General features: G+C 70.6%; 53 protein-coding genes (1 of these 53 running past the window's edge). 33 read left to right on the top strand and 20 right to left on the bottom strand.

Annotation, left to right across the window (positions count from 1 at the left end):
• Positions 1-1098, top strand: the 3' portion of a protein-coding gene (locus ACFWYS_RS18625) for an MFS transporter (protein ID WP_384769661.1). It extends 78 nt beyond the left edge of the window; only the last 1098 of its 1176 coding nucleotides appear in the window; its start codon lies beyond the left edge, outside the window; its stop codon occupies positions 1096-1098.
• Between the two features lie 4 nt (positions 1099-1102).
• On the opposite strand, the gene ACFWYS_RS18620 is transcribed toward ACFWYS_RS18625, so the two are convergent.
• On the bottom strand, positions 1103-1579 hold the full coding sequence (locus ACFWYS_RS18620) for a GNAT family N-acetyltransferase (RefSeq protein WP_384769591.1): 477 nt from the start codon (positions 1577-1579) through the stop codon (positions 1103-1105).
• A 77-nt stretch (positions 1580-1656) separates the two neighbouring features.
• On the opposite strand from ACFWYS_RS18620, the gene ACFWYS_RS18615 reads away from it, so the two are divergent.
• Complete coding sequence (locus ACFWYS_RS18615) at positions 1657-2460, top strand: exodeoxyribonuclease III (protein ID WP_384769588.1); 804 nt, start codon at positions 1657-1659, stop codon at positions 2458-2460.
• Here the strand turns inward: ACFWYS_RS18615 and ACFWYS_RS18610 are convergent.
• Complete coding sequence (locus ACFWYS_RS18610) at positions 2457-3110, bottom strand: MerR family transcriptional regulator (protein WP_384769585.1); 654 nt, start codon at positions 3108-3110, stop codon at positions 2457-2459. The two genes, ACFWYS_RS18615 and ACFWYS_RS18610, sit on opposite strands and share 4 nt — an antisense overlap.
• Positions 3111-3250: 140 nt before the next feature.
• Between ACFWYS_RS18610 and ACFWYS_RS18605 the strand changes: the two genes are divergently transcribed.
• The 5 genes from ACFWYS_RS18605 (at position 3251) to ACFWYS_RS18585 (ending at position 7371) form a co-directional block, all read left to right on the top strand.
• Positions 3251-4840, top strand: a complete 1590-nt coding sequence (locus tag ACFWYS_RS18605; RefSeq protein WP_384769582.1) for a flavin-containing monooxygenase — start codon at positions 3251-3253, stop codon at positions 4838-4840.
• A complete protein-coding gene (locus ACFWYS_RS18600; protein ID WP_384769579.1) occupies positions 4837-5772 on the top strand; it encodes an alpha/beta fold hydrolase in 936 nt (311 codons plus the stop codon). The genes ACFWYS_RS18605 and ACFWYS_RS18600 overlap by 4 nt, the downstream gene beginning before the upstream one ends.
• The gene (locus ACFWYS_RS18595; protein WP_384769576.1) at positions 5769-6662 is read left to right on the top strand and encodes an SDR family oxidoreductase; all 894 of its coding nucleotides are present in this window, start codon (positions 5769-5771) and stop codon (positions 6660-6662) included. The genes ACFWYS_RS18600 and ACFWYS_RS18595 overlap by 4 nt, the downstream gene beginning before the upstream one ends.
• Before the next feature lie 98 nt (positions 6663-6760).
• A complete protein-coding gene (locus tag ACFWYS_RS18590; RefSeq protein WP_384769573.1) occupies positions 6761-6970 on the top strand; it encodes a hypothetical protein in 210 nt (69 codons plus the stop codon).
• A 68-nt stretch (positions 6971-7038) separates the two neighbouring features.
• The gene (locus ACFWYS_RS18585; RefSeq protein ID WP_384769571.1) at positions 7039-7371 is read left to right on the top strand and encodes a DUF6980 family protein; all 333 of its coding nucleotides are present in this window, start codon (positions 7039-7041) and stop codon (positions 7369-7371) included.
• 11 nt (positions 7372-7382) lie between these two features.
• Here the strand turns inward: ACFWYS_RS18585 and ACFWYS_RS18580 are convergent, their stop codons facing one another.
• The gene (locus tag ACFWYS_RS18580; RefSeq protein WP_384769569.1) at positions 7383-10643 is read right to left on the bottom strand and encodes a S41 family peptidase; all 3261 of its coding nucleotides are present in this window, start codon (positions 10641-10643) and stop codon (positions 7383-7385) included.
• A gap of 169 nt (positions 10644-10812) precedes the next feature.
• Between ACFWYS_RS18580 and ACFWYS_RS18575 the strand changes: the two genes are divergently transcribed.
• Complete coding sequence (locus ACFWYS_RS18575; RefSeq protein ID WP_384769566.1) at positions 10813-11412, top strand: TetR/AcrR family transcriptional regulator; 600 nt, start codon at positions 10813-10815, stop codon at positions 11410-11412.
• 134 nt (positions 11413-11546) lie between these two features.
• Positions 11547-13781 carry an MMPL family transporter gene (locus ACFWYS_RS18570; protein ID WP_384769563.1) on the top strand — a complete coding sequence of 745 codons (2235 nt, stop codon included), beginning with the start codon at positions 11547-11549 and terminating at the stop codon, positions 13779-13781.
• A 73-nt stretch (positions 13782-13854) separates the two neighbouring features.
• Here the strand turns inward: ACFWYS_RS18570 and ACFWYS_RS18565 are convergent, their stop codons facing one another.
• Positions 13855-14313, bottom strand: coding sequence for a MarR family winged helix-turn-helix transcriptional regulator (locus ACFWYS_RS18565; RefSeq protein WP_384769560.1), 459 nt, complete (start codon positions 14311-14313; stop codon positions 13855-13857).
• 64 nt (positions 14314-14377) lie between these two features.
• Between ACFWYS_RS18565 and ACFWYS_RS18560 the strand changes: the two genes are divergently transcribed.
• The 6 genes from ACFWYS_RS18560 to ACFWYS_RS18535 all read left to right on the top strand — a co-directional run bounded on the left by ACFWYS_RS18560 (position 14378) and on the right by ACFWYS_RS18535 (position 18339).
• Positions 14378-14746 (top strand): VOC family protein, encoded by a 369-nt coding sequence (locus ACFWYS_RS18560; protein WP_384769557.1) that lies wholly within the window; start codon positions 14378-14380, stop codon positions 14744-14746.
• A gap of 193 nt (positions 14747-14939) precedes the next feature.
• Positions 14940-15464, top strand: coding sequence for a YbaK/EbsC family protein (locus ACFWYS_RS18555; protein WP_384769555.1), 525 nt, complete (start codon positions 14940-14942; stop codon positions 15462-15464).
• Positions 15461-16306 (top strand): EamA family transporter, encoded by an 846-nt coding sequence (locus ACFWYS_RS18550; RefSeq protein WP_384769552.1) that lies wholly within the window; start codon positions 15461-15463, stop codon positions 16304-16306. Before ACFWYS_RS18555 ends, ACFWYS_RS18550 begins: the two co-directional genes overlap by 4 nt.
• A gap of 175 nt (positions 16307-16481) precedes the next feature.
• The gene (locus ACFWYS_RS18545) at positions 16482-16892 is read left to right on the top strand and encodes a hypothetical protein (RefSeq protein ID WP_384769549.1); all 411 of its coding nucleotides are present in this window, start codon (positions 16482-16484) and stop codon (positions 16890-16892) included.
• 18 nt (positions 16893-16910) lie between these two features.
• The gene (locus ACFWYS_RS18540) at positions 16911-18059 is read left to right on the top strand and encodes a hypothetical protein (RefSeq protein WP_384769546.1); all 1149 of its coding nucleotides are present in this window, start codon (positions 16911-16913) and stop codon (positions 18057-18059) included.
• 1 nt (position 18060) lies between these two features.
• Positions 18061-18339, top strand: coding sequence for a hypothetical protein (locus ACFWYS_RS18535; RefSeq protein WP_384769543.1), 279 nt, complete (start codon positions 18061-18063; stop codon positions 18337-18339).
• A gap of 70 nt (positions 18340-18409) precedes the next feature.
• On the opposite strand, the gene ACFWYS_RS18530 is transcribed toward ACFWYS_RS18535, so the two are convergent.
• From ACFWYS_RS18530 to ACFWYS_RS18520, 3 genes are all read right to left on the bottom strand, one after another.
• Positions 18410-18937 carry a DUF1062 domain-containing protein gene (locus tag ACFWYS_RS18530; RefSeq protein ID WP_384769658.1) on the bottom strand — a complete coding sequence of 176 codons (528 nt, stop codon included), beginning with the start codon at positions 18935-18937 and terminating at the stop codon, positions 18410-18412.
• Positions 18938-19205: 268 nt separating this feature from the next.
• Positions 19206-19922: a class I SAM-dependent methyltransferase gene (locus ACFWYS_RS18525; protein WP_384769540.1), complete on the bottom strand. Its 717-nt coding sequence runs from the start codon at positions 19920-19922 to the stop codon at positions 19206-19208.
• Positions 19923-19941: 19 nt separating this feature from the next.
• The gene (locus ACFWYS_RS18520; protein ID WP_384769537.1) at positions 19942-21480 is read right to left on the bottom strand and encodes a metallophosphoesterase; all 1539 of its coding nucleotides are present in this window, start codon (positions 21478-21480) and stop codon (positions 19942-19944) included.
• Between the two features lie 234 nt (positions 21481-21714).
• On the opposite strand from ACFWYS_RS18520, the gene ACFWYS_RS18515 reads away from it, so the two are divergent.
• Positions 21715-21990, top strand: coding sequence for a DUF1876 domain-containing protein (locus ACFWYS_RS18515; RefSeq protein WP_384769534.1), 276 nt, complete (start codon positions 21715-21717; stop codon positions 21988-21990).
• 23 nt (positions 21991-22013) lie between these two features.
• On the opposite strand, the gene ACFWYS_RS18510 is transcribed toward ACFWYS_RS18515, so the two are convergent.
• From ACFWYS_RS18510 to ACFWYS_RS18485, 6 genes are all read right to left on the bottom strand, one after another.
• Positions 22014-23171 carry a serine hydrolase domain-containing protein gene (locus ACFWYS_RS18510; protein WP_384769532.1) on the bottom strand — a complete coding sequence of 386 codons (1158 nt, stop codon included), beginning with the start codon at positions 23169-23171 and terminating at the stop codon, positions 22014-22016.
• Positions 23172-23207: 36 nt separating this feature from the next.
• The gene (locus tag ACFWYS_RS18505; RefSeq protein ID WP_384769529.1) at positions 23208-23675 is read right to left on the bottom strand and encodes an organic hydroperoxide resistance protein; all 468 of its coding nucleotides are present in this window, start codon (positions 23673-23675) and stop codon (positions 23208-23210) included.
• A 132-nt stretch (positions 23676-23807) separates the two neighbouring features.
• The gene (locus ACFWYS_RS18500) at positions 23808-24278 is read right to left on the bottom strand and encodes a MarR family winged helix-turn-helix transcriptional regulator (RefSeq protein WP_384769526.1); all 471 of its coding nucleotides are present in this window, start codon (positions 24276-24278) and stop codon (positions 23808-23810) included.
• The gene (locus ACFWYS_RS18495) at positions 24275-25033 is read right to left on the bottom strand and encodes an energy-coupling factor ABC transporter ATP-binding protein (protein WP_384769523.1); all 759 of its coding nucleotides are present in this window, start codon (positions 25031-25033) and stop codon (positions 24275-24277) included. Before ACFWYS_RS18495 ends, ACFWYS_RS18500 begins: the two co-directional genes overlap by 4 nt.
• A complete protein-coding gene (cbiQ, locus tag ACFWYS_RS18490; protein ID WP_384769520.1) occupies positions 25021-25782 on the bottom strand; it encodes a cobalt ECF transporter T component CbiQ in 762 nt (253 codons plus the stop codon). The genes ACFWYS_RS18495 and cbiQ overlap by 13 nt, the downstream gene beginning before the upstream one ends.
• Before the next feature lies 1 nt (position 25783).
• Positions 25784-26848, bottom strand: coding sequence for an energy-coupling factor ABC transporter permease (locus ACFWYS_RS18485; protein ID WP_384769518.1), 1065 nt, complete (start codon positions 26846-26848; stop codon positions 25784-25786).
• Between the two features lie 169 nt (positions 26849-27017).
• Between ACFWYS_RS18485 and ACFWYS_RS18480 the strand changes: the two genes are divergently transcribed.
• Positions 27018-27380 (top strand): SsgA family sporulation/cell division regulator, encoded by a 363-nt coding sequence (locus tag ACFWYS_RS18480; RefSeq protein WP_384769515.1) that lies wholly within the window; start codon positions 27018-27020, stop codon positions 27378-27380.
• Here ACFWYS_RS18480 and ACFWYS_RS18475 read toward each other — a convergent pair.
• The 5 genes from ACFWYS_RS18475 to ACFWYS_RS18455 form a co-directional block, all read right to left on the bottom strand.
• Positions 27377-27694, bottom strand: coding sequence for a hypothetical protein (locus ACFWYS_RS18475; RefSeq protein WP_384769512.1), 318 nt, complete (start codon positions 27692-27694; stop codon positions 27377-27379). The genes ACFWYS_RS18480 and ACFWYS_RS18475 overlap by 4 nt on opposite strands.
• Before the next feature lie 202 nt (positions 27695-27896).
• Positions 27897-29579: a penicillin-binding transpeptidase domain-containing protein gene (locus ACFWYS_RS18470; protein WP_384769509.1), complete on the bottom strand. Its 1683-nt coding sequence runs from the start codon at positions 29577-29579 to the stop codon at positions 27897-27899.
• A gap of 103 nt (positions 29580-29682) precedes the next feature.
• Complete coding sequence (locus ACFWYS_RS18465) at positions 29683-31323, bottom strand: penicillin-binding transpeptidase domain-containing protein (RefSeq protein WP_384769507.1); 1641 nt, start codon at positions 31321-31323, stop codon at positions 29683-29685.
• Positions 31324-31487: 164 nt separating this feature from the next.
• Positions 31488-31709 (bottom strand): hypothetical protein, encoded by a 222-nt coding sequence (locus tag ACFWYS_RS18460; RefSeq protein WP_384769504.1) that lies wholly within the window; start codon positions 31707-31709, stop codon positions 31488-31490.
• A 39-nt stretch (positions 31710-31748) separates the two neighbouring features.
• Positions 31749-33491: a dolichyl-phosphate-mannose--protein mannosyltransferase gene (locus ACFWYS_RS18455; protein WP_384769501.1), complete on the bottom strand. Its 1743-nt coding sequence runs from the start codon at positions 33489-33491 to the stop codon at positions 31749-31751.
• Between the two features lie 62 nt (positions 33492-33553).
• Here ACFWYS_RS18455 and rsmI point away from each other — a divergent pair, with 62 nt between their 5' ends.
• The 13 genes from rsmI to ACFWYS_RS18390 all read left to right on the top strand — a co-directional run bounded on the left by rsmI (position 33554) and on the right by ACFWYS_RS18390 (position 50687).
• Positions 33554-34402: a 16S rRNA (cytidine(1402)-2'-O)-methyltransferase gene (gene rsmI / locus ACFWYS_RS18450; RefSeq protein ID WP_384769498.1), complete on the top strand. Its 849-nt coding sequence runs from the start codon at positions 33554-33556 to the stop codon at positions 34400-34402.
• Between the two features lie 190 nt (positions 34403-34592).
• Positions 34593-35000 carry a hypothetical protein gene (locus ACFWYS_RS18445; RefSeq protein ID WP_384769496.1) on the top strand — a complete coding sequence of 136 codons (408 nt, stop codon included), beginning with the start codon at positions 34593-34595 and terminating at the stop codon, positions 34998-35000.
• A gap of 69 nt (positions 35001-35069) precedes the next feature.
• Positions 35070-35951: a TatD family hydrolase gene (locus tag ACFWYS_RS18440; protein ID WP_384769493.1), complete on the top strand. Its 882-nt coding sequence runs from the start codon at positions 35070-35072 to the stop codon at positions 35949-35951.
• A gap of 141 nt (positions 35952-36092) precedes the next feature.
• Positions 36093-37553, top strand: a complete 1461-nt coding sequence (locus tag ACFWYS_RS18435) for a ubiquitin-like domain-containing protein (RefSeq protein ID WP_384769490.1) — start codon at positions 36093-36095, stop codon at positions 37551-37553.
• A 46-nt stretch (positions 37554-37599) separates the two neighbouring features.
• Complete coding sequence (gene rsmA, locus ACFWYS_RS18430) at positions 37600-38490, top strand: 16S rRNA (adenine(1518)-N(6)/adenine(1519)-N(6))-dimethyltransferase RsmA (RefSeq protein ID WP_384769487.1); 891 nt, start codon at positions 37600-37602, stop codon at positions 38488-38490.
• Positions 38491-39405, top strand: a complete 915-nt coding sequence (locus tag ACFWYS_RS18425) for a 4-(cytidine 5'-diphospho)-2-C-methyl-D-erythritol kinase (protein WP_384769484.1) — start codon at positions 38491-38493, stop codon at positions 39403-39405. It begins immediately after the preceding gene.
• A 204-nt stretch (positions 39406-39609) separates the two neighbouring features.
• On the top strand, positions 39610-40389 hold the full coding sequence (locus ACFWYS_RS18420) for an MHYT domain-containing protein (protein WP_384769481.1): 780 nt from the start codon (positions 39610-39612) through the stop codon (positions 40387-40389).
• 79 nt (positions 40390-40468) lie between these two features.
• Positions 40469-42454 (top strand): nitrate- and nitrite sensing domain-containing protein, encoded by a 1986-nt coding sequence (locus tag ACFWYS_RS18415; RefSeq protein WP_384769479.1) that lies wholly within the window; start codon positions 40469-40471, stop codon positions 42452-42454.
• A gap of 170 nt (positions 42455-42624) precedes the next feature.
• Positions 42625-43746, top strand: a complete 1122-nt coding sequence (locus ACFWYS_RS18410; protein WP_384769476.1) for a peptidoglycan recognition family protein — start codon at positions 42625-42627, stop codon at positions 43744-43746.
• Positions 43747-43909: 163 nt separating this feature from the next.
• The gene (locus tag ACFWYS_RS18405; RefSeq protein WP_384769473.1) at positions 43910-45718 is read left to right on the top strand and encodes an ABC-F family ATP-binding cassette domain-containing protein; all 1809 of its coding nucleotides are present in this window, start codon (positions 43910-43912) and stop codon (positions 45716-45718) included.
• A gap of 259 nt (positions 45719-45977) precedes the next feature.
• Complete coding sequence (locus ACFWYS_RS18400; protein WP_384769470.1) at positions 45978-47786, top strand: PQQ-binding-like beta-propeller repeat protein; 1809 nt, start codon at positions 45978-45980, stop codon at positions 47784-47786.
• Positions 47787-47842: 56 nt separating this feature from the next.
• Positions 47843-49648, top strand: a complete 1806-nt coding sequence (locus ACFWYS_RS18395) for a PQQ-binding-like beta-propeller repeat protein (protein ID WP_384769467.1) — start codon at positions 47843-47845, stop codon at positions 49646-49648.
• Positions 49649-49964: 316 nt separating this feature from the next.
• The gene (locus ACFWYS_RS18390) at positions 49965-50687 is read left to right on the top strand and encodes a LuxR C-terminal-related transcriptional regulator (RefSeq protein ID WP_384769464.1); all 723 of its coding nucleotides are present in this window, start codon (positions 49965-49967) and stop codon (positions 50685-50687) included.
• Between the two features lie 239 nt (positions 50688-50926).
• Here ACFWYS_RS18390 and ACFWYS_RS18385 read toward each other — a convergent pair whose 3' ends face one another.
• Both ACFWYS_RS18385 and ACFWYS_RS18380 read right to left on the bottom strand, forming a co-directional pair.
• Positions 50927-51265 (bottom strand): hypothetical protein, encoded by a 339-nt coding sequence (locus ACFWYS_RS18385; protein ID WP_384769461.1) that lies wholly within the window; start codon positions 51263-51265, stop codon positions 50927-50929.
• A 16-nt stretch (positions 51266-51281) separates the two neighbouring features.
• Positions 51282-52985 carry a sodium:solute symporter family protein gene (locus ACFWYS_RS18380; RefSeq protein ID WP_384769458.1) on the bottom strand — a complete coding sequence of 568 codons (1704 nt, stop codon included), beginning with the start codon at positions 52983-52985 and terminating at the stop codon, positions 51282-51284.
• Between the two features lie 159 nt (positions 52986-53144).
• Here ACFWYS_RS18380 and galT point away from each other — a divergent pair, with 159 nt between their 5' ends.
• From galT to galK, 3 genes are all read left to right on the top strand, one after another.
• Complete coding sequence (gene galT / locus ACFWYS_RS18375; protein WP_384769455.1) at positions 53145-54206, top strand: galactose-1-phosphate uridylyltransferase; 1062 nt, start codon at positions 53145-53147, stop codon at positions 54204-54206.
• Positions 54203-55165 carry a UDP-glucose 4-epimerase GalE gene (gene galE / locus ACFWYS_RS18370; protein WP_384769452.1) on the top strand — a complete coding sequence of 321 codons (963 nt, stop codon included), beginning with the start codon at positions 54203-54205 and terminating at the stop codon, positions 55163-55165. The genes galT and galE overlap by 4 nt, the downstream gene beginning before the upstream one ends.
• A 101-nt stretch (positions 55166-55266) precedes the next feature.
• Complete coding sequence (gene galK, locus ACFWYS_RS18365; RefSeq protein WP_384769450.1) at positions 55267-56430, top strand: galactokinase; 1164 nt, start codon at positions 55267-55269, stop codon at positions 56428-56430.
• The last annotated feature ends 117 nt before the right edge of the window (positions 56431-56547 follow it).

Below are 56547 nucleotides of genomic sequence, written 5' to 3'. Positions count from 1 at the left end.
TCCGTGATCGAGCAGGGCGGCGGGGCCGGGGCCCTCGGTGTGGTGCTCGCCACGAACACCGTTCCGACCGTCGTCTTCCTCCTCATGGGCGGAGTGCTCGCGGACCGTATGTCCCGCAGCCGGCTGCTCTTCCTCGGCAACCTGCTGGCGGCCGCCGCACAGGGGGCGCTGGCGGTCGTCGTCGGCACCGGCCAGGCGACGACCACCTCCATCGCGGTCTGCGGGTTCGTCTCCGGTACGGCGATGGCCTTCACCGTGCCCGCCACCCAGGGGGCCGTCGCCCAGATCGTGCCCGCGGAGCAGTTGCAGCAGGCCAACACGCTGCTCAGGCTGCCGGTCAACGCCGTCAAGGTGCTCGGACCGGCCGTCGGCGGAGTCGTCGTCGCGGTCAGCGGCCCGGCCTGGGCGCTGGCCTGGGACGCGCTCTCCTTCGCCGTGGCCGCCCTGCTGCTGCTCGGGCTGCGCCTGGACGCGCCCGTCGCCGTCGCCGGCGTGCTGACCGATCTGCGGGAGGGCTGGGCGGGCTTCTGGTCACGGACCTGGCTGTGGACCTATACGGCGGCCGGGACCGTGCTGGTCGCCGCGTGGCTGGCCGGGTTCCAGCTACTGGGGCCCGTCGTCGCGGCGGAGCGGTATGCGGGGGCGCGGGACTGGGGGCTGGTGCAGGGGGCGTTCGCGGCCGGGCTGCTGGCCGGGACGGTGGTGTGTCTGCGCTGGCGGCCGCACCGGTTGCTGGTCGTGGCCGTCGTGGCCGGTGCGCCCCTCGCCGCCCCGCTGCTCGCCATGGGAGCGGGACTGCCGCTGCCCTGGGTGCTGTTGGCCACGCTGCTCGCGGGGGCCGGGCTGGACGTGGCGGTCGTCACGTGGACGACCGCCTTTCAGCAGCATGTGCCGCAGGGGGAGTTGGGGCGGATGAGCGCGTTCAACAATGTGGGCGAGCGGCTGGCGATTCCGCTCGGCTATCTGCTGACCGCCCTCGCGGCCGGGCTGTGGGACGACCGGACGGTGCTGGTGGCGTGTGCCGGGCTCGTCGTCGTCGCGGTCGTCCTCAACCTCTGTGTGCGGGACCTGTATCGCATCAACGCGACTCGGAAGTGACCGCTCAGAGCGCCTTCGCGTAGCACAGGCTCAGTTCGTGGTGGCGGTAGTAGCCGAACTTCTCGCACGGCTCGTACCCGCTGGACAGGTACAGCGCCACCGCCTCCGGCTGCTTGGCGCCGGTCTCCAGCACCATGCGGACCCGGCCCGCCGCTCGGGCGTCCTCCTCCAGCGCGGCCAGGATGCGGCGCGCCAGGCCCCGGCCGCGCATCTGCTCGATCACATACATCCGCTTGATCTCGGCGTCGCCGTCCGCGTTGCCCTCGCCGTTCTCGTCCTGGACGCGCCAGGCGCCGGAGGCCACGGGGGCGCCGAGCTCGTCGTACGCGATCAGGTACAGGCCGTTCGGCGGGACGAAGTCCGCCGGGTCCATGGGTGTGGCGTCGCCGCCGTCGCCGTAGCGGACGCCGTACTCGGCCTGGACCTGGTCGTTCAGCTTGACGGCGTCGGGGTGGTCGAAGGAGACCGGGCGTATATGCATGCTAGATACCGTATATCAATTCAAGATCAAGGGGTTCCAAAGCCGGACTCCGTCCAGTGTGCCGGTAAGGTGCCGGAGTGCTCACTGTGACCTCTGTGAATGTGAACGGGCTGCGGGCCGCCGCGAAGAAGGGCTTCGTGGAGTGGCTCGCCGGTACCGAGGCCGATGTGCTGTGTCTGCAGGAGGTGCGCGCGGAGCCGCAGCAGCTGCCTGAGCAGGTGCGGACGCCCGACGGGTGGCATGTCGTGCACGCGCCCGCCGCCGCCAAGGGGCGCGCCGGCGTCTCGCTCTACACCCGCCGTGAGCCCGACCGGATCCAGGTCGGTTTCGGGTCGAGTGAGTTCGACGGCAGCGGGCGCTATGTCGAGGCCGACCTGCCGGGTGTGACGGTCGCCTCGCTCTATCTCCCCTCCGGCGAGGTCGGCACCGAGCGGCAGGACGAGAAGGTCCGCTTCATGGGTGAGTTCCTGGCCCATCTGAAGGGCCTGCGCGAGCGGGCCGCCGCCGACGGCCGGGAGGTCGTGGTCTGCGGCGACTGGAACATCGCCCACCAGCAGGCCGACCTGAAGAACTGGCGCGGCAACACCAAGAACTCCGGGTTCCTGCCGGAGGAGCGCGCCTGGCTCGGCCAGGTGCTCGACCCGGCCGACGGCGGCTACGTCGACGTCGTACGGTCGCTGCACCCGGACGTCGAGGGGCCGTACTCGTGGTGGTCGTACCGCGGGCGGGCCTTCGACAACGACACCGGCTGGCGTATCGACTACCAGATCGCGACGCCGGGGCTCGCCGGGAAGGCCCTCAAGGGGTACGTCGAGCGGGCGGCGACGCATGCGGAGCGGTGGTCGGACCACGCGCCCGTGACGGTGGTCTACGGCAGCTAGTCGCGCTCCCGCTGCTTGCGCAGCCGCCGGTCCAGGGCCAGGGACAGTTCCGCCTCCACCACGCTCCGGGCGAGGGGGCGCAGGCGCTGGAGGTCGTCCTCGTGGGTGTGGCGGAGTACCAGGTCGGCGAACATCTCCGCCAGGTCGTCCACATGCTCGCGGACCCGCTTGCCCGCCGCCAGGACCTCCGAGAGCGGGATGCCCTCGCGGACCAGGGCCGAGGAGACGTCCAGCAGGCGGCGGCTGATGTGGACGATCTCGTCGCCGTCCGTGCCGAGGTAGCCGAGTTCCAGGGCGGCGGCGAGGTTCTCCGGGGTGACCTGGCCCTCGAAGCGGGCGGCGAGTTCCTCGGGGGTGAGCCGGACCGGCTCCTCCTCGGTCGGGGCGGCGACGCCGAGCACGTCGGCGACGTCCCGGCCGTGGTCGAGGGCCTCCGCCAGTTCCGCGATGCCGGTCAGGGTGTGGCCGCGCTCCAGCAGCGCCGCGATCGTGCGCAGGCGGGCCAGGTGGTGGTCGTCGTACCAGGCGATACGGCCCTCGCGGCGGGGTGGCGGTATCAGCTTGCGTTCCCGGTAGAAGCGCAGGGTGCGCACCGTGATGCCGGCTTGGCGGGCCAGTTCCTCCATGCGGTACTCACGCTTATCGGTCACTGGGGAACCTTAATTCGTACTGGGGGTAACTTTCCTCGCTCGACCCCTACCGGTCGGTACGGAGCTCCTCTACTCTCCATTGCGCCAGTGTTCACTGGCAAGGTTTCGGTTCAAGTGTGTTCAAGTGTGGAGGCACAGGCATGGCCGAACGCGAACATGTGCGGGTCGCGGTGGTCGGGTCGGGGTTCGGCGGGCTGGGGGCCGCCGTACGGCTGCGACGCGAGGGCGTCACCGACTTCGTCGTCCTGGAGCGGGCCGACAGCGTCGGCGGCACGTGGCGGGACAACAGCTATCCGGGGTGTGCGTGCGATGTGCCGTCGCATCTGTACTCGTTCTCCTTCGCGCCCAACCCCGACTGGCCGCGCACCTTCTCCGGGCAGGAGCACATCCGCGCCTATCTGGAGCACGTGACCGACGTGTTCCGGCTGCGGCCGCACATCCGCTTCGACTCCGAGGTGAAGCGGATGACCTGGAACGGCGAGAGGCTGTGCTGGGACATCGAGACCAGCGCCGGCGAACTGTCCGCGGACTTCGTCGTCTCCGCCACCGGGCCGCTGTCCGACCCCAGGATCCCGGACATCCCGGGGCTCGACTCCTTTCCCGGCAAGGTCTTCCACTCCGCCCGCTGGGACCACGACTACGACCTGCGCGGCAAGCGCGTCGCCATGGTCGGCACCGGCGCCTCCGCCATCCAGATCGTGCCGGCCGTCCAGCCCGAGGTCGAGCGGCTGACCCTCTTCCAGCGCACCCCGCCCTGGGTGATGCCCCGTATCGACCGCGCCATCAGCGACGCCGAGCGCTCCGTGCACCGGGCCCTGCCCTTCACCACCCGGCTGCGCCGAGGGCTGCTGTGGGGGATGCGGGAGTTGCAGGTCCAGGCGTTCACCAAGCACCCGGGCGAGCTGGGGTTCATCGAGCAGCTGGCCAAGCGGAACATGGGCCGCTCGATCAAGGACCCGGCGCTGCGCGCCAAGCTCACCCCCGACTACCGCATCGGCTGCAAGCGGATCCTGCTGAGCAGCGAGTACTACCCGGCGATCGCCCGGCCCAATGTGGACGTGGTGGCGAGCGGGTTGAGTGAGATCCGCGGCTCGACCCTCGTCGCCGCCGACGGCACCGAGGCCGAGGTCGACGCGATCGTCTTCGGTACCGGGTTCCATGTCACCGACATGCCGATCGCCGACCGGGTCGTGGGCGCGGAGGGCAGGACGCTCGCCGAGGCGTGGCAGGGCGGGATGGAGGCGCTGCGGGGTGCCTCCGCCGCCGGGTTCCCGAACTGGATGACCATCATCGGGCCGAACACCGGCCTGGGGAATTCGTCCATGATCCTGATGATCGAGTCCCAGCTGAACTACCTGGCCGACTTCGTACGGCAGTTGAACGTCCTCGGCGGCCGGGTCGCCCTCGACGCGCGGCCCAGCGCGGTGCACGCCTGGAACCGGCGGGTGCAGGAGCGCATGAAGCGGACGGTGTGGAACACGGGCGGGTGCACCAGCTGGTACCTCGACGCCGCCGGCCGCAACACCACCATCTGGCCCGGTACGACGACCGAGTTCAGGCGGGCGACACGGCGCGTGGACCTCGCGGAGTACGCGGTCGTGCGAGCCGCCTCCGTCGAAACCGGCAACGACAAGACCGGCAACGACAAGACCGACAGCGACAAGACCCACAACGGCAAGACCGACAACGACAAGACCGACAACGACAAGACCGCGGAGGTCACCGCGTGAGCCGCCTCATGAGCGTCGCCTCCGGGCCGTACGCCCCTCCCGCCCCCGCCCGTGAGCTGACGGCCGTGTCCGCCGACGGCGCCCGGCTGCACATAGAGGTGCACGGGCCCGAGAACGCGCCCCCCGTCGTCCTCGCCCACGGCTGGGCCTGCTCGACCGCCTTCTGGGCGGCGCAGATCCGCGAACTGGCCGCCGACCACCGGGTCATCGCCTACGACCAGCGCGGCCACGGACGCAGCCCGGCGAGCCCGGCATGCAGCCCCGACGCGCTCGCCGACGACCTCGAAGCCGTACTGAAGGCCACCCTGGCACCCGGCGAGCAGGCCGTGATCGCCGGGCACTCCATGGGCGGCATGACGGTGATGGCCGCCGCCGGACGCCCGGCGCTGCGCGAGCACGCCGCCGCCGTCCTGCTGTGCAGCACCGGAGCCTCGCGGCTGGTCGCCGAGTCGACGGTCATACCCTTGCGGGCGGGCCGGCCGCGCACCTGGCTGACCCGGCGCGTCCTCGGCTCCCGGGCACCGCTCGGGCCGGTCACGCCGGTCGCCCGGGCGATCCTCAGGTACGCCACGATGGGCCCCGGTTCGGCCCCGCACATGGTGGAGGCGTGCGCGCGGATCGTGCACGCCTGCCCGCGCAAGGTGCGCTACGCCTGGTCGCAGGTGCTCGACCTGCTCGATCTCGACCACGGCGTACGGCGGTTGTCGGTGCCGACCGAGGTGGTCGTCGGCACGGCCGACCGGATGACCCCGCCGGTGCACGCCCGCGCGCTGGCCGCCGCGCTGCCGGACTGCCTCGGTGTCACCGAGCTGCCCGGCCTCGGGCACATGACGCCGGTCGAGGCACCCGAGCTGGTGACCGGGCGAATACGGGAGCTCGTCACGACGTACACGCGGGCCAGGACGCACACACAGGTGAAGGAGGGCGCATGAGCAGGGTGAGCCTCGAAGGACAGGTCGCCGTCGTCACGGGCGCGGCGCGGGGCGTCGGTGAGCTGCTCGCGCGCAAGCTCTCCGCGCGCGGGGCGAGCGTGGCGCTGGTCGGGCTGGAGCCGGACGCGCTCAAGCAGGTCTCCGAGCGGCTGCACGGCGACAGCGACCACTGGTACGCCGACGTGACGGATCACGAGGCGATGGCGCAGGTCGCGCGGGAGGTCAAGGAGCGGTTCGGGAAGGTCGACATCGTCGTCGCCAACGCCGGTGTCGCGACCGGCGGGCCGTTCGTCGACTCCGACCCGGAGGCCTGGCGGCGGGTCATCGAGGTCAACCTCATCGGATCGGCGGTGACGGCACGCGCGTTCCTGCCGGTGCTGATGGAGAGCCGGGGGTATCTGCTGCAGATCGCCTCGCTGGCCGCCATCACTCCGGCGCCGATGATGACCGCGTACTGCGCGTCCAAGTCGGGTGTGGAGGCGTACGCGCACAGTCTGCGGGCCGAGGTCGGGCACAAGGGCGTGCGGGTCGGCGTCGGTTATCTGTCCTGGACCGACACCGACATGGTGCGCGGCGCCGATCAGGACGACGTCATGCGGGAGTTGAGGCAGCGGCTGCCGTGGCCGTCCAACAAGACCTATCCGCTGGGGCCTGCGGTCGACCGGATCGTGGCCGGGATCGAGCGGCGGTCCAGCCATGTGTACGGGCAGTGGTGGCTGCGCGGTATGCAGGGGGTGCGCGGGTATCTGCCGGGGCTCATCGGGACGGTGGGGCAGCGGGAGATGCGGCGGTTCGGGGACCGGCTGGAAGGGATGCGGACGGGGCTGGTCGGGGCGGGTGGCGCCGCCGACGAGGAGGAGCGAACTGGGCGTACTACGCGGCGTAACTGATCGACATGCGGAGGGTGATCGCCCGTGTGAATCTGGTCGAGGCCCCAGCGATTCAGCGAGGGCCGGCCCCCCCCAACGCACTACGGGAGTGAACCCACATGGGTATGAAGGACCAGTTCCAGGAGAAGTCCGAGCAGCTGAAGCAGCGTGCGCAGCAGCAGGGTCAGCGCAGGCCGGGCCAGCCGGGCCAGCCGAGCCAGCCGAGCCAGCCGGAGCGGGGCCGTCCGCAGCGGCCGCAGCGGGACGAGGAGTCCGAGCGGCGGACGCGTGAGGACGAGGAGCGCTTCGACCAGGACTACGACCGGTAAGTCCTTCGCGCCGAGCGCGGGGCACCCCCTGATGCGGGGGTGCCCCGCGTTTGTGGTTCTCTCGTGTCATGACCAGTCACTGCTGCGGGGCGATGGCCGACCGCGTGAACGCGCGCTGCGACCAGCACGACGATCCCTTCGCCTGCCCGGACGCGCTGGTCGGCTTCAGCGCCAGGTTCCAGGAGTACGGGCTGATCATCCATGACGGCGGCACGTCGAAGATCACGATCGACTTCTGCCCCTGGTGCGGACGGCGCCTTCCCGAATCGCAGCGGGACCGGTGGTTCGACGAATTGGAGCGCCGCGGGATCGATCCGTGGGAGGACGAGGTCCCCGCCGAGTTCCAGGACGACCGCTGGCTGGCCTCTCAAGAACGCGCCTCTCACGAACGCACCTCTTAAGAACGCGCCTCTCAAGAACGCGGCGGAAGCTTCGGCCGCGAGCGGTCCGGGACGTGGGTGTAGTCCGGGGGCGTCGCCGGAGGGTTGGATTCCAGTAGCTTCAGGGCCAGTTCCACCGCGTCCGTCAGCTGGGCGTGGCGGCCCTCCGCCCAGTCCAGGGGGGTGCGGAGGATCTCCAGGTCCGGGGTCACGCCCTTGTTCTCGATGCTCCAGCCGTACGCGTCGAACCACGCCGCGTTCATCGGGACCGTGATCACCGTGCCGTCCCCGAGCCGGTGGCGGCCGGTCATGCCGACCACTCCGCCCCAGGTGCGCTGACCGACGACCGGGCCGAGCTTCAGCAGCTTGAAGGCCGCTGTGATCATGTCGCCGTCGGACGAGGTCGCCTCGTCGGCCAGGGCGACCACCGGGCCCCTCGGGGCGTTCGAGGCGTACGACACCGGCTGGGCGTTGCGCGTGAGGTCCCAGCCCAGGATCGTGCGGCTCAGCTTCTCCACCACCAGCTCGCTGATGTGGCCGCCCGCGTTGCCGCGTACGTCGACGATCAGCGCGGGGCGTGACATCTCCATCCGCAGGTCGCGGTTGAACTGGGCCCACCCCGAGCCGCCCATGTCGGGGATGTGGAGGTAGCCGCAGCGGCCCCCGCTCAACTCCCGTACGACCTCGCGGCGTTTGGCGACCCAGTCCTGGTAGCGCAGGGGGCGTTCGTCGATCAGGGGGACCACCGCCACCCTGCGGGCCCGGCCTGCTTCGCCCTCCGCCGGGGTGAAGGTCAGCTCCACCGTCGTACCGCCGGCGCCGGCCAGCAGGGGATAGGGGCCCGCCACCGGGCCCACGGGGCGGCCGTCGACGTGGGTGAGGACCGCGCCCTCGCGGATTCCCGTGCCGGCCAGCGGGGAGCGGGCCTTGGAGTCGGAGGACTCGCCGGGGAGGATGCGCTTGACCACCCAACCCTCCTCGCGGCGTACGAAGTTGGTGCCCAGCAGGCCCTGCCAGCGCTGGTAGTGCGGTGGGCCCTCGTTGCGGCGGGCGGCCGTGACATAGGCGTGGGAGGTGCCGAGTTCGCCGAGGACCTCGCGGAGCAGATCCGCGAACTCGTCGGGGGAGGCGACGCGTTCGACGAGGGGGCGGTACTGGTCGAGCACCGCGTCCCAGTCGATGCCGCACATGTTCGGCTCCCAGAAGTACGCCCTGATCAGCCGCCCCGCCTCCGCGTACGACTGCCTCCACTCCGCGGCCGGGTCCACCTTGTGCAGGATGCGGCGGGCGTCGATCCACACCGTGGTGTCGCTGTCGCCGGACTCGCTCGCGGGGACCGCCCGCAGGTCGCCCTCGTCGAGCAGGACCAGCCGGCTGCCGTCGCCGCTCACCGCGAACCAGTCCAGATGGTCGACGAGTTCGGTCTTCTTCGCCTTGCTGATGTTGAAGTGTTCGAGGGTCGGCCGCCCGGTCATGTCGTCCGGGTTGGCGAACGTCTCGCCCAGCGCGCCCGAGATCGGCCAGCGCAGCCAGACCAGCCCGCCGCCCGCTACCGGGTACAGCGCCGAGTACTTGGAGGCGGTGACAGGGAAGGGGGTGACCCTGCTCTCCAGGCCCTCGACCTCGACGGTCGTCGCGCCCGCGTCCCCGCCCTCCTCGTCCTCCACCGGGTCCAGGCCCCCGGCGGCCGGGCGGCCCTCCGGGGTCAGGGCGAAGGGGGAGGGGGTGGCCGAGGACAGGGGGACCAGATAGGGACGGCAGCCCAGCGGGAAGGACAGGTCCCCGGTGTGGACGTCGTACACCGGGTCGAAGCCGCGCCAGGAGAGGAAGGCCAGATAGCGGCCGTCCCGGGTGAACACCGGGTTCTCGTCCTCGAAGCGGCCGCCCGTGACGTCGACGATCAGGGTGTCCTCCTGCCCCATCCGGGAAATACGGGCCAGCTTGATCTGGCGCAGGGAGCGGCCGATCCCGGGGTGCGACCACGTCAGCCAGGTCCCGTCCGGGGAGAAGGCCAGGTCCCGTACGGGGCCGTTGACCGAGTGGATCAGCTCCGTGACCTCGCCGTTGGAGTCCTCCGTGACGTCGAGGAGGAGCAGCCGTCCGTCGTGGGAGGCGATGGCGACCCGCTCGCCCTTCGGGTCGGCGACCAGCTCCAGGACCCGGCCCACCTCGCCGGAGGCCAGCCGCCGGGGTTCGCGGTCGCCGGTGGCCCGGGGCAGATAGGCGATCTCGATCGCGTCCTCGCCCTCCGCGTCCGTCACATACGCGACCTGGCCGACCGAGCCGAGCATCTCCGGGAGCCGGACCCGTACGCCCGGGGTGTCGGTGATGGTGCGGGCGGGGCCGTCCCGGTGGGTGAGCCAGTACAGGCTGCCGCGTACGACGACGGCGCTCGCGCGGCCCGTCTCGTCCACGGAGACACCGTCCACGTGCTGAGCGGCGGGCACCTGGTAGGTGCGCCGGCCCGCGCGCGGCCCGCTCAGCCGTACGTCGAGCTTGCGCGGCTCGGAGTCCGCGGTGAGGTCGTCCACGATCCACAGGTCGCCCGCGCACTGGTACACCACCCGGGTCCCGTCACTGGCGGCATGCCGGGCGTAGAAGGCGTCGTGGTCGGTGTGCCGGCGCAGGTCGGAGCCGTCGTAGGCGCAGGAGTAGAGGTTGCCGACGCCCTCGTGGTCGGAGAGGAAGGCGATCCGGCCGCCGACGAACAAGGGGGAGTGGAGGTGGCCGTCGATGTCCGGGAGCAGGCGTTCGCCGTGCAGCCAGAGGCGGCCGGTGGCGCCGCCCCGGTAACGCTTCCAGGAGGCCGGTTCGTGCGGCGGGGTGCCGGTCAGGAGCAGGGTCTTGCGCTCGCCGTCGATGTCGGCGACCTGGATGTCGGAGCAGGGCCCCCAGGGGAGCTTGCGGCCGGGGTCGCCGTTGACGAGGACCTTGTAGGCCCAGGTGAAGTGGGAGAAGGGCTCGCCGTGGGAGGCGACGGCGAGGATCACGCCGTCCGGTGTGAAGCCGCACACCTGGGTGTCCGCCGAGCCCCAGTGGGTGAGCTGTGTGCCCGGGCCGCCGTCCACCGGGACCAGGTGGATCTCGGGGACCAGGGTGCGCCAGCTCGTGTACGCGATGTGCCGGCCGTCGGGGGAGAAGCGGGGGTGGCCGATCTTGGTGCGGTCCACGGTGAGCCGCCAGGCACGGCCCGGGGTGTCGCCCGGGGCGCCGAGGGGGGCCAGCCACAGGTCGTCCTCGGTCACGAAGCACAGCAGGTCGTCATGAAGGTGCGGCAGGCGCAGATAGGTCACCTCCCCATGCTTTTCCCGTGGACGTACCTGAGCAACTCGTGACATTTCATGGCGGCGGGGAGCGTTGTGACGCCCAACACGAACGAAACCGTTTCGTTTCGATGGCTGGGTGCGCTACATTCGTCGTGTACGAAACCGTGTCGTTCGGAGCGGGAAGGTGGAGAGGGACATGACTGAGGTCGCAACGGGGCGTCGCAGTCGTATCACTCCCGAGCGCGAGGCCGAGTTGTACGAGGCCGTGCTCGACCTGCTCCGGGAAGTCGGCTACGACGCCCTCACCATGGACGCCGTAGCGGCCCGCACCCGGTCCAGCAAGGCGACGCTCTACCGCCAGTGGGGCGGAAAGCCTGAGCTGGTGGCCAAGGCGGTCCGGCACAACAAGCCGGGGAACACCGCCGACGTCGACACCGGATCCCTGCGGGGCGACCTCCACGCTTTGACGGCACGTGAGGACGACTGCTCCATGCAGAAGAACGCCGCACTGATGCGGGGTCTGTTCATGGCGGTGCACGGCAATCCGGACCTCCTCGCCGCGTTCAAGGAACTGCTGGTCGAACCGGAGATGGAGGAGTTCAACCGGGTGGTCCGGCGGGCCGTCGACCGTGGCGAGGTCCGTGCCGACTGTCCGGCGCTCGACTATGTGGTGCACATGCTCGTCGGCGCGTTCGCCACGCGCACGCTGATCGATGACCAGCCGCCGACCCAAGCGTTCCTCACCTCGTACATCGACGCCGTGGTCCTCCCCGCCCTCGGCGTACCCGTCAACTGACGAATCCCGGCAGCTGACGAGTCCCCGCAGCTGACGATTTCCCCAGCAAGCCCTCCTCCTGACGTATCCGCTCATGTCGTCGGGCTGATCACCCCTGCCCTGAACCACCCACGACCTGACCGGGAGTCACTCTCGTGGCCACCTTTCTCTACAAGCTCGGCCGGCTCGCCTTCAGGCGACGGCATTTCGTCGCCCTCATATGGGTCGCGCTGCTCACCCTCGCCGGTGTGGGCGCGGCCAGCGCGCCCACCGCGGGCAGCACCTCCTTCTCGATCCCCGGCACCGAGGCGCAGAAGGCCTTCGACCTGCTGGAACAGCGCTTCCCCGGCATGAGCGCCGACGGTGCGACGGCCCGGGTCGTCTTCAAGGCACCGGACGGGGAGAAGATGACGGACGCGGCCAACAAGGCGACCGTCGAGGAGACCGTCAAGGAACTGTCCGACGGCTCCGAGGTGGCCTCCGTCGCCGACCCGTACACCGCGCACGCCGTCAGCAAGGACGGCACGATCGCGTACGCGTCGGTGAAGTACGAGGTCTCCGGCATGGAGCTGAAGGACGCCTCTCGCGAGGCCCTGGAGGACGCGGCGCGGGACGCGCGGCACTCCGGGCTGACCGTGGAGGTCGGCGGTGACGCGCTCCAGACGACGCCCGAGACCGGCGCCACGGAGATCATCGGCATCGCCGTCGCCGCGGTCGTCCTCGTCATCACCTTCGGCTCCCTGATCGCGGCGGGGCTTCCGCTGCTCACCGCCCTGATCGGCGTGGGCATCGGCATCTCGACGATCACCGCGCTGGCCAGCGCCCTGGAGCTGGGCTCCACCACCTCCACGCTGGCGATGATGATCGGCCTCGCGGTCGGCATCGACTACGCCCTGTTCATCGTCTCCCGCTACCGCGCCGAGCTGGCCGAGGGCCGTGAGCGCGAGGAGGCGGCCGGCCGGGCCGTCGGCACCGCGGGCTCGGCGGTGGTCTTCGCGGGCCTGACCGTCGTGATCGCCCTGGTCGGCCTGTCGGTCGTCAACATCCCGATGCTGACCAAGATGGGCATCGCCGCGGCGGGCACCGTCGTGATCGCGGTGCTGATCGCGCTGACGATGATCCCGGCGCTGCTCGGTTACGCGGGCAAGAAGGTCCGGCCCGCCGGCAAGAAGAGCCGCTGGATGGGCGGCAATCGGGCCGAGAAGAAGGCCGCCGCCTCCGGTACGGCCGCGCCGGCCAAGCCCAACCTGGGCACCCGCTGGGCCAGCTTCGTCGTACGCCGTCCGATCGCCGTCCTCCTCCTGGGCGTCCTCGGCCTCGGCGCCGCCGCGATCCCCGCGGCCTCCCTGGAGCTGGGCCTGCCCGACGACGGTTCGCAGCCGACGTCCACGACCCAGCGCCGTGCCTACGACCTGCTGTCCGACGGCTTCGGGCCCGGCTTCAACGGTCCGCTGATGGTCGTCGTCGACGCCAAGGGCAGCGGCGACGCGGACGCGGTGTTCAAGCAGGTCGGCGATGACATCAAGGGCCTGAAGAACGTCGTGACGGTCACCCCGGCGGCGCCCAACAAGGCGGGCGACACGGCGACGATCACGGTGATCCCGGACTCCAAGCCGTCCTCGGTGACGACGGAGGACCTGGTGCACTCCATCCGCGACAAGGGCGCGGAGGTGAAGGCCGACACCGACGCGGACGTGCTGGTCACCGGCTCGACGGCGATGAACATCGACGTCTCGCAGAAGCTGAACGACGCGCTGCTGCCGTATCTGGCCCTGGTCGTGGGCCTGGCCTTCCTCCTGCTGATCGTGGTCTTCCGCTCGATCCTGGTCCCGCTCAAGGCGGCGCTCGGCTTCCTGCTGAGCGTGATGGCGGCCCTCGGCGCGGTGGTCGCGGTCTTCCAGTGGGGCTGGCTGGCGAGCCTCATGGGCGTGGAGGAGACCGGCCCGGTGATGTCCATGATGCCGATCTTCATGGTCGGCGTGGTCTTCGGGCTGGCGATGGACTACGAGGTGTTCCTCGTGACCCGGATGCGCGAGGCGTACGTCCACGGCGAGAAGCCGAGCCAGGCGGTGGTGACCGGGTTCAAGTACGGCGCGAGGGTCGTCACGGCCGCCGCCGTGATCATGATGGCGGTCTTCGCGGGCTTCATCGGCTCGTCCGAGTCCATGGTCAAGATGATCGGCTTCGGCCTCGCCGTCGCGGTCTTCTTCGACGCCTTCATCGTGCGGATGGCGATCGTCCCGGCGGTCCTGGCGCTGCTCGGCAAGAAGGCCTGGTGGCTCCCGAAGTGGCTGGACCGCGCCCTGCCGAACGTGGACGTGGAGGGCGAGGGGCTGCGGGCGCAGACCGACCGGAACGAGGACGAGGACCGGGAGCTGGCGCGCGTCTGACCCGCCACTCCTGAAGCAGCCGGTGAGGGCCCCGTGGGGACGGGGTGCCCTCACCGGCTTTCCGCGGAACGGGCTATGCGCCCTCGTGGTCACCGCGCAGGGAACGGACCATGCTCTGCAGGATCCGGAACGCGTCCGACTGCTCGGGCTCGGTCAGGCCGGCCAGCATTCTGGCCTCGACGGACCGGACGGCCGCGCTCGCCTTCTCAAGGCTTCGCCGGCCGCGAGGCGTGAGCCGGGTGGGAAGCGCCTTCCCGACGGGTGCCTGCTCGGGCCTGGTCACGTAGCCGTCTCGCTCCAGGGCCTGGAGCAGCACATTCATCGTCTGCCGTGTCACGAACGCGCCTCGTGCGAGCTCGGAGTTCGACAAGCCCGGTCGTTGCGCCAGCAGTTCGAGGCAGGAGTAGTGCGTCACGCTCATCCCGAGCGGCCGCAGCACCTCCTCCATGGCCGCGCGCAGGGCGCTCGACGCTTCTTTGAGCAGGTAGCCCAGTGACGTCTCCAGGTCGACGCCGACACCTTCTTGACTCATGTCAGTATTCTGACATAGCTTGCGGCGTGTCAGAAAACTGACACGAAATCCAGGGAGTGTCATCATGCCCGCCACCGGCCCCGACTTCATCTCGCTCCAAGTGCGCGACCTCGCCGATTCGCAGGCGTTCTACGAGCAGTACCTGGGCCTCGTCCGCTCGCCGGCCGGACCTCCGCACGCCGTCGTCTTCGAGACGAAGCCGATCGCGTTCGCGGTCCGCGACGTCGTTCCCGGCACCGACCTCGCATCCGTCGCCCAGCCCGGCATCGGTGCCGCGATCTGGCTCCACGCCACCGACGTCCAGGCCATCCATGACGCGCTCGTCGCCGACGGGCACACCATCGTCTCCGCACCGATCGACGGCCCCTTCGGCCGGACCTTCACCTTCGCCGACCCCGACGGCTACCAGGTCACACTCCACGACCGCGCCTGACGAGTCGCATCGTCACCCACCTCACGAAGTGAGGGCATCCGCCATGCAGGCCAGGTAGAGGGCCATGGTCGCGGCTCACCGAGTACGTCCTCACCGGCCGCCGTCCCGACGTACTGGCGCCGTTCCGCTTCGACCGGCTGCGGCGCTGAAACCTGGTCGCCTGCTCCGTGCACGCACCGCTAGCGTGCCGTGCATGACGACCAGCGACAGCAGCGCCGACAGCACGGGCTCCGGGGCCCACCCCCGATTCGCCGCCGCCCTCGAAGAGCTGGGGCTCGGCGAGGTCCATGACCGGATCCGGCGGTTCCCGGACGCGACCCGTACCGCCGGTGAGGCGGCCGCGGCGATCGGGTGTGAGCTGAGCCAGATCTGCAAGTCGCTGATCTTCGCGGCCGACGGGGTGCCGGTGCTGGTGCTGATGGACGGGGCCTCGCGGGTCGACCTGGAGCTGGTCCGCAAGGAACTCGGCGTCCAGAAGGTCACGCGGGCCAAGGCCGACGTCGTACGGGAGACGACGGGGTACGCCATCGGCGGCGTGCCGCCCTTCGGGCACCGTACGAAGACGCGGGTGCTCGCCGACCGGTCGCTGCTGGAGCACGAGGTCGTATGGGCCGCCGCGGGCAACCCGCACGCCGTCTTCCCGATGGCGCCCAAGGACCTCGTCGCCCATGCCGGCGCCACCCTGGTGGACGTGCGCGAGCAGTCGCAGACCTCGTGACCCCGCTGGTCACCGCCGCCGTCCTGCTGGCGGCCGTCACACATGCCAGCTGGAACGCCATCGCCCACCGGATCCCCGACAAACTGGTGGCGTTCACGCTCATATCCGGCGGCGGGATGCTGATCGGCGCGGGCCTCGCCCCCTTCGCCGCGTTCCCGGCGGCGGAGGCGTGGCCCTATCTCATGGCGTCGGCCCTCGTCCACGTCGTCTACTACGCGCTGCTCATGAAGTCCTTCCGGCTGGGCGACTTCGGGCTGGCCTACCCCATCGCGCGCGGCACCGCGCCACTCGTCGTCGCCGTGTTCGCCGCCGTGTTCGCGCACGAGGTCCCCGACGCGTGGGCGGCCACCGGAATCGCCCTGTCCTGCGCGGGACTCACCGGGGTCGCCCTGTGGGGTCTGCGCGGGCACCGGCCCAACTGGGCGGCGATCGGCGCGGCGTTGGCGACCGGGCTGAGCATCGCCGCGTACACCGTGATCGACGGGCTGGGGGTACGGGCCTCGGGGTCGTCCCTCGGCTACATCGCCTGGCTGATGGTGGTCGAGGGCCTGGCCGTTCCGGCGTACGCCGTCTGGTGCCGGCGCGGCCGTACGGTGGCCACCCTGCGCCCGTTCGCCGCCGTCGGTCTGCTCGGCGCCGCGCTGTCCGTCGCCGCGTACGCGCTGGTCCTGTGGGCACAGACGAAGGCGGAGCTGGCGCCGATCGCCGCGCTGCGGGAGTCCTCGATCATCGTGGGGGCCGCCATCGGGGCCGTCTTCTTCAAGGAGCGCTTCGGGGCGCCCCGGATCGCGGCGGCGGCGCTGCTGGTGCTGGGCATCGGCATGATGCTGCACGCGGGCTAGGCAGCTCCAAACCCGGGCATTATCGGCCAATTTGGGTCTGCCGTATGGTTCGGAGCGCGATTCCGTCACGCGCGGGGCCTGTGACGGATCTGTGATTCCAGTGCATCGAAGGTGTTGCGCCAGGCACCGTAGATTCAAAATGGTCGGCATCTGTGATCTGTCTGAGGGAGGACATGTGGCCGAGGAGCCGGATTCGGGAAAGCGGTTCGACGACTCCGAACTCCTGGAGATGTCCCAGGGCGACCCGGCGCAGGCGAGGCTGCTGCGCAAGTCCCTGGAGACCCTCGCCGCGGGACACGGCGGTGACGCTCTGAAGGAGATGGCCCAGGAGGTCCTCTCCGGGCGGTCCGGTCTGCGGGACGCGATGAACGTGTCCGCGTACGCCGACCAGCTGATCGAGCAGGCGGCCCCCATGACGGAGAAGTGGGTCTCACTCTCCGAGGCCGAGCGCGAGGAACTGGCCGCTGAGGGCCGGCGGGCGATCGCGGCCGAGCAGGAGCAGATCGACGAGGAACGACGCGCGACGCCCGAAAAGGGCGCCGGCCACAAGTCCCGGCATGAGGGCCGGGGCTGGTCACTGTACTGACGGGGGCAGGAGCCGACTGTGGGTTTTGAAGTAGAGCCGGACGCGATCCAGGGGTTCGCCTCGCTTGTGTCACGTGGCGCCGACGGCGCCACGAAGGCCGTCGACTACGCGAGCAACAACACGCAGATCGACAAGGCGGTCGGGGGAGCACTCTGGGACATGGTCGCGGGGAGCCACGACGAGTACGTGGAATCCGCCAAGAAGGCTCTGGGGAAGGCGCAGAGCGTCCTCAACTCCTCGCAGTCGGAACTGTCCAAGTCCGCCAAGTACTACCGCGAGACGGACACCGAGACCGCCTCGAAGATGGACGCCACCTATCCGGGCTCCAAGGGCGGCGGGGGCGCACCCTCCGGGGGCGGCAGCGGCAGCGGCAGCGACTTCGCCGATGCGCAGGACGCGTCGGCCACCCTGAAGAAGCCGGACGGGGGCAGCGACAACCCTCTGATCGCGTACGGCCAGGGGCACGCCGACGAATACGTGATGAACCCGGTCCAGAAGACCCTGGGCACCGTCCTGGACCTGGGCAGTCCGTCGACCGTGGCCGTGGAGGCGGTGAAACTGCTCTGCGGCTACGACATCTTCGGCGAGATCAACAACTGGATTCTGGGTGACTGGACCAAGTACAAGGACTGCGCCGAGGTCTGGTCGAATCTCGGCTCCTTCTGCGACGCGGTGGCCGCGAACCTGAAAAAGGGCACCACGAATGTCGGTGTGACCTGGCAGGGCAATGCGTACGACGCCGCGAAGGTCTATTTCGACGAGTTCAGCAAGAAGCTCGCCGATTTCAAGGAGACCTTCGAATCCCTGCGGCAGTGCTACCACGCGGCGGCGCAGGAGGTATTCCAGCTGGCCGAACTCCTGAAGTCCGGGGTCGTCTTCATCGCCGACATGGCGATCATCTGGATGGCCAACATGGCCGCGGCCACCGCGGTCAACGCCATCCCGGTCGGCGGACAGGTGGCGTCCGCCGCGATGTTCGCCCTGGCCGCGGCCCAGGCCGTCATGATCATCGACAGGTTCGCCGCTCTGGTGAAGGCGTTCGACGCGACCATGATGGCCATCACCACGCTCGGGGCGGTGCTGTCCGCGGCGGTCAACGGCTTCTCGGCGGCCGACGGCTTCCCCGAGGCCAGCTCCGCCGGCTACGACAACCGAGTGGTCGCCTGAGATGTCCTTCCCCTCCTCGGGCGAGAACCTGGAGATGTTCCTCTCCCGCGCCCGGATGATGTCCGCGGCGGCCCTCCCCGCATATCTGGCCCTCATGTTCTTCTTCACGAAGGAGGAGGGCTGGCACTGGAGCTTCCTGGTGTTCTGCGTCCTGCCGCCCGTCGCCGCGGTGTTGGGTTTCCTCGGGAAGCGGGACATCCGGCCGGGGCTGGCGGTGGCGGCGCTGGTCCTGGCGCTCGCCCCCCTGCCGCTGATCGGCGGGCTTGAGGCGTTGTTCTAGGGCCTGTCCGGCGGGTCTCGCCGGACAGGCCACAGGTCACAGGCCCCAGACCCCTGGTCCCGCGGAGGGCTCAGCGCTTGAGCGTGAAGGTGAAGTCGCCGGAGAGCCTGCCGTTCAGCCGGACCGCCGAGACGAGTCTGCCCTCCGCGATCAGTCTGTCGGTCTCGGCCCGTGAAAGACCGCAACCGTCGGCTATCAGCCGCACCGGCCGGACGGGGATCCGCGCCGCGAAGCGGACCGATATGTCGATCACCTCGCGGTCCAGGTGATCCGAGCCGCCGGTGTCGAGGCGCCAGGCGCCCGCCCAGTCGAGGGCGATGCGATTACGGCGCCGCAGGACCGGATCCTGGAGCAACTCGGCTGCCAGGCCGAGGTCGTTGTCATGCATCCGGTCCAGCAGCTCGGGTCGTACGGAGCGCACGTTCCTCCGCTCGAAGACCGTGAGCTTCGCCGTGTCCCCGCAAGCCGTGCAGAGCACGAGGAGCCAGGCATCGAGGAGCTTGTGGTTCGCGTTGACACGGAATTTTCCGTTGGCCCGGAAGCGCTCCGCCGCGCACGCGTGGCAACGGCGGAGGACGGTCGGCAGGCAGGTGGGCATGACCACCCAGGGATCCACGCAGGAATCCACCCAGGAATCCACGCAGGATTCCACCCAGGAATTGAGCACAGAAGTACACCGGTTTCAGTGAGAAGTCCGCAGCAAGAAGCAGCGCGGCGCAGATGCGCGACGCGCGACAGGTCAGCTCTCGGGAGGTCTCACACGGTGTACAACGGCACGTCCTTGCCCAGACGACTCGGTCCGGCAGCACGGTAATGGCGCACGCGGCGCTGCTCCACTGGTTTTCCGGTGGTTTGGAACGCCAGGGTCAGGACAGCGCCGGCTTGGCCACCCGGAACGCGAACTGGCCGCAGTAGGTCAGCTTGCGCAGGTTCACCAGGGCTGTGCGGCGGCGGCCGTTCCGGGTCGCCCACTGGTCGATCTCGGTGTTCAGCGGGGACTGCTCGTCCCAGTAGCGGCTGTACTCGGGCGGACGGCCGAGATAGCTGCGCATGATCAGGGCGACGCCGTCGAGGGAGGGCCGGATCTCCTCCAGGGCGAGCCCCGCCTCCTCGACCAGGACCCGGAAGCCGTACGGCGTGTAGTTCCACAGGCTGAAGGAGTGGTACGGCTCGAACTGGGACGTCGACCCGATGAAACGGCCGCCGGGCTGCAGCACCCGGGCGATCTCCGCCAGCAGTTCGCGTGGCCGGGCGACGTGTTCGAAGACCTGGTGGGAGTAGACCAGGGGGAGCGAGTCCGAGCCGAGCGGGAGGCGGACGCCGTCGTAGTGCACCACCGGGTCACCGCCCGGGGTGCGCTGGCCGGCCTCCGGCGAGTCCCGGATGTCGACCCCGACCCAGCGCACCTTCGGGTCGTGCCTGCGGAACAGCCGGGCCGAGGTGCCGCGGCCGCAGCCCAGGTCGACGACCAGCCCGGGGGCGCCGCGGGCGCCCATCACCTCGTCGACGTAGTACCGCGAGGTGACCTGACGGGCGTGGTCGTCGGGGATGCAGTCCTGCATGAGGTCCCAGAGGGTCGCCATGCTCCGATGCTACGGATACTCACTGTCGCGCGCTCTGTGCGCTGAGTGACAGCCGGGTGACGCCGGACAGGTCGTGCGCCGTGACGCTGTTGCGGTCGGTGACGGAACGGCCCAGGGCGTGGTGCGGCCACAGACCGGCGGCGACCCGTCGGCTGCGCTCGCTCCACTGCCGGGCCGCTGGATCACCGGCCTTGTAGTGGTTGAGGGCGTAGCCGCCGGAGTGGATGCGCAGCAGGGTGAAACCGCCCGGGTACTCCTTGGCGGCGGCCACCTCCTGCTGGGCGACGTGCGGGGCGCGCACCAGCACGGTGCGCTTGTTGCGGTGGGTGTGGCCCGCGTGGTGGAGGAAGACACCGGGCGCGGAGGCGTAGGCGTCGACGACGGCGCGGGCCTGACGGCGCTCCAGGCAGTGGCCGCGCGTCACCGGGAACACGGAGTCCCGCACGGTCAGCGGATGGTGGCCGAAGACGAGGGTCGGCTGGTCCGGTGCCTCGCTCAACTGCCCCCGGAACCACGACAGTTGCTCGGGTCCGAGCCCGCCCGCGTCGGCGCCGTTGCCCGACTTGTCGTAGGTGTCGAGGCCCATGATCCGCAGCCCGCCGAGGTCATGGGCGAAGTATCCCGGCCCGCCGCCCCAGACCGGGAAGGCGGTGCGGAAGGCGTTGTCCCCGGAGCCGTCGTTCCCCGAGCCGCCGTTCCGGGAGCCGTCGCCGCGGGAGCGGTCGTGATTGCCGCGTACGACGAAGTAGTCCTGCCCGTGGGTGCCGAACCCGTCCAGGATCCGCCGGGCCTCGCCCAGGTCGTGCGCCGACCCGCCCGCCGAGATGTCGCCCCCGGCCAGCAGGACGTCCGCCCCGCGTCGCCGGGCCTCCGCGACCAGGGCCCGGCTCATCAGCTCCGGGTAGGGTGCGCGGCCCGGCTGCTGGACCACGCCGCGCGGCAGGGGCAGTCCGCCGATCAGGCCCGCGGTGGTCTCGCCGAGGTGCAGGTCGTTGCAGAGCGCGACCGACAGCAGATGCCGGCCGGGCGGGGGCTGCGGGGTGGTGAAGGAGTACGGCCCGCCCTTCGAACCGAACCCGAACGTCGAGGTGCCCACCGCGTTGCCGCGCACCAGGTGCAGCGGGGTGGGTGTGGCGGCCATGCCCCGGGAGCGGGCCTGGTAGTAGTACGTCTGCCCCGGTTCCAGGCCGGTGAGTTCGACCTGGTGGTGGGCGGTGGGCCGGCCCTCGGAGGCGACGCGGTTGAGCCGGGAGGGGTGGGTGCCGTAGACGATCTCACCCTCGGTGACCGCGGGGAGGGGGTGGCCCAGGCCGTCGTCGGTGCCGGGGATGCCGGTGTACCAGGTGATGACGGCGCTGTCCTCGGTGAGGGTGACCAGCTCCAGATTGACGGCGGCCAGGTCGTCGGGGTGATGCGTGCGGGCCCGCTGGACGGCGACGGAGGCGGAGCGCAGCAGGGCGGGGGCGAGGCGGGCACCGGAGCGCAGCACCTCGCAGGGGCCGGGGAAGGCCGACAGTGCCGCGAGTGCGGGGAGGTGAGCGGAGAAGCAGCAGCGCATGTCCTCGATATGGCCCAGTGCGGTGAACGGGGGAGGTGACGGTGGCGGCGGGGCCAGGTCCGGTGCGCGACATCTCCGTGGAACGCGACATCTCCATGGAAGCAGGGAGAAGGCGGTCACCGAAGGGAGTGTGCCCAGTCTCACTGATCCCTAGTTGGGGTCTTTGCTCCTCTGACTGGTCCGCGGCGCCCTTCGGGGCGCACCCTGGAAGCAAAGGTTCCGGAGGTGATCGTCATGATGCAGACCACAGTGGGATGGCATGTCGAGCTGGAGTTCCAGGAGGACGAGACGCACACCAGGGCGGTCGCGCTGGTGCGTCTCCCCGACGGCAGCGAGGTACGGGCCCACGGGCACGCCACACGGCACCACACGGACTCGAATCAGCCACGTGTCGGTGAGGAGATCGCTGCCGCCCGCGCGCTGAACGAACTGGCGATGCAGATGCTCACCAAGGCGCACGGCGAGATCGACTCGGCGTCCGGGCGCACGTCACATCCGATCCACGTCTGAACCGCGCGTCACCCCACCGGGCGTTACGCCACCGCCGCCCGCACCGCACGTACCAGCGCCTGCGCCCTCGGATCCGCCGTCACCGTCTTGCGGAAGCCGTTCGTCACATAGCCGAACGCGATTCCCGTCTCCGGGTCGGCGAAGCCGAGGGCGCCGCCGCGCCCGGGGTGGCCGAAGGAGCCGGGACCCAGCAGCGGCGACGCGGTGCCGTGGAGCATGTAGCCGAGGCCGAAGCGGGTGTTGACGACCAGGACGCGGTCGGGGCCCGACGACTCCTCGGCGCGGGCCGGTTCGACCGTCGCCGGGTCGAAGAGCCGTACGCCGTCGACCTCGCCGATCAGCGCGGCGTAGACGCGGGCCAGACCGTCGGCCGTCGCGATGCCGTTCGTCGCGGGGAGGGCGGCGGCGCGGTAGGCCGGGTCGTTCTGGTCGGGGAACGGGGTGATGGCGGCGAAGGCGCGCCGTGTGAGGGAGTCAGGGTCCTCGTAGGCCTCGGTGACCGAACGCTTCGGACGTGCCCGCAGCGCCCCCGTCGGCTCGGGCCCCTCGACCCGTCCGGTACGGCCCACCCGGCCCGCCTCCGACTCGGGCAGCCCCAGCCACAGATCGGCGCCGAGCGGCCCGGTGACCTCCGCCGCGAGCCATTCACCGGCCCAGCGTCCGGTCACCCGGCGCACGATTTCGTCGAGCATCCAGCCGTACGTCAGCGCGTGATAGCCGTGGTCGGTGCCGGGCTCCCAGGCGGGCGCCTGCGCGGCCACCGCCGCCGGACCGCGGTGCGGGTCCAGCGCCTCCTCGGGCGTGAGCGGACGGTCGAGCACCGGCAGCCCGGCACGATGGTTCAGCACCTGCCGGACGAGCAGCCGTTCCTTGCCGTGCGCCTTGAACTCCGGCCAGTACTCGCCGACCGGCGCGTCCAGGTCCAGTTCCCCGCGCTGGGACAGGATGAGCGGTACGGCGGCGGCGACGCCCTTGGTCGCCGAGCGCACGACCTGCGCGGTGCCGTGCTGCCACGGCTCCGTGCCGTCGATGTCCTTCGTCCCGGCCCACAGGTCGACGACCTTGTGCCCGTCGCGGTACACGGCGACGGCGGCGCCCCGCTCCCCGAGTGCGCTGAAGTTCCGCGCGAACGCCTCCCTGACCGGCTCGAAGCCCTCGGCCACTGTGCCGTTCACGTCCACGTCCGTCTCCTGATCCTGCCTCGTTCGGGTGCCCCTCTACCCAAGCAGGATCGTGACGTCGATGTTCCCGCGGGTCGCGTTGGAGTACGGGCAGATCTCGTGCGCCGCGTCCACCAGCTTGGCCGCGAGGCCCGCGTCCAGGACCGGCAGGGAGACGCTGAGGGCGACCGCGAGGCCGTAGCCGCGGTGCTTGTTGGGGCCGATGCCGACCTTCGCGGCGACCGTGGACCCGGTGAGGTCGTAGCCCTCGCGGTTGCCGACCAGGATCAGCGCGTTGTGGAAGCAGGAGCTGTAGCCGGCCGCGAAGAGCTGCTCGGGGTTGGTGCCGTTGCCGTCGCCGCCCAGCTCCGGCGGCATCGCGACCCTGAGGTCGATCTGGCCGTCCTGGCTGGTGACATAGCCGTCCCGGCCGCCGTGCGCGGTGGCCTCGGCGACGTACATGATCTTCGTCGGCCGGGTGTCGACGGCGGTGTCCTCGACGGTCTTGGTGTCCTTGTCGGTCATGGCTGGCCCTCCCCCAGAGCTGTATCAATATGCGGCTCCGCCGCGTGTTGCGCACAAGTGCATCGTGCACAAGGTACTGACTGGTAGGAAGGGAATTGTTGCCAGGGGGTAGTAACTGTGGGTTACCCGAGATCAGCGGTTGCGGTCGGCGATCGCCGTCGCCTTCTCCGCCAGCTGCCACAGCTCCTTGCGCAGCCGTTCCACCTCCGGGCCGCTCAGCCCGGCCTCCGCGAGCAGCGTGCCCGGTACGCACTCCGCGCGCTCCCGCAGCAGTTCGCCCTGTCCGGTGACCGCGACGAGCACCGACCGCTCGTCCCGCGCCGACCGCTCCCGCCGCACCAGCCCCGCCGCCTCCAGCCGTTTCAGCAGCGGGGAGACGGTGCCGTAGTCGAGGCGCAGGGCGGTCGCCAGCTCCTTCACCGTCGTCTCGCCGCGCTCCCAGAGGACCAGCAGGACAAGGTACTGGGGGTAGGTGAGCCCGAGTTCGTCGAGAAGCGGGCGGTAGGCGCCCGTCACCGCGCGCTGGGCGGCGTACAGCGCGAAGCACAGCTGCTCGTCGAGCAGCAGCGAGGCGACCTCGTCCGCGGGCTTCTCGTTCGTCACGCGCCCATTGTCACGGACCGCGGATCGAAGCCGAACGGCAGCTCCAGCCGATGCGCGCTCATCAGCGCGTCGTCCGCGAGCAGCTCACCGGTCCTGCCGTCCGCCGCGATCACGCCCTCGCTGAGGACGAGGGAACGCGGGCACAGTTCGAGGGCGTAGGGCAGGTCGTGCGTGACCATGAGCACCGTCACGTCCAACGAGCGCAGGATGTCGGCCAGTTCACGGCGGGAGGCCGGGTCCAGGTTGGAGGACGGCTCGTCCAGGACGAGGATCTCCGGCTCCATCGCCAGCACCGTCGCGACGGCTACCCGGCGCCGCTGGCCGAAGGAGAGGTGGTGCGGCGGACGGTCCTTGAACTCCGCCATGCCGACCCGCTCCAGCGCCCGGTCGACCCGCTCCTCCAGCTCCGGCCCCTTCAGCCCGGCCGCGGCCGGCCCGAACGCCACGTCCTCGCGGACGGTCGGCATGAACAGCTGGTCGTCCGGGTCCTGGAACACGATCCCGACCCGGCGCCGGATCTCCGCCATGTGCTGCCTTCCGACGGGCAGCCCGGCGACCTTCACCGTGCCCGTGCCGCCGGCCAGGATGCCGTTGAGGTGCAGAACGAGGGTCGTCTTGCCGGCGCCGTTCGGCCCGAGCAGCGCGACCCGCTCGCCGCGCGCGATGGAGAAGTCCACGCCGAACAGGGCCTGGTGGCCGTCGGGGTAGGCGAAGGCGAGGCCCGAGACCTCAAGAGAAGCTGTCACAGCATCCATCCCAGCAGACAGACGACAAGGGCGGCGAAGGGGAGCGCGAGGGCGTACGACCACTGCGCCCGGGACGCGGTCACCTCGTCGATCACCGGCATCGAACCGGTGTAGCCGCGGCTGACCATGGCCAGATGCACCCGCTCGCCGCGCTCGTAGGACCGGATGAACAGCGCGCCCGCCGACTTCCCGAGCACGCCCCAGTGCCGGATGCCCTTCGCCTCGAAGCCGCGCGACTCGCGGGCGATGCGCATCCGCCGCATCTCGTCGGTGATGACATCGCCGTACCGGATCATGAACGACGCGATCTGCACGAGCAGCGGCGGCAGCTTCAACCGCTGCAGGCCGAGGAGCAGTTCGCGCAGCTCGGTGGTGGCGGCCAGCAGCATGGAGGCGGCGACGCCGAGGGTGCCCTTGGCCAGCACGTTCCAGGCGCCCCACAGTCCGCTGACGCTCAGCGACATGCCCAGGACCTCGACCCGCTCGCCCTCCGCCACGAACGGCATCAGAACCGCGAACGCGACGAACGGCACCTCGATCAGCAGCCGCTTCAGCAGGAACCCGGCGGGCACCCGGGCGGCGTACGCGACGAGCCCGAGCAGTACGGCGTACAGGCCGAACGCCCACATCGCCGCCCGCGGCGTCGACACCACGACCACCACGAACGCGAAGACCGCCGCGAGCTTGGTGTGCGGCGGCAGGGCGTGCACGGGCGAGTGCCCGTGCCGGTAGAGCCGGTGCGCGTGCCCCGCGCCCATGTCAGGCGCTCGTGCCCGCGGTCGGGGCGTCGGACGCGCCGGCCGGCCCGGTCGTACGGCGCCTGCGCACCGCCCAGAAGACGCCGGTGCCCGCGGCCACGGTCACCCCGACGCCGATGACGCCCGCCAGCCCCCCGGACAGCCGGGCGTCCGCGATGTCCTTGACGCCGTAGTCGGCGAGCGGGGAGTCGGCGGACGCGTGGTCCTCGGTCTTCTCGTCGATGCCGTTGTCGGCGGCGACCTTCTCCAGGCCGTCGGGGTTGGCGGAGGCGTAGAAGCTGACGAACCCGGCGAGCAGCAGGGAGGTGACCAGGCCGACGGCCCAGATCCTGCGCGGGGAGCGGGCGGCGACCGGGACGGCCGGCTCGGCGGCGGGGGCGTCGACCAGCTCGCCGTTGACCCGCAGCTTCAGGCGTTGGCGCAGATCGCGGGCGCCGTAGACCAGGTCCGGGCGTACGGCGATGACGGCGCCGACGGTCAGCGCGGTGATCGCGGCCTCGCCGAGGCCGATCAGGAGGTGCACGCCGACCATGGCGGTGGCGACCTTGCCGATGGAGACGTCGGTGGTGCCGCCGACGGCGTAGAGCGCCGTGAAGACGAGCGCCGCGGCCGGGACGGAGACGAGGGCGGCGACGAAGGACGCGGCGGTCACCGAGCGGCGGGTCCGCGGCAGGACCTTGACCAGGCCGCGGAACAGGCCGTACGCCACGACCACCGTCACGATGCCCATGCAGGTGATGTTCACGCCGAGCGCGGTCAGGCCGCCGTCCGCGAAGAGGATGCCCTGCATGAGCAGGACCACGGAGACGCACAGCACCCCCGTGTACGGGCCGACCAGGATCGCCGCGAGTGCGCCGCCCAGCAGATGGCCGCTGGTGCCGGCCGCCACGGGGAAGTTCAGCATCTGCACCGCGAAGATGAACGCGGCCACCAGACCGGCCAGCGGCGCGGTCCGCTCGTCCAGCTCACGGCGCGCGCCGCGCAGGCTCACGGCGACGGCGGCGGCGGCGACCACCCCGGTCGCGACCGAGGTGGGGGCGTCAATGAATCCGTCAGGTACGTGCACCGTTCGATGATAGTGGCTTAATGCGAACTACTTGCAAGAGCGAGGAGCTTGTGTATCGCACATGCGATATAAGCCCGCCCAATGGGGCGCAATCAGGAAGATATGCGACATTGGAGGGGGAGCGAAGGCACAGCTTCCGCACAGGTCACGCAGGGTAAGGGGCCGTCCGATGTCTGTAGTCGAGCAGTACGCGAAAGCCCACATCGTCACGGACGCGGACATCCTGACCGAGGAGCAGGACGCCGTACCGGTGGTCCTGCGGTACGACCCCGACACCGATCCGCGCTCGGTGCGGGTGCGGCTGCCCGGGCGTGAGGCCCATGAGTGGACGTTCTCGCGCTCCCTGCTGGAGCAGGGACTGCGGGCTCCGGCAGAGAGCGGCGAGATACGGGTCTGGCCGTGCGGGAGAGTGCAGGCCGTCGTGGAGTTCCACTCGGCGCAGGGAGTGTCGGTGGTGCAGTTCGAGTCGAAGGCGCTGATGAGGTTTCTGCGCCGCACCTACCTCGCGGCGGCCCAGCCCGTGGCCCGCTAGTCGAACGTCTCCTGGGTGGCCCAGGTGGAGTGGTCGCCCGGATTGAACACGTTGAAGGTGTCGCCGGACAGCTTGTGGTCCGCGCCCCGGCGGCCCTGGTAACGGCCCCGCTTGCCGTCCGACCAGGTGATGACGAAGAAGATGTCCTCGCCGGTGACCGCCGCGCCGTTGTCCAGCGTCCCGACCGGACCGGCGCTCGACGTGGCGGACCCGAAGAGCAGTCCGTCGCCGTTCTGGGTCAGGTTGAGCTTCACATCGACCCCGTTGCTCTGGAAGAGCGTCCAGGTCCGGCCCGCGTTGAAGTCGGCCGCCATGATGTCCCCCTTGATGAGATCTGCCCGAGGCGACCGGTCTGTCGCCTCCGCTCGCCCCACGATCGGTGGACTGCCGAACCCGGTCAATGAGCGGACGATCAAACCACCTCATGGACTGATCCGGTGGTGAGAGCCCCTCGCAGTCGCCTGCTCGGGGCACCTCGAACGCCGGCTCACCACCTCTGTGGGCGCCGGCGCCGTCTCACGCCCCCAGCTTCAGCAGCGCCGCCACGATCGGGCCCGCCGTGTCGCCGCCGTGGCCGCCCTGCTGGACCACGCCCGCCGCGGCCAGGTCGCCCCGGTACGCGGTGAACCAGCCGTTCGGCTTCTTCTGGCCGTCGACCTCCGCCGAGCCGGTCTTCGCACCGACGTCACCGGTGACCCCGGACATCGCCTCGGCCGCCGTGCCGTAGGCCGCCGTGTAGGCCATCAGCTCACGCATCTGCGACAGCGCGGACGCCGACATGGTGCGGGAAGCGGTGGCGAGGGTGCGGTTGTCGACCGTGGGGGACACCAGATAGGGCTGCTTGAAGGTGCCCGTCCTGATCGTCGCCGACACCGACGCCATGTTCAGCGGGTTCATCCGCACCCCGCCCTGGCCGATGAGCGAGGCCGCCATCTGGGCCTGGGACTGGACCGGGACGGCGCCGTCGAAGGTGGAGACGCCGACGGACCAGTTGTTCAGGGAGAGGCCGAAGACCTGCTGGGCCTCCTTGGTCAGGCTGTCGTTGTCCAGCTCGCCGGCCTGGCTGATGAAGGCCGTGTTGCAGGAGCGGGCGAAGCTCGCCTTGAAGGTGCCGTTCTTGATCTCGAACTTGTCGTCGTTCTGGAACTTCCAGTGGCCGTACGTGAAGTACTTCGGGCAGGGGTGCTCCTTGTCCGCCGACGCGAGGCCCTCCTCGATCAGCAGCGAGGAGCTGATGACCTTCATCGTGGAGCCGGGGGCCAGGGAGCCCTGGAAGGCGGTGTTGAAGCCGTGCGAGGAGTTGGCGACGGCCAGGATCTCGCCGGTCGACGGACGCATCACCACCACCGACGCCTTCGGCTTCGCGGCCACCTGCTTCTCGGCGGCGGCCTGCAGCGCCGGGCTCAGCGTCGTCTTCACCGTGCCCGGCGTGCCCTTGCTCAGCTCCAGCAGCGTCTTGTCGGCCAGCTCGGCCTTCTTGGACTCCTTGCCCCGGACGACCTGGAGCTCGATGCCCGCCTTGCCGCCGGCCTTCTCGCCGTACTTCTCCCGCAGCCCGTCCAGGACCGAGCCCAGCGAGGCGTACTCCTTCTCGGTCAGTTCGCCGCCGTCCCGGTCCAGCGCCTTGACCGGCGGGGTGCCGGACTCGCCGGTGACCAGGGTGTCGCCGTCCTTCAGGTCGGGGTGGACGATCGCGGAGTGCCACTGGACCAGCGGCTTGCCGTCCTCGGCGCGCCGGACGACGGTGAGCGCGCTGTCGTACGCCAACGGCTTGCTGGTGCCGTTGTACGACACCGTGCCCTTCACGGAGAAGGGGACCTTGTCGCCGGTGCGGGTGCCCTGGGTGAGGGTGACGTCCTCGATGTGGGCGTCCTTGGTGTAGCCGGTCAGCAGGGCCTGGGCCGCGGCGGTGTCGTCGGTGGCGGCGGCCGCCTCGGTCACCTTGCCCTGCTGCCAGGCCGTGAGGAACGTCTCGGCCGCGGAGGTGACCTCCTTGGCCGACAGCGGGCCGGTCTTGACCGAGTTCGCCTTGTCGTCGCTGCTCGCCGACGTCGACTGCGTACGGCTGTCGGCGGCGGCACCACCGCCGAACAGCGCGTAGGCGCCGAACCCGGCGCCACCGACGACCACGGCGATCATGCCGCCCAGTACGGCGGGGTTGGTCTTCCGTCGCTCGGCGACGCGTCTTCTGTTGCCCACTGCTTTCGTTCCCTCGCGTATTCAGGGGCCCCCGCCGCCCCGCCGACCTCACGCATACCAACGACGACGACCACCCTAGAGTCCCGTGCCGCGAGGGATAAGTTCAGCCGGACGCTCGTAGCACGGCTGCGACAATCGGCCCGGCCGCGTCGCCGCCGTGGCCGCCCTGCTGGGTCATCGCCGCGGCGGCCACATCATCACGGAAACCCGTGAACCAGCTGTCAGAGGTGGCCTTGCCGTCGACCTCGGCGGAACCGGTCTTGGCACCGATGTCGCCGCCGAGCCCGGACATGACGTTCACCGCGGTGCCCTGCGGCGCGGTCGCGGTCAGCCGCATCATCTGCTTCAGCTGGGCGGCGGTGCTCGCCCGCAGCCCCTCGGCGGTGGCGAGCGGACGGCCGTCGAGTTCGGGCGAGATGAGGTACGGCTGCCGGAACTCGCCGGTCATCGCGGTGGCCGTGACCGACGCCATGGTCAGCGGGTTCATCTGGACCTGGCCCTGGCCGATGGCGTTGGCCGCGCGGTCGGGGCCGGTGGAGGCGGGGATGCGGCCGTCGAAGGAGCTGATGCCGGTCTTCCAGTTGTCCCCGCGCAGCCCGAACCGCACCTCGGCCTCGTCCTTCAGGGAGGCGTCCGTGAGCGGCTCCTCGTCGACGAGCTTGATGAAGGCGCTGTTGCAGGAGCGCATGAAGCCGGCGGCGAGCGTGGCGTTCGCGGTCTCGTCGGGCTCCAGGCCCTTGAGGTTCTTGAAGGTCTGGCCCTGCCACATGGCGGTGTTCGGACAGGGCGCCGGGCCGTTCATCGTGGTCACGCCGTTGTCGATGAGCATCGCCGCGGTGATGATCTTCATCGTGGAGCCGGGGGCGACCTTGCCCTCGAAGGCCGCGTTGAAGGCGTCGTTGCGGTGGTTCGCCACGGCCAGCACCTCGCCGGTGCTCGGCTGGAGGGCCACCACCGAGGAGTCGGTGTACTTCCTGACCGCCTTCTCGGCAGCCGCCTGCACGCTCGCGCTGAGCGTCGTCTCCAGCTTGCCGGGCCTGCCCTTGGTCAGGGTGAGCAGCGAGGTGTCCGGCGAGTCGTCGGCGTGCCGGATCGCCAGCTCGATGCCGGGCCTGCCGTCCGCCTTGTCGCCGTATCTGCCGCGCAGGGTGTCCAGGACCGGGCCGAGGGAGGGGTACTTCTCCTTCGTCAGCACGGTGCCGTCGCGGTCGAGGGCCTCGATGGGCGGGTTCGCCGCCTCGCCGGTGACGAGTGTGTCGTCCTTCTTCAGCCGAGGGTGGATCACGGTCGGCCGCCAGTCGACGAGGGCCCGCCCGCTGGTGATCCCGCGCACCACCTTGAGCTCGCTCTTGTAGGCCAGGGCCTTGGACTTCCCGTCGTACGACACCTTCGCGCTCACGCTGAAGGGAACCGTGGCCCCCCTCCCGTCGCCGGGCGTGATCCGCACGCCGGTGATGTGTGCCTCCTCGCCGAAGGACTTCAGCACCGCCTGGGCGGCCGCGTCATTGTTGGTGTACGACGCCGCGCGCGCCGCGTCCCCCTTCTCCCACGCCGTGAAGAACTTGGCCGCGGCCTCCTCGACCTCGTCCCCGCTCAGCGGCCCGGACCGCACCGACGCCCCTCCGGCCCCCGTCGCCCCACCGCCGTTCAACGCCGACATGATGTTGTAGGCGCCGTACCCGGCACCACCCACCATCACCGCGAACACGCCACCTATGACGGCGGCCTTGACCCCCTTGGCCATGGTCCCCTCCCCGTTCGTCAACCGCACTGTAAGTGGGGTTCGGGATACCCGTGGGAGGGTTTTGTTTTGTTGGCCAGTTCCGTGGCGACGGCCGGATGTGACGGATATGACTGAGCGCCGCAGTCGGCCGGTCGGGCCGGCTGCGGCGCTCGGGGTGGCGGTCCTCAGAGGACGCGGAAGGGATTGACTCCGAGGAGGGCGGTCGTGGGAACGGCGGCCGCGAAGGGCACGATGCCCGGCGCGTAGGGACCCGGGTACGGGTACACCAGGTACATGGCCTTCTGGGGTTGCGGGTCGGCGGTGTCGGCCGTCGCGACCGCGGAGGTCGAGACGAGGGCTGCCCCGGCGAGCGCGATGACAGCAATTGTCCGTTTCGTTACGTTCATGACCTGGTGAACGACCATCGACTCCCCCTGTTACGCACGTTAGACCCAGGTGTCCAGCCACATCCTCGACCGCCAGTCGTCGACCGGGATCGCGGTGCCCGTGTAGATCGGCCAGAAGTAGATGAAGTTCCAGGCGATCAGCAGGACCAGGACGCCCGCGCCCGTCGCGCCCACCACGCGGCGGGTGTCACCGGAGTTCGGGGGGCCGATGATCGCGCCGAGGAGCATGGCCACGGCCAGACAGAGGAAGGGGAGGAAGACGATGGCGTAGAAGAAGAAGATCGTGCGTTCCTGGTAGAGGAACCAGGGGAGGTAGCCGGCCACCACGCCGCAGGCGATGGCGCCGGCGCGCCAGTCGCGGCGGAAGAGCCAGCGCCAGAGGATGTAGAGGACGGCGAAGGCGGCCACCCACCACAGGAGCGGGGTGCCGATCGCCAGGACCTCACGGGCGCACTTCTCGCCCGCGTCGGCCGGGCAGCCGTCCTTGCCGGGCAGCGGGGACTCGTAGAAGTAGGAGACGGGGCGGCCGTCGACGATCCAGCTCCACGGGTTGGACTGGTAGGTGTGCGGCGACGACAGGCCGACGTGGAACTCGTACACCTGGTGCTCGTAGTGCCACAGGCTGAGCCACCAGTCGGGGAACAGCCACGACCAGCTGCTGGTGCGGCCGTTCGCGCTCGCCCAGTCGCGGTAGTAGCCGCCGGTGCCGTCCGTGGGGGAGAGGATCCAGCCGGTCCAGGACACGATGTAGGTGAGGATCGCCACCGGGACCGTCGCCAGGAAGGCCAGGCCCAGGTCGTGCTTGAGCACCGCCGTCAGGGGGTAGCGGGCGCCCGCCACCCGGCGCGCGCCGACATCCCAGAGGACCGTCATCAGGCCGAACGCGGCCAGGAAGTACAGGCCGTTCCACTTGGTGCCGATGGCCAGGCCCAGCATCAGACCGGCCAGCCAGCGGTACGGGCGCCAGCCCAGGCCCAGGGTCTCCGCGATGTGCGCGTCGGGGCGGACCCGGCCGTCGGCGTCGACCGGCAGCGCGGCGGCGAGTCTCGCGCGCGCCCGGTCCCGGTCGAGGACCAGACAGCCGAACGCCGCCAGCACGAAGAACATCAGCACCCCGTCCAGCAGCGAGGTGCGCGCCATCACGAAGGCCAGCCCGTCGACCGCCATCAGCGTGCCCGCGAGACAGCCGAGGAAGGTCGAGCGGAAGATACGGCGCCCGATGCGGCACAGCATCAGCACGGCCAGCGTGCCCAGCAGCGCCGTCATGAACCGCCAGCCGAACGGGTTGAACCCGAACATCAGCTCGCCGAGCCCGATGACGTACTTGCCGACCGGCGGATGCACGACATACGCCGCGTCCGTCGGCAGCTGCACCTGGTCGCCCAGCTTCAGGACCAGGTCGTTGGCGTTCTTGTCCCAGCCGACCTCGAAGCCGCGGTGGACGATCGCCCACGCGTCCTTGGCGTAGTACGTCTCGTCGAATATCACCTTCCGCGGGCTGCCGAGATGCCAGAACCGCAGTACCCCGGCCAGCAGCGTCACCAGCAGCGGACCGCCCCAGGCCGACCAGCGCGCGATCCGCTCGGCGAGCGGGCGCGAGACGCCCAGGAACTGCCACATCCGCGGGCTGGGCTGGACGTACGGCGGCACGAGCCGGTCGCGCACATCGCTTCTGGGCGCCGCCGAGTAGCCGAAGCGGCGCAGCCGCTGCTGCCACGACGGCCGCTGCTCGTGCGGTGCCTGGCCCTGCCGGGTGTCCATGGAGGACGCGGTACTGGTCACCGCGCCATCGTAGGGAACACGTCTGTGGGAGTCCCGCGGATGGGCCCTGCGAGGATGGAAACGTGACAGGAACCCTTGTTTTGGCAGGCACCCCCATCGGCGACGTCAAGGACGCCCCGCCCCGGCTGGTCGAGGAACTCGCCGGTGCGGACGTGATCGCCGCCGAGGACACCCGGCGGCTCAAGCGCCTCACCCAGGCGCTGGGCGTGCAGCCCGCCGGCCGGGTCGTGTCGTACTTCGAGGGCAACGAGTCGGCCCGTACGCCCGAACTGGTCGAGGCCCTCCTGGAGGGCTCGCGGGTGCTGCTGGTGACCGACGCGGGGATGCCGTCCGTGTCCGACCCCGGGTACCGGCTGGTCGCGGCGGCCGTGGAGAAGGACATCCGGGTCACCGCCGTACCGGGGCCGTCCGCCGTGCTCACCGCGCTGGCGCTGTCCGGGCTGCCCGTCGACCGGTTCTGCTTCGAGGGGTTCCTGCCGCGCAAGGCGGGCGAGCGGCTGTCGCGGCTCAGGGAGGTCGCCGAGGAGCGGCGCACGCTCGTCTACTTCGAGGCACCGCACCGGCTCGACGACACCCTCGCCGCGATGGCCGAGGTGTTCGGCGCCGAGCGGCGGGCCGCCGTGTGCCGGGAGCTGACCAAGACGTACGAGGAGGTCAGACGGGGCGGGCTCGGGGAGCTCGCGGAGTGGGCGGCGCAGGGCGTGCGCGGGGAGATCACCGTCGTGGTCGAGGGGGCGCCCGAGAAGGGGGCCGAGGAGGTCGGCGCCGAGGAGCTGGTGCGGCGGGTTCGCGTGCGGGAAGAGGCGGGTGAGCGGCGCAAGGAGGCCATCGCGGCCGTTGCGGTGGAGGCGGGAGTGCCCAAGCGGGAGGTCTTCGACGCGGTCGTGGCGGCGAAGAACGCCGGGGCGTGACACGCCGTGTGAGCAGGGCGTATCTCGGCTGAGCACGCGCCCCATGCGGGGGTAAAGGGACCCGGGCCTTTCGGCAAGGAACGTCCAAGTCGCCGCCAATACTGGACAGATGGCGTGCGTTCGCTCCCGCAGAGGAGTCCACTGGACCGAGGGACGCAACCCGTTCCACCAGCGGACCACAGGAGCTGGCATGAGCGAGATCGCACAGCAGACCACGGGCCTTCGCAGCGCCGCGACCGCCGTCGTCCACGAGTCGTATTCCTTCGCCTGCATGCGATGCGGGCACGGCTGGGAGCAGTCGTACGAGATAGAGCACCACATTGACGGTGACGGCCACGAGTTCGTGATGTACGTCGCGGACGGCCAGGTCGTGCCGTCGCCGCTGAGCCGGCCCACGTGCGAGAACTGTGACAACCACGTCGTACGCATCATGCGGGCCGGGCAGGTGTCCTCCGTACAGAACTCCCTGCACCCGCACCGGCCGGTCCCGCGGCAGGCGGACCCGAAGGCGGAGTCGGGATCGGAGTCCGCGGACGAGTCGCACCACCACTGGCATCTGTCCGATCTCCTGCACGTCTTCCACCGCAAGGCGAGCTGAGCCGAGCGCACGGGCCGGGAGGCCCGGGGCCCGGCCGGGAAAGGCATGCCTCTTTCGTAGGATCGGGGCATGCCTTCGAACGCCGCCGACAAGCACGCCGCCCCGCCCCTCCCGCATCCGCTCCGGGTGCCGGTCGCCGACTCCCACACCCACCTGGACATGCAGTCCGGCACGGTCGAGGAGGGCCTGGCGAAGGCGGCGTCGGTGGGGGTGACGACGGTCGTGCAGGTGGGCTGCGACGTACGCGGCTCGCAGTGGGCGGCCGAGACGGCGGCGGCGTACGACGCCGTGCACGCGACCGTCGCGCTGCATCCCAACGAGGCGCCGCGCATCGTGCACGGGGACCCGGACGGCTGGTCGCGGCAGGGGGCGCGTGAGCCGGGTGGTGCGCCCGCGCTCGACGAGGCGCTCGCGGAGATCGACCGACTGGCGGCGCTTCCGCAGGTCAAGGGCGTCGGCGAGACCGGCCTCGACTACTTCCGCACCGGGCCCGAGGGCAAGGAGGCGCAGGAGGCGTCCTTCCGCGCCCACATCGAGATCGCCAAGCGGCACGGCAAGGCCCTGGTCATCCATGACCGCGAGGCCCACGCGGACGTGCTGCGGGTGCTGAAGGAGGAGGGCGCGCCCGAGCGCACCGTCTTCCACTGCTACTCCGGCGACGCCGAGATGGCCGAGGTGTGCGCCCGCGCCGGCTACTACATGTCCTTCGCGGGCAACGTCACCTTCAAGAACGCCCAGAACCTGCGGGACGCCGTGGCGGTGGCCCCGCTGGAGCTGCTCCTGGTGGAGACCGACGCGCCCTTCCTCACACCGGCCCCGTACCGCGGACGGCCCAACGCCCCGTATCTCATTCCGATCACGGTGCGCGCGATGGCGGCCGTACGGGGGATCGAAGAGGACGTGCTGGCGGCGGCCCTCGGCTCGAACACGGCACATGCCTTCGGCTACTGACAGATAACGCCGGGTAACGCTCGCACGGGTTTGCGCCGGACCCGATGACAACTGTGCGTAGTCGAGTCGCTTTGGAGAGTAACCACCCCTCCGCTAGGTTCTGGGGGCCCCAATCGGACTCCTCCGCGGGAGCGTGTCGTCGTGAGCAACGCACAGTTCGAGACGTATGGCCCCGCCCCGGCCCACGAGCCCCCGGGGTACGGCGGCTTCGACCCGTACGGCGCTCAGACGCTGGCGTACGGGGTACAGGGGGCGTACGGGACGCGTACGGGTACGGACACGTACACACCCGGGTACCAGATGCAGGGGACGCACGGAGCGCACGGGACGCACGGTGCTTACGAGGCACGTGAAACCCGTGAGGCACATGAGACGCGTGAGGTGTACGGGGCGTACGAGGACCCGTACCGGCCCGCGTACGAGGACGCCGAGGAGACGCTCCCGACCGTCCCGCGTCCCCGGCGGGGCCGGGCCGCGCACCGGCGCAAGGCGCGTGCCGCCGAGCGTGCCGACGGGTCCATGCGCCGGCTCGTCCCGCAGGCGCTGGTCGTGGCGTTCCTCGCGGGCGGGACCAGCGCCTTCGTCGCCAAGGACAAGGCGGTCGAGCTGAACGTCGACGGCAAGTCGCGCAGCCTGCACACCTTCGCGGACGACGTCACCGAACTGCTCGACGACGAGGGCGTCGACGTGGGCACGCACGACATGGTGGCGCCCGCTCGCGACGCCGGGATCACCAACGGTGACGAGGTCGCCGTGCACTACGGGCGCCCCGTGCGGCTCACCATCGACGGCCAGCGGCGCGAGGTGTGGACCACGGCGGACACCGTGGAGGAGGCGCTCACCCAGCTCGGGGTGCGGGCGCAGGGTGCGTATCTGTCGGCGGCGCGCTCCCGGCGCATCGGGCGTGAGGGGCTCGCGCTGGTCGTGCGCACCGAGCGGGCGGTGACGGTGATGGCGGACGGCCGGGCCCGCACCATCCGCACCAACGCGGCGACCGTGCGAGACGCCGTGGAGCAGGCGGGCGTCACCCTGCGCGGGCAGGACACCACCTCCGTCGCGCTGGACAGCTTCCCGCGCGACGGACAGACGGTCACCGTGCTGCGGATCACCGGCCGCAAGGAGATCCGCGACGAGGCGATCCCGTTCGCCGTGGAACGCATCGACGATCCCGCTGTCTTCAAGGGCACGGAGGTCGTCGAACGGGCCGGGCAGGCGGGGCTGCGCCGGGTCACCTACTCCCTGCGCATGGTCAACGGCGTGAAGCAGAAGCCGCGGCGCATGAAGTCCGAGGTGGTGCGGGAGCCGCAGACCCAGGTGGTGAAGGTCGGGACGAAGCCCCTGCCGACGTCCGTCAGCGGCGCGGGCCAGCTGAACTGGGACGGCCTTGCCGCGTGCGAGTCCGGGGGGCAGCCGGACGCGGTGGACTCGTCGGGGACGTACGGCGGCCTCTACCAGTTCGACACCCAGACCTGGCACAGCCTCGGCGGCCAGGGACAGCCGCAGGACGCCCCGGCGGCCGAGCAGACGATGCGGGCGAAGAAGCTCTACGTCCGCCAGGGGGCCAGTCCCTGGCCGCACTGCGGGGGGCGGCTGCACAGGTGACTCCCTCTCCGCAGGCCACGGCGGCAGCGCCCCGTACCCTTGTCGGGTGAGCAGCCCCACCCCCGACGCCCTTCTGAGCCCCGCCGACGTCCGAGAGCTGGCGACCGCCCTCGGTGTGCGTCCCACCAAGCAGCGCGGCCAGAACTTCGTGATCGACGCGAACACCGTCCGCCGTATCGTCCGCACCGCGGAGGTCCGCCCCGACGACGTGGTCGTGGAGGTGGGCCCGGGACTCGGCTCCCTCACCCTCGCCCTGCTGGAGGTCGCCGACCGCGTCACCGCCGTCGAGATCGACGACGTACTGGCCGCCGCGCTCCCCGCCACCATCGCGGCCCGCATGCCGGAGCGCGCCGACCGTTTCGCGCTGGTGCACTCCGACGCGATGCAGGTCGCCGAGCTCCCCGGCCCGCCGCCCACCGCGCTGGTCGCCAACCTCCCCTACAACGTGGCCGTCCCGGTCCTGCTGCACATGCTCGCCACTTTCCCGAGCATCGAACGCACCCTCGTCATGGTGCAGTCGGAGGTCGCCGACCGCCTGGCCGCCGCACCCGGCTCGAAGGTGTACGGCGTGCCGTCCGTGAAGGCCAACTGGTACGCCGAGGTCAAGCGGGCCGGTGCCATCGGCCGCAATGTCTTCTGGCCCGCGCCGAACGTCGACAGCGGCCTGGTGGCGCTGACCCGGCGCACCGAGCCGATCAGGACCACGGCCACCAGGCGCGAGGTCTTCGCCGTCGTCGACGCGGCCTTCGCCCAGCGCCGCAAGACGCTGCGCGCCGCCCTCGCCGGCTGGGCGGGTTCGGCGGCGGCCGCCGAGGCGGCACTGGTCGCGGCCGGCGTCTCGCCACAGGCCCGCGGAGAGGCCCTGACGGTCGAGGAGTTCGCCGCCATCGCCGAGAACAAGCAGCCCGCTGCCGCCCAGTCCGAGGAGTCCGAGTAAGTGAGCGCGAGCGTCGCCGTCCGCGTCCCCGCCAAGGTCAACGTCCAGCTCGCGGTGGGCGCCGCCCGCCCCGACGGGTTCCACGACCTGGCCAACGTCTTCCTCGCCGTCGGCCTGTACGACGAGGTCACCGTGACCCCGGCCGACGAACTCCGGATCACCTGCGAGGGGCCGGACGCCGACCAGGTCCCCCTCGACCGTACGAACCTGGCCGCGCGGGCGGCGATCGTCCTCGCCGAGCGCCGCGGTCTCGATCCGGCCGTCCACATCCACATCGCCAAGGACATCCCGGTCGCCGGCGGCATGGCGGGCGGCAGCGCGGACGGCGCGGGCGCGCTGCTCGCGTGCGACGCGCTGTGGGGCACGGGCGCCTCCCGCGAGGAACTGCTCGACATCTGCGCCGAGTTGGGCAGCGACGTGCCGTTCAGCCTGGTCGGCGGCGCGGCCCTCGGCACCGGACGGGGCGAGAAGCTCCGCCCGCTCGACGTGGGCGGCACCTTCCACTGGGTCTTCGCGATGGCCGACCGCGGGCTGTCCACCCCGGCCGTCTTCCGTGAGTTCGACCGGCTCGGCGAAGGCCTCGACATCCCCGAGCCCGTCGCGTCGCAGCCGCTGCTCGACGCCCTCGCCAAGGGCGACCCCGACGCGCTCGCCGCCGCCGTCTCCAACGACCTCCAGCCCGCTGCCCTCTCCCTCTTCCCGGAACTCGCCGACACCCTCGCCGCGGGCCTCGCGGCAGGCGCCCTCACGGCACTGGTCTCCGGCTCGGGTCCGACGACGGCGTTCCTCGCCCGGGATCCGGAGGCGGCGGAGAAGGTGGCCGAATCCCTACGGTCGTCGGGCACCTGCCGGGTGGTCCGTACGGCTTCCGGGCCCGCACTGGGCGCCACCGTGCTGCCCGCGCCGTCTGCATAAAGGCGGCACAACATCTCCACGAGGTCGAGTACAACCTCTTGACCTGCATGGATGATGAAGGGCAAGTGTTAGCTACTTCACGGTAGTTGATTGTTAGACAATCGTCCCCGGGGTCCCTTTCACGCCACTTGGTCCCATGGGAACGGCTGACATGATCGGCCGTCCCCGGTCCTCCGTTACCGGTGGTACCTCCTAGGAGTTCCCATGGGACACATGGACCACTTCAGCGCCGGGTGGGTCACCCCCGTCCTGTCCTACGCGATGGCCTGCGTCGGCTCCGCCCTCGGACTGCGCTGTACCGTCCGGGCACTCGAAGCGGACGGCTCCTCCAAGCGGAACTGGCTGCTGCTCGCTTCCCTCGCCATCGGTTCCGGCATCTGGACCATGCACTTCATCGCGATGATGGGCTTCAGCGTCGACGGCACCCCGATCCGCTTCGACGTCCCGATCACCGCCCTGAGCCTGCTGATGGCCGTCGCCGTGGTCGCGGCGGGCGTCTTCACCGCCGGATACGGCCGCTCGCGGGTCACCTCCGTCATCCTCGGCGGCCTCGGCACCGGCCTCGGTGTCGCCGCCATGCACTACACCGGCATGGCCGCGCTCAACCTGCACGGCGCGGTCGACTACGACCCGATGCTCGTCATCGCCTCGGTCGCGATCGCCGTCGTCGCCGCGACCGCCGCGCTGACGCTCACGCTCATCGTGCGGGGACCGGCGCTCGCCGCCGTGGCCGCGCTCGTCATGGGGCTGGCCGTCAGCAGCATGCACTACACCGCGATGTACGCCGTGCACATCTCCCTCGCGCCCAGCAGCGCGGCCCTACCAGGCGCCACCGCCACGGAGTTCATCTTCCCGCTGGCCGTGCTGCTCGGCTCGTTCCTCTTCCTCGCCGCCGCGTACGTCGCCCTGTCCCCGACCGGCAGGCGCCACGAGTCGGCCGCCGCTGCGCAACTGCTGCGCGAGGTCGAACTCACCACGGCCTGACGGCCGCCAATCCCCTTTGGCCCCAGCCCCTTCGGCTTCCCCTGGCCTTCCCCCGCCCCAGGTCGAACGAGGTCCCCTCATGCGCGTCCCCCGCCGTACCTCCGCCCGGCTGCGTCCCAGATCGGTGCGGGCGAAGATCGTCGCCCTGCTGATGCTGCCCATCGTGTCCCTGATGGCACTGTGGGGCTTCGCCGCGGTGACGACCGCCTCCAGCATCGGCGACACCGAGCGCGCCAAGGACGTCAACGCCGAACTGCTCACCCCCGTGGGCGACTTCGTCACCGCGCTCCAGGCCGAGCGCACCGCGGCGATGCGCCACGCGGCCGCCCCGGACGCCTTCGCCAAGGCCCGCAAGGCCACGGACCGGGCCGCCACCGCCCTGCGCAACGGCATCAACGCCTCCAGCTCCGACGCCGCCCTCCTCGACGCCGGACTGCCCGCGCGCATCGAACGGCTGGAGGCCGACACCGGACGCCTGGCGCGGCTGCGCACCGATGCCGTCGCCACGAAGGCGGGGGCCGCCCCGGCCGCGTACACCGCCTACTCGGCGATCGTCGAGCACGCCTTCGCCGTCACCGGCGCGCTCACCGGCGAGCGTGGCACCGACGCCGCCTCGGAGGCGCGCGTGGTGCTCGAACTCGCCCGCGCGCGGGAGGCGCTGGCCCGCGAGCAGGCGCTGCTGGGCGCCGCAGAGGCGCGCGGGACGCTCGGCAAGGGGGAGTACGCGCTGTTCGCGGGTGCCGTGGCCACCCGACGCGAGCTGCTGGAACCGGCGGTCGCCGATCTGAAGCCCGCGCACCGGGCGGCGTACGACGAAGTCCTGGACGGCGAACAGTACGCGCGCGTGCGGGCCGTCGAGAACAAGGTGCGCGGGGCGGGGGCCGTGACGGCCGGCTCGCTCGCGGGCTGGGACCCGGCGGTGACCGACGTACTGAAGGAACTGACCGAGGCCGAGACGGCGGCCGGTACCGGGGCCACCGCGCAGGCCGACCCGTTCGGCCTGGACACCCTGGGCGCCTCGGGTGTCGCCGTGGTGCTCGGTCTGGTGGGCGTACTGCTGTCGCTGCTGGTGTCCGTGCTGGTCGGGCGCGGTCTCATCGTCGAGCTGCTCGATCTGCGCAACAGCGCCCTGGAGGTGGCCGGCCGGCGTCTCCCGCAGGCCATGCGCAAGCTGCACGCCGGGCAGGGCGTCGACATCGACGCCGAGGCGCCCATGAGGCGACTGGCCGGCGACGAACTGGCCCAGGTCGGCACGGCGCTCACGGCGGTGCAGCGGGCGGCGCTGAAGGCGGCGAGCGAGCGGGCCGAGCTGCTGAGCGGGATCTCCGGGGTGTACGTCAGTCTGGCGCGCCGCAGCCAGGTGCTGCTGCACCGGCAGCTGGACCTGCTGGAGGCCATGCAGCGGCGCCGGCAGGACCAGACCGAGCTGCAGGATCTGTACCGCGTCGACTACCTGGCGACACGGATGCGCCGGCACTCCGAGAGCCTGCTGATCCTGTCCGGCATCGCGCCGGGGCGTGGCTGGCGGGACCCGGTCGCGCTGGCGGACGTGCTGCGCGCGGCGGTCGCCGAGATCGAGAGCGCGCAGCGGGTGCAGATCTGGGCGGTGCCCAGGATGTCGCTGGTGGGCGGCTCGGTCGCCGACGTCATCCATCTTCTCGCCGAACTGGTGGAGAACGCCACGGCGTTCTCCCCGCCCAGCACCAAGGTGCAGCTGCGTGCCGCCCGGATGCGCGAAGGGCTGCTCATCGAGGTCGAGGACAGCGGCTTCGGCATGAACGAGTCGGCCCTCGCCGAGGCCAACAGCAAGATCCAGTCCGAGAAGGTCGACCTCCTCGACGCCAAGCAGATCGGCCTGTTCGTGGTGAACCGGCTGCGCGAACGGCAGGGGCTGCGCGTCGAGCTGCGCTCCTCGCCGAACGGCGGTGTCACGGCCGCCGTCCTCGTCCCCGAGGCCCTGCTGCGCGACGAGACGCCGGTCGGCGAACAGGCGGTGCGGGGGCGCGGACTGGCCCCGGCGGCGGCGCTGATCCAGCGGCAGGGGATGGCCGGGGGCGGAGCGTGAAGCCGTACTCGCAAGTAGGGCTTCTTCGCCCGATCTTCACACGAATGTACTGCGATCGGAGTACGTGTGGGGCTGGTGGGACGATTAGGGTCGGTTGACGTTTCAAGTGTCGGCTGTCATGTCCGGCGCCCTCCCGTCAAGCACGTGCACTTCTGGAAGGGGACACCCCCGTGTCCGAATCCCCCACCCCCGCCCAGCCGTCCCACCGTAGAAAGCGCTCCCTGTCCCGTCGCGGCATGATCGCCGCAGGCGGTGCGGTGGCCGCCGGAGCCGCGGTGACGCCGATGGTGTTCGCGGCCACCGACTCCGGCGAGACGGACGGCTCGGCCGCCGGCTCGGGCGGCTCCGGTACGACGCCGGAGAAGTTCCCCGCCACCCGCACCGAGGCCGCCACCGGCACCGGCGAGGCCACCACCGCCTTCGCCGCCTCCTACGTCGGGGTGCGCTGGGCCGGTGCGAAGGAGGGCGCCGCCATCCGGCTCGCGGACGGCACGTGGCAGACCCTCGCGAGCGGCTGCGCAACCGTCGAGGACGGCGGCACGGCCCTGGTCGCCGCCGACAACGCCAAGGCGTACGAGGTGAAGGCGGCCGCCGGCATCGACGGCGTCCAGTCGCTGGCGATCGACACCACCGACGGCCCGAACCGCACCTTCGAGGTGCCCAGCGAGCCCACACGCGTGCGTGGCGTGCGCTACCTCTCGCGGCCCGCCTGGGGCGCCGACGAGTCCAAGCGCTTCAAGCCGGACGGCTCGGTCAACTCGCCCGAGACGTACTACCCGCTGCAGATCATCACGGTCCACCACACCGCGACGCCGAACAACGATCCCGACCCGGCCGCGACGGTACGCGCGATCTACGAGTACCACGCGATCACCAACGACTGGGGCGACATCGGCTACCACTTCCTCATCGACGAGGCGGGCAACGTCTACGAGGGCCGCTACTCCGGCGACGACGGCATCCCGGCCTTCAACCCCGACGGCGACCTCGTCACCGGCTTCCACTCCGTGGGCTACAACTCCGGCGCCCTCGGCATCGCCGTGATCGGCAACCTCGACCAGCAGGCCCCGACGGAAGCGGCCAAGGCCTCCCTGGTCCGGCTGATCAAGGTGATCACCCGGTTCAAGGGCCTGGACCCGCTGGCGAAGGTGACGTACACCAACCCGGTCAACGGCACCAAGAAGGACACCAACACGATCGGCGGGCACCGCGACTACTTCGCGACCGAGTGCCCCGGCCAGATCATGTACGACCTCCTCGGCGAGGTCCGCGAGGCGGCGGCTCGCCGCTGACGCCGGGCATTTGGATGCGCCCCGGGGATCCACTCCCCGGGGCGCACCGTTCCCTACGCGCGGGTAGGCAGGGGTGTGAAGGCGGGTGCGGACACGAAACGCGGAGGTGTCGGTGCGCCCGACTACCCTGGAGGGTCGATCGATCCCCCTGGGCAGGAGAGAAATGGCCGTCAATCTGGTCAATGTCGAGAACGTCAGCAAGGTGTACGGCACCCGTGCCCTGCTCGACGGTGTCTCGCTCGGCGTCTCCGAGGGCGATCGCATCGGCGTCGTGGGCCGCAACGGCGACGGCAAGACAACCATGATCCGCATGCTGGCCAAGCTGGAGGAGGCCGACACCGGCCGGGTCACGCACTCGGGCGGACTGCGGCTCGGCGTCCTCACCCAGCACGACTCGCTCGACCCCGCGGCGACCGTCCGCCACGAGGTCATCCGGGACCTGGCCGACCACGAGTGGGCCGGCAACGCCAAGATCCGGGACGTACTGACCGGACTCTTCGGCGGGCTCGACCTGCCCGGGTTCCCGCAGGGCCTCGACACCGTCATCGGCCCGCTCTCCGGCGGCGAGCGGCGCCGTATCGCGCTCGCCAAGCTGCTCATCGAGGACCAGGACCTGATCGTCCTCGACGAGCCCACCAACCACCTCGACGTCGAGGGCATCTCCTGGCTCGCCCAGCACCTGCGCGAGCGGCGCTCGGCGCTCGTGTGCGTCACCCACGACCGCTGGTTCCTCGACCAGGTCTGCACGCGTATGTGGGACGTCCAGCGCGGCGACGTCTACGAGTACGAGGGCGGCTACTCCGACTACGTCTTCGCGCGTGCCGAGCGCGAGCGCATCGCCGCCACCGAGGAGGTCAAGCGGCAGAACCTGGTCCGCAAGGAGCTGGCCTGGCTGCGCCGCGGAGCGCCCGCGCGGACGTCCAAGCCGCGCTTCCGGGTCGAGGCGGCCAACGAGCTCATCAAGGACGTGCCGCCGCCCCGGGACACCAGCGAGCTGATGAAGTTCGCCTCGTCCAGGCTCGGCAAGACGGTGTTCGACCTGGAGGACGTCACCGTCCAGGCCGGTCCCAAGATGCTGCTCAAGCATGTGACCTGGCAGCTCGGGCCGGGCGACCGGATCGGTCTCGTCGGTGTCAACGGCGCGGGCAAGACCTCGCTGCTGCGTGCCATGGCCGAGGCCGCGCGGACCGAGGGCGAGGCGCAGCCGGCCGGGGGGCGGATCTCCGTCGGCAAGACCGTCAAGCTCGCCTACCTGTCCCAGGAGGTCACCGAGCTCGACCCGAACACGCGGGTTCTGGAGGCCGTTCAGCAGGTGCGCGAGCGCGTCGACCTCGGCAAGGGGCGCGAGATGACGGCCGGGCAGCTGTGCGAGACGTTCGGCTTCAGCAAGGAGAAGCAGTGGACGCCGGTCGGCGATCTGTCCGGCGGTGAGCGCCGCCGTCTGCAGTTGCTGCGGCTGCTCATGGACGAGCCCAACGTCCTCTTCCTGGACGAGCCCACCAACGACCTCGACATCGAGACCCTCACCCAGCTGGAGGACGTCCTCGACGGCTGGCCCGGCTCGATGATCGTCATCTCCCACGACCGGTTCTTCGTCGAGCGCACCACGGACCGCGTCTTCGCCCTGCTCGGCGACGCCACCCTGCGGATGCTGCCGCGCGGCATCGACGAGTACCTGGAGCGGCGCCACCGCATGGAGGCCCAGGTCGCCGCCGCTGCCGCCACCCCGGCCGCCGAGAAGGCCGTACCGGAGCGGAGCGCCGCCGATCTGCGCGCCGCCAAGAAGGAGTTGCAGAAGATCGAGCGACAGCTCGACAAGATTTCCGAACGCGAGACCAAGCTGCACGCCCAGATCGCCGAGCACGCCACCGACTTCGCCAAGGTCGCCGAACTCGACGCCGAACTGCGCGACTTGGCCGGTCAGCGGGACGAAATGGAGCTGCGCTGGCTGGAACTGGCCGAGGACGCGTAGCAGCGGAGACCGCCCTGCGTACGGTGCTCCGAGCCGCGCGCAGGGCCGGGGCGCACGCCCTGTGCAGAGGGCGTGAAGGCGCATAACGGCGGTATCACGGGCCGGTTCTCCCTTGGGTACAGGGGTGGATGCGGCCCGGTGTGCTGTCGGTGGCGGGTGATAGAAAGGTCCGCCTGAGAACAGTCTGAGAAACGCTGGTGTGGCGGAATCGCGACGGCACAGAACGTGGCACCACACCGGTCTCAAGGGGGAACCGCTCATGAGCCAGCCGCCCAACCAGCCGCCGCAGGGCGGTTTCGGCGCACCGCAGGACCCGCGGCAGGGTGGCTTCGGCGCCCCCCAGCCGCCGCAGCCTCCGCAGCAAGGTGCTCCGCAGACTCCGCCCCCGCCCCCGGGCGCTCCTCAGACACCCCCGCCGCCGCAGGGCCCGCCCCAGGCGCCGCCGCCCCCGCAGGGCCCGCCGGCCGGCGCTCCCCAGCCCGGCTACGGCTACCCGCAACAGCCCGCCCAGCCGGGCCCGTACGCGCCCGGTCCCTACGGCCAGCCACAGCAGCAGCCGCAGCAGCCGTACGGCTATCCGCAGCAGCCCGGCCAGGGGTACGGCTACCCGCCCCAGCCGCAGTACCCGGGCGCGCCCGGCGCCGGCTCGGGCAACCCGTTCAAGGGCAAGCCCGCCCTCATCATCGGCGCGGCGGTCGCGGCGCTGCTCGTCATCGGCGGCACCGTGTTCGCGGTGACCCGCGACAGCGGCGACGACCCGAAGAACCCGGTCTCCCAGGGCAGCGACGGCCCGAAGGGCTCCGAGTCGCCGAGCGCGTCCGAGGAGAGCCAGGGCGGCGCCGACCCGGAGAACCTCAACGGCGGCCGCCAGCCCGGCGAGGCGAAGGTCCTCTGGTACAAGCAGGCACCCGACGCGCCCAAGTCCGGCGCCGACGCCCCCGGCCTGTGGATCACCGACAAGGCCGCGGTGAAGGCGGCGTACAAGCAGATCTTCGCCTACAACATCACCGACGGCGAAGAGGCCTGGGCGCCCATCAGCTTCCCGCAGAAGATCTGCTCGGTCACCCCGCAGAAGTCGTCCGACAACAAGGTCGTCGTGGCGTACGAGAGCGGCAGCAGCGACCGTGCCAAGTGCAACCAGCTCCAGCAGGTCGACCTCACCACCGGCGCCAAGGGCTGGAGCGGTTCGGTCTCCAACGGCGGGCTGTTCGACAACACCATCAAGATCGAGCTGTCCATCACCGGCAGCACACTGATGGTGGGCCGCGCCCAGTCCGGCACCGCCTACGACGTCAACAGCGGCAAGAAGCTGTACGACAAGGAGCGGTACGGCGACAAGTGCTTCCCGGCCGCGTTCGCGGGCGGCGAGAAGCTGATCGCCGTGTCCTCCTGCGACGCCACCGGCACCGACGAGCACGACGAGATCCAGCAGCTCGACCCGGCCACCGGCAAGGCCAAGTGGACCCAGAGGTACGACAAGGGCTGGCAGATCGCCCGCGTCTTCTCCATCGACCCGCTGGTCGTCTACAGCACCAACGAGGACAAGAAGGCCTGGAACATCTCCACCCTCGGCAACGACGGCAAGTTCCGCTCGGAGGTCGGCGTCGACCTGAAGATCGGCACCGAGTGCGGCTGGGCCATCCTCGAACGCAACCTGCGCGGCTGCGCCGGAGTCGCCGCCGACGCCAACACGCTCTACCTGCCCACCGAGGCGACCACCACCGCCAACGAGATCGTCGCGATCGACCTCGCAGGCGGCAAGGAGAAGTGGCGCGTGAAGTCCCCGGCGGACGAGCCGATGCTGCCGGTCAAGGTCGAGGACGGCAAGCTCATCGCCTACGTCAAGCCCTCCTACGACGCGGGCGGCCAGGTCGTGGCGATCCCGGTGACCGGCAGCAGCCACCAGCCGGCGAAGCTCCTGCAGAACCCGGCGAGCGCCGCGAGCGTCGAGAACGGCTTCTTCTCCCGGACGTACGACTGGGTGGACGGGCGCTTCTACCTCGCCAGCACCCGGCTGACCGGCAACGACGAGTCGAAGGAGAAGCTGATGCTCGCCTTCGGCAAGTAAGGCGGCCCGTTCTCTCCCCTTCTCCCTCCGCTCCCGTCCCCCGAGGTACCCACGTCATGACCCAGCCGCCGCCTCCGCCGCCCCACCAGCCCCCGCCCGGGGGAGGGTTCGGCCCGCCGCAGGACCAGCCGCCCCAGCAGCCGGGCGGCGGCTTCGGTCCGCCCCAGCCGCCCCAGCCCCAGCCGCAGCAGCCGCCCGCACAGCCTCCGCAGCCGCCCGCGTACGGCTATCCGCAGGCGCCGCAGGGAGCCCCGCAGACACCGCCGCCCACACCGCCCGCTTCGCCCGGGTACGGCTATCCCGGGCAGCAGCCCGGTGCGTACGGGCAGCCGCAGAATCCTTACGGGCAGCCCGGTTACGGCTATCCGCAGCAGACCGTGCCGCTGCACGCCCAGTCCGGCGGGCCGGGCGGGGGCGGGCAGAAGTCCTACACGTGGCTCGTCGTCGTGGCGGCGGCTGTGGTGGCGATCGCGCTGGTCATCGGCGGTGTCGTGATCGCGCGGTCCGGTGACGACGACGGCGGCAAGGACGACACCGCCAGCTCCAGCGGCGGCACCGGCGGCGGGGACGACGACAACGGCGGCGGCAGCACCACCCCCGGCAAGGAGAAGGTGCCCGCCAACCCCAACTCCCGGGTCCTCTTCCAGGTCCCGGCGCCCAAGGTCTCCGACGACACCACCATCAGCGTGTCCGGCTCGTGGCTGACCGACAAGGCGTACGTCAAGAGCGGCGTCTCCGAGATCGTCGGCTACGACCCCGACAAGGGCACCGAGCTGTGGACGATCCCGCTGCCCGGCCCCGTGTGCCGGGCCGCGAAGCACGTCAGCGAGGACAACCTCACCGCCGTCGCCTTCGAGCCCGCGAAGCCGACCAAGGCCAAGCCCTCGCACGGCTGCAGCCAGGTCGCGGCGATCGACCTCGACGCCGGCAAGAAGCTGTGGACCAAGTCCGCCGAGGTCGACGGCCGACTGATCCCCTACGACAACATCACCCTCAGCGGCGGCACCGTCGCCGCGGGCGGCACCAGCGGCGGCGCCGCCTTCGACCTGAAGTCCGGCAAGTCGCTCTGGGTCCCGAAGGCCAACGACAGCTGCTACGACCTCGGATACGCGGGCGGCCCCAAGATGGTCGCGGTCCGCAAGTGCGGCTCCTACGACCAGCCGCAGCTGAACATCCAGACCATCGACCCGAAGACCGGGAAGGTGATCTCCGAGTACAAGATGGCCGAGGGCGTCGAGTACGCCAGCGTCATCTCCACCGAGCCGCTCGTCGTGGCCGCCGAGGCCGGCCAGTCCGACTCCATCGGCATCTCGGACGTCTTCTCCATCGACAACAAGACCGGCAAGCTGCGCATCCGCATCTCCGTGCCGGGCGACCAGTACGCGGCCCGCTGCTCCGGCGTCACCACCATCGAGGCCTGCACGGGCGTCGTCGTCGGCAACGACCGGCTCTATGTGGAGACCGAGGAGCACCAGGGCGGCGGCGAGTACGGCCGGACCAACGAGATCGTCGCGTTCGACCTGGCCACCGGCAAGCAGACCGGTCAGCGTGCCGACGCGGGCGACCGGTACACGATCACGCCGCTGCGCATGGACGGCGGCAATGTGATCGCGTACAAGCGGCCGCCGTACAACAAGGGCGGACAGATCGTCAGCATCGACGGTGGCAGCTTCAAGGAGACGAAGCTGTTGGAGAACCCGGCCGCGAAAACCGTGCGGGATGTCGAGACGCGGATGCTTCCGGAGTATGCCGAACTCCTGTATTCACAGGGGCGGCTGTACATGTCGGCCCGGTTCGCGAGTGAGCTGGGCACTGAGTATCAGAAGAAGTACCACGTGATCGCGTTCGGTCGGACGGACTGACGGCACCGTCGGTGAGACGGTTGAAAACGGTTGTTGCAGCGGCCCCGCTCCTGGTCAGGAGCGGGGCCGTTCGCGTACCGCTCAACGTCCTCGAATGCGGGGAAAGCCAGAAATTCCGCCGTTCCGGGGCACTTCTCATCGGTAGGGGGAGCGCGATGTCGAACAAGCGTGTAGCTTCCGGGGGCATGAAAGGCGGGGGAGCCGGGAGGGGGCTTCTGTCCGCATGGACCCGTGGGCATCCATAGTGGGGCATTCGACCGGCGTGGCTGGTCCGGGTATTGATGGGGATCCATTGGGGGGACTGGGGGGTTACTCGATGGGAGTGCGGCTCATGGTGGTCGACGACCACCGATTGCTCGCCGAAGCGCTGGCTTCGGCACTGAAACTGAGGGGGCACCGGGTGCTGGCCGCGGCGGCGCCCGCCGCGGGGGCGGCGGAGCTGGTGATCACACGGGCGCCGGAGGTGTGTCTGCTGGGGACGGCCACGCCTGCGGAGCCGGGGATATTCGATCCGGTGGTGCGCATCAAGCGGGAGCGGCCGCAGGTGGCGGTGCTGGTCCTGGGGCCGGTGCCGAGTCCGCGCGGCATAGCGGCGGCGTTCGCCGCGGGGGCCTCCGGCTATGTGCGGCACGATGAGCGCATCGAGGGTGTCGAGCGGGCGATCATGAAGGCCCGGGCCGGGGAGGCGGCGGTGGCGCCGCAGTTGCTGCAGGGGGCGTTCAGTGAGCTTCTCAATCCGGCCGCGCAGCCCGATGACGAGGGGCAGCGGCTGTTGCAGATGCTCACTCCTCGGGAGGTCGAGGTGCTGGTTCGGGTCGCCGATGGTGAGGACACTCGGCTGATCGCGGCGGGGATGGGGATCGCTCCGTCCACTGCGCGTACCCATGTTCAGCGGGTGCTGATGAAACTGGGTGTGGGGTCTCGGCTGGAGGCGGCGGCGTTGGCTGCGCGGACGGGGTTGTTGGATCGGGCCGGGCCGGTGGGGCAGGGGCACGGGCACGGGGCGGGGGAGGGTGGGGTGGCGGGGGTCGAGTCCTGACGGTTGCCTCCGGCGGGTGGGCCGGGATGCCTGCGGCGGCCTGTGTTCCTGAGTGGGGGTTCGCGTAGCGCCTTGGGTTGCGTTTGTGGGTCGGGGCCGCGCCGGGGGGTGTCCGTCCTCGGATCGGCGGTCGCCTTAAGCCAAGAGGCACCGCGTGTTTACGCCGACCACTGCGGGCGGACACCCCCCGGCACGTCCCCTTGCCGCCGTGGGCGGCTGCGGGGCCGCGGGGGGACTCGTCAGGTTCCGGGGTCGTCCTCCGGTGCCGTGGGCGGCGGGGGTGGGGCCGTTGGCCTCAGTTTCAGCCAGGTCAGGAAGAAGATGCCGAGGAGCAGCATGCCCAGGCCTGTCCAGAGGTTGATGTTGACGCCCTCGGCCTTTTCGATCGCGGCGTCGTCGTCGGTGAGGCCGGTGATCGTGACGATGACGCCGTAGATCACGAAGAGGCCGCCGATGATGCGTCGGATGTCGAAGAGGCGGGCGGCTGTCGTGGACCTGCCCTCCAGTTCGGTGACTTCCCGCTGGACGTCCTTCTCCGAGTAGCCGGGATGTTCGGGGTGTTCGGGGTGTTCGGTCATGGTCGGGCTCCGGTCTTCAGAAGGAGAACGGGATGTAGCAGGCGGCGGCCAGTACCACCGCGCCCCAGCCCAGCAGGGCCGGCTTGCGGTACCAGGCCTCGTCGCCCGGTGCCGGGGGTTCGGCCATGCCGGGGGAGCGGGTGCCGTAGACCAGGCCCTGGAGTTCCTCCGTCGGTTTGGGGGCTGTGAACAGGGAGACGGCCACCATGACGACTCCGCCGGCCACGAAGCCCGCGATCGCGGAGACGAAGTTGGCGCCCTGGTCGGAGGGGATCGAGATGATGTCCTGCTTGTAGAGGACGAAGTAGTTGATCATCGCCGCCGTCGTGCCCGCGAGCAGGCCCCAGAAGCCCGACTTCATCGATGCCCGCTTCCAGAACATGCCGATGATGAAGACCACGAACATCGGCACGTTGAAGAAGGAGAACAGGGTCTGGAGGTAGCTCATGATGTTCGAGAAGGAGGAGGCGAGGAACGCCGTGCCGATCGACGCCAGGACTCCGATCGCCGTGATCAGGCGGCCGAAGCGGACGTAGTAGGAGTCCTCGCGGTCCGTCACCACGTACTTCGCCCAGATGTCCGTGGTGAACACCGTGTTGAAGGACGAGACGTTGGCCGCCATGCCCGCCATGAAGGCAGCTAGAAGGCCGGTCACCGCGATGCCCAGGACGCCGTTGGGGAGCAGGCCCTCCATGAGGTAGGGGATGGCGTCGTTGTACTGGTAGCCCGACTTCTCGGTGCCGAAGCCGGGGACCAGGGCGGCGGCCGCCAGGCCCGGGATCATCACCAGGAAGACGATGAAGATCTTCGGGTACGCGGCGATCAGCGGGGTGCGCTGGGCCGCCGAGAGGTTCTTGGCCGACAGGGCTCGCTGGACCTCGGCGAAGTTGGTCGTCCAGTAGCCGAAGGACAGCACGAAGCCGAGGCCCAGGACGATCGTCAGCCAGTTGGCGCCCAGCGGGTTGGCGTCGCCGATGCCCGTGCCGCCCCAGGCGGTGACGAAGTCGTCGCCGTGGGACTTGGTCAGCGTGTCCGTGAGGCCGTCCCAGCCGCCCACCTTCTTCAGGGAGAGCACCGTGATCGGGATGAGGGCCGCCAGGATCACGAAGAACTGCAGCACCTCGTTGTAGATCGCCGACGACAGGCCGCCGAGGGTGATGTAGGCGAGGACGAAGAAGCCGGCGACGACGATCGCCACCCACTGGGGCCAGCCCAGCAGGGCCTCGACCACGATCGCCAGGGCGTACAGGTTGACGCCGGCGATCAGGATCGCGGCGAAGGCGAACAGGACCGAGCTGAGCAGGTGGGCCCACTTGTCGAAGCGCAGAAGCAGGAACTCGGGGACCGAGCGGACCTTGCTGCCGTAGTAGAAGGGCATCATGACCAGGCCCAGAAAGACCATGGCCGGGATGGCGCCGATCCAGTACCAGTGGACGGTGTAGGCCCCGTACTGGGCGCTGTTGGCGGCCATGCCGAGGATCTCGGTGGCGGCCAGGTTGGCGGAGATGAACGCCAGGCCGGTGACCCAGGCGGGCAGGGAGCGGCCCGAGAGGAAGAAGTCGAGGGTGGTCTTCACCGAACGGCGGGCGGCGAATCCGATGCCCAGCACGACCACGAAGTAGATGCCGAGGATCGTGTAGTCGAGCCAGTTCGTGGGGAGCCGTAGCTCGGCGGCGAGGAGGGTGGGGGAGTATGTGGGGGTTTGTGTGGGGGTGTGCATATGTACTCGCTTCGTTTGGCGAACCGATACAGCCCGGAACCTACGCCCCTGCGTTCAGCAATTGAACACGTGGTGTGATGCTCTTTGTTTGATTGTGATGTTGACGGAGGTGGTGGGTTGTGTTTTTCTATGTTTAGTTCTGTTTGATGGGAGCCTGGCGTGAAGAAGACCTCGACCCGACTGGCCGACGGTCGTGAGCTCATCTACTACGACCTGCGCGACGACACCGTGCGGGACGCCGTGGACCGGCGGCCGCTGGACCGGACCGTCACCACGTCCGAGGTCCGTCACGACGTGCTGCTCGGCGACTCCGTCGCCATCGCCTCGCACCGGCAGGGGCGGACGTACCACCCGCCGGCCGACGAGTGCCCGCTGTGCCCCTCCGAGGGCGACCGGCTCAGCGAGATCCCCGAGTCGTCGTACGACGTCGTCGTCTTCGAGAACCGCTTCCCTTCACTCGCCGGTGACTCCGGGCGCTGCGAGGTCGTCTGCTTCACCTCCGACCACCAGGCGTCCTTCGCCGACCTGACCGAGGAACAGGCCCGTCTCGTCCTGGAGGCGTGGACGGACCGGACCTCCGAACTGTCCTCGCTGCCCTCCGTGGAGCAGGTGTTCTGCTTCGAGAACCGCGGCGCCGAGATCGGAGTCACCCTCGGCCACCCGCACGGGCAGATCTACGCCTACCCCTTCACCACCCCCCGCACCGCCCTGATGCTGCGCTCCCTCGCCGCCCACAAGGACGCCACCGGCGGGGAGAACCTCTTCGACGCCGTCCTGGAGCGTGAACTCGCCGACCAGCGGGTCGTCCTGGAGAGTGAACACTGGGTGGCCTTCGTGCCGTACGCCGCGCACTGGCCGTACGAGGTCCACCTGTACCCGAAGCGCCGGGTGCCCGATCTGCTCGCCCTCGACGAGGACGCGCGCTCAGAGTTCCCCAAGGTTTATCTGGAACTCTTGAGGCGCTTCGACCGGATCTTCGGGGAGAGTGAGTCTCCTACGCCGTACATCGCCGCCTGGCATCAGGCGCCGTTCGGCACGCTGGAGGACTTCGAGGGCGTCGTGCGGGACGACTTCGCGCTTCACCTTGAGCTTTTCACCATCCGCCGCACTTCCGGCAAGCTGAAGTTTCTCGCGGGTTCCGAATCCGGCATGAGCGTGTTCATCAACGACGTGCCGCCGGAGCGCGCGGCCGAGCGACTGCGAGAGGTAGCGAGTTCATGAGTGGGAAGTATCTGGTCACCGGTGGCGCGGGGTACGTCGGCAGCGTGATCGCGCAGCACCTGATCGAGGCCGGGGACGAGGTCGTCGTACTCGACAACCTCTCCACCGGCTTCCGTGAGGGTGTGCCGTCCGGGGCGTCCTTCATCGAGGGCGACATCCGCGACGCCGCCAAGTGGCTGGACCCCTCCTTCGACGCGGTGCTGCACTTCGCCGCGTTCTCGCAGGTCGGCGAGTCGGTCGTGAAGCCCGAGAAGTACTGGGACAACAACGTCGGCGGCACCATGGCGCTGCTCGCCGCCATGCGCGAGGCCGGTGTGCGCAAGCTCGTCTTCTCCTCCACGGCGGCCACATACGGCGAGCCGAAGGAGGTGCCGATCGTCGAGTCGGCGCCGACGCGGCCCACCAACCCCTACGGCGCCTCCAAGCTCGCCGTCGACCACATGATCACCGGCGAGGCGGCGGCCCACGGCCTCGGTGCCGTGTCCCTGCGCTACTTCAACGTCGCGGGTGCCTACGGCGACTGCGGCGAGCGGCACGACCCCGAGTCGCACCTGATCCCGCTCGTCCTCCAGGTCGCCCAGGGCCGACGCGACGCGATCTCCGTGTTCGGCGACGACTACCCGACGCCGGACGGCACCTGCGTGCGCGACTACATCCATGTCGCCGACCTGGCCGAGGCCCACCTGCTCGCGCTCAAGGCCGCCCAGCCCGGCGAGCACCTCATCTGCAACCTCGGCAACGGCAACGGCTTCTCCGTCCGCCAGGTCATCGAGACCGTCCGGCAGGTCACCGGGCACCCGATCCCCGAGGTCGTGGCCCCGCGCCGGGGCGGCGACCCGGCGGTCCTGGTCGCCTCCGCCGACACCGCCCGCGAGCGGCTCGGCTGGAACCCGTCCCGCGCGGACCTCGCGGGCATCGTCGCGGACGCGTGGGAGTTCGCACAGCGGCGCGCCAGTTAAGTTCTACGGCCGGTACGGACGGCCGCAGGTTCCACGGCTGTTCGGCCGGTCAACTCACCGGTCGGGACGGCCGGTTCAGCAGGGAAGGTCAGGGTCAGGGGATGAGCGTCGACACGTCGGCCACGGTCGCCGAGCGGTTCGAGGAGCTGTACGGAGCCGCGCCCGAGGGGGTGTGGGCCGCGCCGGGCCGGGTCAACCTGATCGGCGAGCACACCGACTACAACGACGGCTTCGTCATGCCGTTCGCGCTGCCGCACACCGCGGTCGCGGCCGTCTCCCGGCGCGACGACGGCGTGCTGCGGCTGCACTCGGCGGACGTCGAGGGCGGCGTCGTGGAACTCCGCGTCGACGACCTGGTGCCCGAGTCGGACCGGAACTGGACGGCGTACCCGTCGGGCGTGGTCTGGGCGCTGCGCCAGGCCGGGCACGCGGTGACCGGCGCCGACATCCACCTCGCCTCGACGGTCCCGGCGGGCGCGGGCCTGTCCTCGTCGGCGGCGCTGGAGGTCGTGGTCGCACTCGCCCTGAGCGACCTCTACGAACTGGGCCTGAAGGGCTGGCAGCTGGCCCGACTGTGCCAGCGCGCCGAGAACGTGTACGTAGGCGCCCCGGTCGGGATCATGGACCAGACGGCGTCCGCCTGCTGCCAGGCCGGCCACGCGCTCTTCCTCGACACCCGGGACCTCTCCCAGAAGCAGATCCCCTTCGACCTGGCCGCCGAGGGCATGCGCCTGCTGGTCGTCGACACCCAGGTCAAGCACTCCCACAGCGAGGGCGAGTACGGCAAGCGGCGCGCGGGCTGCGAGAAGGGCGCGGCACTGCTGGGCGTGGACGCGCTCCGCGATGTCGCCTACGACGACCTGGACGCGGCCCTCGACCGGCTCGGCGACGACGAGGAGGTGCGCCGGCTGGTGCGCCATGTCGTCACCGAGGACCAGCGCGTGGAGCGGGTCGTCGCCCTGCTGGAGTCGGGCGAGACCCGTGCGATCGGCCCGGTCCTGACCGAGGGGCACGCCTCGCTGCGGGACGACTTCCGTATCTCCTGCCCCGAGCTGGACCTGGTCGTGGACACGGCCCTGGCGGGCGGCGCGCTGGGCGCCCGGATGACGGGCGGCGGCTTCGGCGGCTCGGCGATCGTGCTGGCCGAGGAGGCCGACGTGGAGACCGTCACCAAGGCGGTCGAGGAGGCCTTCGCCGCGGCCGGGTTCACGGCGCCGCGCGTCTTCGAGGCGGTGCCGGCGGCGGGGGCGAGGCGCGTCGGCTGACGCCGAGGACTTGTGGCGGGGGGGGGGGGGGGGGGGGTGGGGGGAGAGTGGGGGTGGTAGAGGGGGTGGGGGGGGGGAGGGGAGCGGGAGAGACAGACAAAAAAACAAAAACACAAA

The sequence above is a fragment of the Streptomyces sp. NPDC059010 genome (genome assembly GCF_042740355.1).
Classification (GTDB): domain Bacteria; phylum Actinomycetota; class Actinomycetes; order Streptomycetales; family Streptomycetaceae; genus Streptomyces.
This window is presented reverse-complemented; position numbering and strand designations above follow the sequence as displayed.

Coding starts and splice junctions, on each gene's coding strand:
- ACFWYS_RS18385 (WP_384769461.1), bottom strand. CDS start 51,265: ATGACCGAACACCCCGAACACCCCGAACATCCCGGCTACTCGGAGAAG.
- cbiQ (WP_384769520.1), bottom strand. CDS start 25,782: ATGGGCGCGGGGCACGCGCACCGGCTCTACCGGCACGGGCACTCGCCC.
- ACFWYS_RS18575 (WP_384769566.1), top strand. CDS start 10,813: ATGACTGAGGTCGCAACGGGGCGTCGCAGTCGTATCACTCCCGAGCGC.
- ACFWYS_RS18400 (WP_384769470.1), top strand. CDS start 45,978: ATGAGCCAGCCGCCCAACCAGCCGCCGCAGGGCGGTTTCGGCGCACCG.
- ACFWYS_RS18395 (WP_384769467.1), top strand. CDS start 47,843: ATGACCCAGCCGCCGCCTCCGCCGCCCCACCAGCCCCCGCCCGGGGGA.
- ACFWYS_RS18620 (WP_384769591.1), bottom strand. CDS start 1,579: ATGCATATACGCCCGGTCTCCTTCGACCACCCCGACGCCGTCAAGCTG.
- ACFWYS_RS18530 (WP_384769658.1), bottom strand. CDS start 18,937: ATGCCCACCTGCCTGCCGACCGTCCTCCGCCGTTGCCACGCGTGCGCG.
- ACFWYS_RS18595 (WP_384769576.1), top strand. CDS start 5,769: ATGAGCAGGGTGAGCCTCGAAGGACAGGTCGCCGTCGTCACGGGCGCG.
- ACFWYS_RS18505 (WP_384769529.1), bottom strand. CDS start 23,675: ATGACCGACAAGGACACCAAGACCGTCGAGGACACCGCCGTCGACACC.
- ACFWYS_RS18420 (WP_384769481.1), top strand. CDS start 39,610: ATGGGACACATGGACCACTTCAGCGCCGGGTGGGTCACCCCCGTCCTG.
- ACFWYS_RS18565 (WP_384769560.1), bottom strand. CDS start 14,313: ATGAGTCAAGAAGGTGTCGGCGTCGACCTGGAGACGTCACTGGGCTAC.
- ACFWYS_RS18465 (WP_384769507.1), bottom strand. CDS start 31,323: ATGGCCAAGGGGGTCAAGGCCGCCGTCATAGGTGGCGTGTTCGCGGTG.
- ACFWYS_RS18460 (WP_384769504.1), bottom strand. CDS start 31,709: ATGAACGTAACGAAACGGACAATTGCTGTCATCGCGCTCGCCGGGGCA.
- ACFWYS_RS18525 (WP_384769540.1), bottom strand. CDS start 19,922: ATGGCGACCCTCTGGGACCTCATGCAGGACTGCATCCCCGACGACCAC.
- ACFWYS_RS18440 (WP_384769493.1), top strand. CDS start 35,070: ATGCCTTCGAACGCCGCCGACAAGCACGCCGCCCCGCCCCTCCCGCAT.
- ACFWYS_RS18535 (WP_384769543.1), top strand. CDS start 18,061: ATGTCCTTCCCCTCCTCGGGCGAGAACCTGGAGATGTTCCTCTCCCGC.
- ACFWYS_RS18380 (WP_384769458.1), bottom strand. CDS start 52,985: ATGCACACCCCCACACAAACCCCCACATACTCCCCCACCCTCCTCGCC.
- ACFWYS_RS18555 (WP_384769555.1), top strand. CDS start 14,940: ATGACGACCAGCGACAGCAGCGCCGACAGCACGGGCTCCGGGGCCCAC.
- ACFWYS_RS18495 (WP_384769523.1), bottom strand. CDS start 25,033: ATGGATGCTGTGACAGCTTCTCTTGAGGTCTCGGGCCTCGCCTTCGCC.
- ACFWYS_RS18445 (WP_384769496.1), top strand. CDS start 34,593: ATGAGCGAGATCGCACAGCAGACCACGGGCCTTCGCAGCGCCGCGACC.
- ACFWYS_RS18520 (WP_384769537.1), bottom strand. CDS start 21,480: ATGCGCTGCTGCTTCTCCGCTCACCTCCCCGCACTCGCGGCACTGTCG.
- ACFWYS_RS18390 (WP_384769464.1), top strand. CDS start 49,965: ATGGGAGTGCGGCTCATGGTGGTCGACGACCACCGATTGCTCGCCGAA.
- ACFWYS_RS18560 (WP_384769557.1), top strand. CDS start 14,378: ATGCCCGCCACCGGCCCCGACTTCATCTCGCTCCAAGTGCGCGACCTC.
- ACFWYS_RS18585 (WP_384769571.1), top strand. CDS start 7,039: ATGACCAGTCACTGCTGCGGGGCGATGGCCGACCGCGTGAACGCGCGC.
- ACFWYS_RS18475 (WP_384769512.1), bottom strand. CDS start 27,694: ATGGCGGCCGACTTCAACGCGGGCCGGACCTGGACGCTCTTCCAGAGC.
- ACFWYS_RS18415 (WP_384769479.1), top strand. CDS start 40,469: ATGCGCGTCCCCCGCCGTACCTCCGCCCGGCTGCGTCCCAGATCGGTG.
- ACFWYS_RS18515 (WP_384769534.1), top strand. CDS start 21,715: ATGATGCAGACCACAGTGGGATGGCATGTCGAGCTGGAGTTCCAGGAG.
- galK (WP_384769450.1), top strand. CDS start 55,267: ATGAGCGTCGACACGTCGGCCACGGTCGCCGAGCGGTTCGAGGAGCTG.
- ACFWYS_RS18590 (WP_384769573.1), top strand. CDS start 6,761: ATGGGTATGAAGGACCAGTTCCAGGAGAAGTCCGAGCAGCTGAAGCAG.
- galE (WP_384769452.1), top strand. CDS start 54,203: ATGAGTGGGAAGTATCTGGTCACCGGTGGCGCGGGGTACGTCGGCAGC.
- ACFWYS_RS18480 (WP_384769515.1), top strand. CDS start 27,018: ATGTCTGTAGTCGAGCAGTACGCGAAAGCCCACATCGTCACGGACGCG.
- ACFWYS_RS18605 (WP_384769582.1), top strand. CDS start 3,251: ATGGCCGAACGCGAACATGTGCGGGTCGCGGTGGTCGGGTCGGGGTTC.
- ACFWYS_RS18405 (WP_384769473.1), top strand. CDS start 43,910: ATGGCCGTCAATCTGGTCAATGTCGAGAACGTCAGCAAGGTGTACGGC.